The sequence below is a fragment of the Micromonospora sp. B006 genome (assembly GCF_003408515.1).
Lineage (GTDB): Bacteria > Actinomycetota > Actinomycetes > Mycobacteriales > Micromonosporaceae > Micromonospora > Micromonospora echinospora_A.
Genome location: NZ_CP030865.1, coordinates 3,689,968 through 3,747,638 on the forward strand (window position 1 = coordinate 3,689,968; position 57,671 = coordinate 3,747,638).

The window sequence follows — 57,671 nt, forward strand, 5'->3', positions numbered from 1 at the left end:
TCCGGGTCCAGCGTCGCCACCAGCACGTCCTCGCCGGTGTCGGCGCCCCGCGCCAGCGGCCGGCCCTCCGGGTCGTACACCGCCGCGCCGCCGTTGAACCGCCAGGGATCCGCGCCGCCGACCGCGTTGGCGAACACGACGTACATCGTGTTGTCCAGCGCCCGGGCGGCGTAGTAGAGGTCGCGGCGGTGCGCCGAGCCGGCCAGGTAGCCGCTCGGGCAGAGATACCCGTGCGCGCCGTCTCCGGCCGCGGCCCGCGCGTGCTCCGGGAAGCAGCCGTCGTAGCAGACGCCCAGGCCGAGCCGCCACGTCTCGACGAGCAGCGTCGCGCCGCGCCGGCCGGCGTCGAACAGCTCGCGCTCGCCGCCCCAGAGCTGCTGCTTGTCGTACGCGGCGGTGACCGTGCCGGCCGGGTCCACGACGAGCGAGGAGATGGTGCGCCGCCGGTCGGGGTGGCGGACGGCGGCGCCGATCACCACGGCGGCGCCCGCGTCGGCGGCAGCGGTACGCAGCGGGTCCAGCCGGGGGTCGGCGACCCGGCCGTCGGCGTCGGCGGCCACGTCGGTGGCCTCCGGGTCGGCGCCCAGCGTCGGCGGGTGGTACGCCGGCAGGAACAGCTCGGGCAGCACCACGACCCGGGCGCCCTCGGCCCGGGCGACGAGGCGGGCGGCGGCGCGGGCGTTGCCGGCGACGTCGCCGGGGACGGGCTGGGCCTGGACGGCGGCGACGGCGAGCGGGCGCGCGGGAAGGGCGGTCACGCGCCGATCCTAACCACCCGGCGGCGGGCAGATGATCATCCGGAATCGAATCTCAAGCCGTACGTACGGTTTGCATCGGCCGCTTCCACCTGCGACGATCCGTTCGTGCCCAGAGTAAGTCAGGACCAGCTCGACGCGCGCCGGCAGGAGATTCTCGCGGCGGCGCGGGCGTGTTTCGCCCGGCACGGCTACGAGGGCGCCACAGTGCGGCGGCTGGAGGAGGCCACCGGCCTGTCCCGTGGCGCGATCTTCCACCACTTCCGGGACAAGGACTCCCTGTTCCTGGCCGTCGCCGAGGACGACGCCGCCGCCATGGTGGAGACGGTCGCCCGCAACGGCCTGGTGCAGGTCATGCGCGACCTGCTGGCCCGGGCGGTCTCGCCGGACACCACCGGCTGGCTCGGCAGCCAGCTGGAGGTCTCGCGCCGGCTGCGTACCGACCCGGCCTTCGCCAAGCGCTGGGCGGAGCGTTCCGAAGCCATCGCCGCGGCGACCCGGGAACGTCTGGTGCGTCAGCGCGAGGCCGGCGTGCTCCGCGACGACGTCCCGATCGACGTGCTGGCCCAGTTCCTGGAGCTGGCCTACGACGGGCTGGTGCTGCACCTGGCGATGGGCCGCCCGGCCGGCGACCTGGCCCGGGTGCTCGACCTGGTCGAGGAGGCAGTGCGCCGGCACTGAGCCGCGCCGGTCTCGGTCCGGTAACTGCGCCGCTCCAGGAGATCGACTCTGGCGCGCCTGCTCCACAATGAGCCGCGACCCCTCCGCGCGACAGGAGCAGCCGATGAGCCTCCCCTCGGACGACACCTGGGGCATCCCCGGCCCCACCTTCCTGCGCTGGTACCTGCTGGTCGCCGTCGTCCTGGTGATCGGCGCGATCGTGTACCGGCGTCGCATGCTGGCCGGCGCGCCGGTGACCGACCACGGCGCGCTGGGGCCGCAGCAGGTCGCGTATCTCAACGGCGGCGACCAGCTCGCCGTCTGGGCCGCGCTCGGCGCGCTGCGCCACGCCGGCGCGGTCGGCGTACGACCGGACCGGCGGCTCACCACCGGCGGTCCGCTGCCGGCCGGGGCCACCCCGCTGGACCAGGCGGTCCACCACGCGGCGAGCCGCGGCCTGCGTACCCGGGACCTGGCCGCCGACGACTGGGTGCGGCGGGCGATCGACGAGCTGCGCGACGGTCTGGTCCGCCGGGGCCTGGCACTGGACCAGGAGCGACGCCGGACGCTGCGGCGCGGCGCGCTGCTGATCGGCTTCCTGCTGGTGATCGGCATCGCCCGCGCCGTCTTCGGGCTGCTCAACGGGCGGCCCACCGGCTGGCTCCTGCTCAGCCTGGTCGCGCTCGGCATCGCGTTCATACTGCTCAACCGCGTGCCCTGGCGTACCCGGGCGGCGACCGCCGCGCTCGACGACATGCGCCGCCGGCACGCCTGGCTGCGGCCGGCCGCCTCCCCCGCGTACGCCACGTACGGCGCGACGGATGTGGCGCTGGGCGTGGCGCTGTTCGGCACCGCCACACTCTGGACCATGGACCCGGGCTTCGCCGAGCAGGCCGAGATCCAGCGGCAGGCGATGGGCAACGCCGGCGGCGCCAGCTCCGGCACCTCGTGCGGCGGCGGAGCAACCGCCGGCGGCGGCTCCTGCGGGGGCGGCAGCTCCTGCGGTGGGGGCGGTGGCTGCGGCGGAGGCGGGTGCGGCGGATGACCGGTCCGGCCGGCGTCGGCATCGGCTGGCGCCCCGAGATCGCCGGTTTCGTGGCCGGGCTGCCCGGGCTGCGGTTCGTCGAGGTGGTCGCGGAGACGGTCACCCCGGCCGGTCCGCTGCCGGACGGCCTCGCCGAGCTGCGCGCACGCGGCGTCGACGTCGTACCCCACGGGGTGCGGCTGTCCCTCGGCGGCGCGGAACCGGTCGACCCGGCGCGGGTGACGCACCTTGCCGGGGTGGCCGCGGCGCTGGACGCGCCGCTGGTCAGCGAGCACATCGCGTTCGTGCGGGCCGGTGGTCTGGAGGCCGGGCACCTGCTGCCGCTGCCGCGCAGCCGCGAGGCGGTGGCCGCCGTGGTGGCGAATGTGCGGCGGACGCAGGCGGAGCTGCCGGTGCAGCTGGCCCTGGAGCCGATCGCCGCGCTCTTCGACTGGCCCGACGACGAGCTGGACGAGGCGGATTTCCTCACCGAGATCCTCGACGCCACCGGCGCGCTGCTGCTGCTCGACGTCGCGAACGTGCACGCCAACGCCCGCAACCGGGGCGACGACCCGACGGCGCTGCTGGACCGGCTGCCGCTGGAGCGCATCGCCTACGCGCACGTGGCGGGCGGCGCCGAACACGGCGGCTTCTACCACGACACGCACACCGATCCGGTGCCCGCCGCCGTGCTCGGCCTGGTCCGCGAGTTGTGTCAGCGACGCCGGCCGCCCGCGTTGCTGCTGGAACGCGACGGGCACTACCCGCCCGCCGCCGAGCTGCGCGCGGAACTGGACGCGCTCGCCGTCGCCTCCGGCCACCCGGTGGTCACGTGAGCGGCGGCCTGGCGGCCCGGCAGGCCGAGCTGGTCGCCGCGCTCGTCGCCGGTGGACCGCTGCCGCCCGGCTTCGCCCCCGCGCCGGTCGAGGCGGCCCGCCGGGCGCTGCTGCGCAAACGCTCCGGTGACGTGGGGCGGCACTGGCCGCTGCTCGCCGCCGGCCTCGGCGCGGACTGGCCTGCGACGTTCACCGCGTGGGCGGACGGACGGCCCACGAACGGCTCCCTGCGCGACGGCTGGGACCTGGCCCGCGCACTGCGCGACCAGGGCACGCTGCCGCCGCTGGGCGCGGAGGAACTGGCCGCGCGCGAGGCCGCCAGCCACTACGACGGTCACCGCCCGCCCCGGCCCCGCCGGATGCCGGCCGTCGCCCGGGCCGGCGGCGCCGTCGCGGCCCAGTTCGCCGGCCGGGTACGCCTGTTGCGGCCCGCCCCGCGCTGACACGCGCGCCGCGGTACGGCAGGATCGGGCGTATGGATCTCGGACTCGCCGACCGGGTGTACGTGCTGACCGGCGCCTCCGGCGGCCTCGGCTTCGCCACCGCCGAGCAACTCGTCGCCGACGGCGCCCGGGTGGTCATCGCCGCGCGCGCCCCGGAACGGGTGGCCGCCGCGATCGAGGCGCTCGGTGACCCGCAGCGGGCGATCGGGCTCACCGCCGACCTCGCCGACCCCGGCACCCCGGACCGCCTCGTCGCCGCCGCCCGCGAACACTTCGGCCGGCTCGACGGCGCGCTGATCTCGGTCGGCGGCCCGCCGCCCGGCACCGCGGCCTCGGTCACCGACGAGCAGTGGCGCGAGTCGTTCGAGACGGTCTTCCTCGGCAGCGTCCGGCTCGCCCGCACGGTCGCCGGGGCGCTCACCGACGGCGGCGCGATCGGGCTGGTGCTCTCCACCTCGGTACGCGGACCGCTGCCCGGGCTCGGCATCTCCAACGGCCTGCGGCCGGGCCTGGCTGGCGTGGCGAAGGACATGGCCGACGAGTTCGGCCCGCGCGGCGTACGCGTGGTCAGCCTGTTGCCGGGACGGATCATGACCGACCGCAACCGGGAGCTGCTGGCCGGCTCCGGCGACCCCGAGCGGGCCCGAGCCCAGGCCGAGGCCGCGATCCCGCTGGGGCGCATCGGCGACCCGGCGGAGTTCGGCCGGGTGGCGGCGTTCCTGCTCTCCCCCGCCGCCGGGTACGTCACCGGGGTGACCGTCCCGGTCGACGGCGGCGCGCTGCGCGGGCTGTGACAGTGGCTGCTGTGGCCGGGCTTCCTGCGACGGCGGGTGCGGTGAGTGGGCTTTCCGCAGCGGCTGCGGTGAGCGGGCTTCCCGAGGTCGTGGCTCCGGTCAGCGGGCTTTCCGCAGCGGCTGCGGTGCGCCGTGGGCGGTTGGCCGCGCCCGCGGCGGGCCTGGCGCCCGGGGCGGTGGGCAGGTGAGCGATCGACGGCGCCCGGGCGGCGGGCGGCCCGAGGCCGCGCCCGGCCCGGGCACACCCGCCCGGCGGCACCCGCGCCCCAGCCGCGAGCAGCTCGCGGCGGCGGCCGACCGGCTGCTGCCCGACGTGATCGCGCCCGGCCTGGACGTGCTCTTCGTCGGCATCAACCCGGGTCTGTGGTCGGCGGCCACGGGCTGGCACTTCGCCCGGCCGGGCAACCGGTTCTGGCCCGCCCTGCACCGGGGCGGCTTCACCCCGCGTCTGCTGCACCCCAGCGAGCAGGACACGCTGCCCGCGCTCGGCCTCGGCATCACCAACATGGTGGCCCGTGCCAGTGCCCGCGCCGACGAGCTGACCGCCACGGAACTCGTCGACGGCGCCGCCACGCTCACCGCGAAGGTCGAGCGGTACCGGCCACGCTGGGTGGCGGTTGTCGGCGTGACCGCGTACCGGATCGGGTTCACCCGGCCGAAGGCCGGATTCGGGCCGCAGCCCGAGACGCTCGGGCCGGCCCGGCTGTGGGTGCTGCCCAACCCGAGCGGCCTGAACGCCCACTTCACCCCGGAGACGCTCGGCGCCGCGTTCGCCGAGCTGCGCGCGGCGGTCGTCGCGGGTTAGGGCTGCGATCGTCGCGGTTTAGGGCTCCGGTCGTCGCGGGCTAGGGCACCGGTCGTCCGGGGCGCCTCGGCCCGGGCGCCGGTCCGCCCGGCCTCGCGGGGGCGCTAGTTGGCCGCCGCCGGGGGCAGGGCCTCGTGGGCGACGTAGGTGCCCATCGGCACCGTGGTGACCACCGGCTCGGGCTGCTCCACCTCGGCGTGGGGCGTCGGCGAGTCGGTGACCGCGAACTGGGTGCGGTACAGCTCGGCGTACAGGCCGCCGACGGCCACCAGCTCGTCGTGCCGGCCGCGCTCCACGATCCGGCCCTCGTCGAGCACGAGGATCTGATCGGCGTCGCGCACTGTGGAGAGCCGGTGCGCGATCACCAGCGCGGTACGCCCGGTCAGCGCCACCGACAGCGCCCGCTGCACCGCCGCCTCGCTCTCCGAGTCCAGGTGTGCGGTGGCCTCGTCCAGGATCACGATCGACGGGGCTTTGAGCAGCAGCCGGGCGATGGCGATGCGCTGCTTCTCGCCGCCGGAGAAGCGGTAGCCACGCTCGCCGACTGTCGTGTCGAGCCCGTCCGGCAGCGCCCGGACCAGGTCGGCCACCTGCGCGCCGGCCAGGGCGGCCCAGATCTCGTCGTCGGTGGCGTCGGGCTTGGCGTAGCGCAGGTTCTCTCGGATGGTCTCGTGGAACAGGTGCGAGTCCTGGGTGACCACGCCGATCTCGTCGCGCAGCGAGGCGAGCGTGGCGTCCCGCACGTCGACGCCACCGACAAGCACCTGGCCCTCGCTGACGTCGTAGATCCGGGAGATCAGCATGGACAGTGTCGACTTGCCGGCGCCGGAGGGGCCGACAAGGGCCACCATCTGCCCGGGCTCGACGGCGAACGAGACGCCCTTGAGCACCGGCTCGTTCACCGTACGGTCGAGGGTTGAGACCTCCTCCAGCGACGCGAGTGACACCTCGGCGGCGCTCGGGTAGCGGAAGCGCACGTCGCGGAACTCGACGCGGCCGCTGCGGCGCGGCACCGGCACCGCGTCGGGCTTCTCGGTGATGGACGGGCGCAGGTCGAGCACCTCGAAGACGCGGTCGAACGAGACGAGCGCGCTCATCACGTCGACCCGGACGTTGGAGAGCGCGGTGAGCGGACCGTAGAGGCGGGTCAGCAGCAGCGCGAGCTTGACGACGGTGCCGGCGCTGACAGCCCCGGTCACCGCCAGCCAGCCGCCGACCCCGTAGGTGAGCGCCTGGGCCAGCGACGCGACGAGCAGCATCGCCACGAAGAACGTCCGCGAGTACATCGCGGACTGGATGCCGATGTCGCGCACCCGCTCGGCCCGGCGGGCGAACCGGTCGGCCTCGACCTCCGGCGCGCCGAACAGCTTGACCAGCAGCGCTCCGGCCACGCCGAACCGCTCGGTCATCGTCGCGTTCATCTTGGCGTCGAGGTTGTACGACTCGCGGGTGATCTCGGCCAGCCGCCGGCCCACCCGGCGGGCCGGGATGATGAAGATCGGCAGCAGCACCAGCGCCAGCACGGTGATCTGCCAGGACAGCACGAGCATCGCGGCGGCGGTGAGCACGAGCTGGATGACGTTGCTGACCACGCCGGACAGCGTCGAGGTGAACGCCCGCTGCGCGCCGAGCACGTCGTTGTTGAGCCGGCTCACGAGCGCGCCGGTCTGCGTGCGGGTGAAGAACTGCAGCGGCATCCGCTGGACGTGGTCGTAGACCCGGGTGCGCAGGTCGAGGATGATGCCCTCGCCGATGCGGGCCGAATACCACCGCTGGACCAGGGAGAAGAGCGCGTCGGCCACGGCGAGCGCGGCGATGATCAGGGCGAGCCGGACCACTGTCGAGCGGGCGTCCGGGCCGGCCCCGGCGATCGCGTCGATGACGTCGCCGGCGAGCAGCGGGGTGGCCACGCCGATGACCGCGGCGACGATCACGGTGATCAGGAAGACGACGATGTCACGGCGGTAGGGCCGGGCGAACGCGACGATCCGCCGGGCGGTGCCGCGCTTGAGCTCGTGGGCGGAGACCTCGTCCCGGTTACGCAGCGACCGGAGCATGCTCCAGCCGCCCATGCCGCCGCCGGCCATCGGGTGGGACACGCGTCACCTCCGGGTCGTCAGGCAGCATGAATCGTCGGAGTCCATTCTCCAGACGCCTGTGACAACCTCGCGAGTAACCCAGTTCTTCCCGAACGGTCCTTACGAAATCGCGCTTCCGGGCCGGTTACTCGCCCCGGCCGGCCAGGTCCCGGATGCGCCGGGTCTGCGCCTCCCGCTCGGCGCGCTGCTGCTCGGCGTGCGAACGGTTGGCGGCGCCCGCCAGGAGCGCCTTGATCTCGACGATCGCGTCCCGGTTGTTGGCGAGCAGCCCGGCCGACAGGTCACGCACCGCGGCGTCCAGCTCGTCGTTCGGCACCACGAGCGTGGCCAGGCCGATCCGGTCCGCCTCGACGGCGTCCATCCGGCGGCCGGTGGCGCAGATCTCCAGGGCACGCGAATAGCCGACCAGCTCGACCAGGCGGCGCGTGCCGGCCAGATCGGGCACCAGGCCGAGCGTCACCTCGGCCATCGAGAGCTTGGCGTCGGCGGCGAGCACACGCATGTCGCAGGCGAGCGCGAGCTGGAAGCCGGCGCCGATGGCGTGGCCCTGCACCGCGGCGATCGAGACGACGTCCGGCCGGTGCAGCCAGGTGAAGCCGCCCTGGAACTCGGCGATCCGGTCGGCGCATTCCGCCTCCGGGAGCGCGGCCAACTCGGCGAAGGAACCCGGCCCGGTGGCACCGGCGACCGCCAGGTCCAGGCCCGCGGAGAAGGCTCGCCCCTCGCCGCGTACGACGACCACGCGGACGTCGCCGGGCAGGTCGCGGGAGAAGTCGCTCATCGCGCGCCACATCGCCGGGGTCTGCGCGTTGAGCACGTCGGGCCGGCACAACGTCACCGTCGCGACCGGCCCGTCGCAGTCGAAGCGCACTCCGGTCGTCTCGGCGGTCACCGGACGGCCCGGAACATTGCGCTGATGGACGACGCTGGGCGGCGGGTCACGCCTTCTTGCGGCGCCGGGCGCCGCCGCGCTGCCGCAGCTGCACGCCGGATTCGGTGAGCACACGGTGGATGAACCCGTAGGAACGGCCCGTCGAGGCCGCCAGAGCACGGATGCTCTCACCCCCGGTGTACCGCTTTACCAGGTCTTTGGCGAGCGTCTGACGCTCGGCCCCGACGATCCGGCGACCCTTCTCAGTGCTGGTGGCTGTGCCGGTGGCTGCCATGCTGATCCCTCACGTCCCAGACTGTGCGGTTCGGATACGGTCCCACCTATTAGACCGCCTCGGACGATCATGCGCCAGATATCAACTATTCGCCAACCGACACGCTACGCAATGTCAGCTTCCCGATAGAGTGATCCTTCCGACCGGCTGATCCGTACCGGCCCGCCGGACGAGCCCCTCCGCGGCAGTTCGGCGAGGTGGCGGCATCGCAGCGGGTTCCCAAGCCCCACGCCCCGCCCCGTGACCGCCTGTCCATGCCGCCGAAAGCACGAGAGGCACCCGCAACCGGCCCACCGATCGACAGGCGACGATTCACTTCGCGCCACTTCGGCGAAGTGGCGGCATCCTCCCGCATGATCGACACCACTTCCCCGAAGTGGCTGCATCACCGCGCTCCAGACACCTCCACTTCGGCGAACTGGTGTGGATCATGCGGATGGTTCGTGCGGGAAGGCCACGAAGGCAGGCCGGGCGGGCGGGGTCAGGCGGGCGAGCGGGCGAGCGGGCCAGACGGTTGAGCGGACGACCTAGCAGGCCGAGCGTGGGGACCGAAAGAGCGGGCCGAGGCGGAGCGGGCCGAGCCGGACCGGACCGAGCCAGGCCGGACCGAGACGGACCGGACCGAGACGGACCGGACCGAGCCGGACCGGACCCAGCCGGGCCGGCGGGCGGGGTCAGGTGGCCTGGGTTGGCGCTGGGACGTCCGGTGTGACGGGCCGTATCGTGCCCGGGGTGATTGACGTGATCACGGCCGCGGCGGGTGCTGCCGGTGTCTTCGCCGCCACGAACCTCGATGACATCGTCGTGCTCACCGTGCTCTTCGTGGCCGCCCGGCACAGCGGCCGGCCCCGGCCGTGGCAGATCGTCGCCGGGCAGTACGCGGGTATCGGCGCGCTCGTCGCGATCGCGGTGGTGGCCGCCGCCGGGCTGCTCGTCGTGCCGGACCCGTGGCCCGGCCTGCTCGGGCTGCTGCCGATCGGGCTCGGCGTCCGCGCGTTGCTGTCCCGCGCCGACGACGACGAGCCGCCGGCAGTGGTCGGCAGCCTGCTGGGCGTCGCCGGGGTGACCGTGGCGAACGGCGCGGACAACATCGCCGTCTACGTACCGGTGTTCCGCTCCCTCGGCCCGGCCACCGGCCTGGTCTGGTTGCTGGTGTTCGCGCTGCTGGTGGCCGTGTGGTGCGCGGTTGCCGCAGCGCTCGGCGGGCACCCCCGGGTGGTGGCCCTGGTCGGCCGCGCCGGCCACTGGCTGGTCCCGGTGATCTTCATCGTCATCGGCGCGACCATCCTGCTCACCTCCGGCGTCCTCCCCCACCTGGCCGCCCTCCTGACCTGACCGGCACTGCAGGCGCCCCGCCGCCCCGACACCAGGCCCGCCCGACCCGACGCCGACCGCCCGGCCCGGCCCGGCCCCGCCCGGCCTGAGCCCGCCCGACCCAAGCCCACCCAGCACGAACTCGCCCGCCCCGAGCCCAGGCCCACCCGGCCCAAAGCTCGCCCGGCCAGACCCAGGCCCGCTCAGCCCGGCGCGGCAAGCCCCCCTACCCGACCCCGTCGATCATGAAGTTGACGGCGATGTGGATCTCCAAAAGTGCCGCCAACTTCATGATCAACGAGGAAAGGCGGGGAAGGCCGAGCAGGAGCGCGTCAGGCCAGCTCCACCAGTTCCAGCAGGTCGTCGGACCAGGCGTCCTCGTCGCCGTCGGGCAGCAGGATGGCGCGGTCCGGCTTGAGCGCGCTCACCGCGCCCGGGTCGTGCGTGACCAGCACGATCGCGCCCGGGTAGCGGGCGATCGCGTCGAGCACCTGCTCGCGGCTGACCGGGTCGAGGTTGTTCGTCGGCTCGTCCAGCAGCAGCACGTTGGCGCCGGAGCAGACCAGCGTGGCCAGCGCCAGCCGGGTCTTCTCGCCGCCGGAGAGCACGCCGGCCGGCTTGTCCACGTCCTCGCCGGAGAACAGGAACGCGCCGAGGATCTTGCGCAGATCGGTGTCGGTCTGGTCGGACGCGGCGCTGCGCATGTGCTCCAGGATCGTCCGGTCCACGTCGAGCGTCTCGTGCTCCTGGGCGTAGTAGCCCAGCCGCAGCCCGTGCCCGGGGCGCACCTCGCCGGTGTCCGGCTCCAGCAGCCCGCCGAGCATCCGCAGCAGCGTGGTCTTGCCGGCGCCGTTGAGGCCGAGGATGGCCACCCGGGAACCGCGGTCCACCGCCACGTCGACGTCGGTGAAGATCTCCAGCGACCCGTACGACTTGGACAGGCCGGTGGCGGTCAGCGGCGTCTTGCCGCACGGGGCGGGGCTCGGGAACCGTACCTTGGCGACCTTGTCCGCGACGCGGACCTCGTCCAGGCCGGAGAGCAGCCGCTCGGCGCGCCGGGCCATGTTCTGCGCGGCGACGGTCTTGGTGGCCTTGGCCCGCATCTTGTCCGCCTGCGCCATCAGCGCGCCGGCCTTCTTCTCGGCGTTGGCCCGCTCCCGGCGGCGGCGCCGCTCGTCGGTCTCGCGCGCCTCCAGGTACGCCTTCCAGCCCAGGTTGTACGTGTCGACAACGGACCGGGTGGCGTCCAGGAACCAGACCTTGTTGACCACGGCCTCCAGCAGCGAGGCGTCGTGGGAGATCACGATCAGGCCGCCCTTGTGGTTGGCGAGGAAGCCGCGCAGCCAGGTGATCGAGTCGGCGTCGAGGTGGTTCGTGGGCTCGTCGAGCAGCAGGATGCCGCCCCCGTTCTCCCCGGCGTCGCGGAACAGGATCCGGGCCAGCTCGATGCGGCGGCGCTGACCGCCGGAGAGCGTGCCGATGGTCTGCGCCAGTGCGCGGTCGGGCAGGCCGAGGTTGGCGCAGATCCGGGCCGCCTCGGCCTCGGCCGCGTAGCCGCCGAGTGAGGCGAACTGGTCCTCCAGCGCGCCGTAGCGGCGGACAAGACGCTCGTCGTCGGCGCCCTCGGCGAGCTTGTTCTCCAGTTCCTTCATCTGCGCCATGAGCACGTCCAGCCCGCGGGCGGAGAGCACCCGGTCCCGGCCGGTGACGTCCAGGTCGCCGGTACGCGGGTCCTGCGGCAGGTAGCCGATGGCGCTGCGCCGGTCGATCTGGCCGCCGTACGGCTGGCCCTCCCCGGCGAGCACCTTCAGTGTGGTGGTCTTGCCGGCGCCGTTGCGCCCGACCAGGCCGATCCGGTCCCCCGGCTGCACCCGCAGGGTGGTGTCGGACAGCAGGATCCGGGAACCGGCGCGCAGTTCCAGGCCGGTGGCAGTGATCATTTCGGAGTACTCGCTCTCGGGTCCGGAAGGGCTGACTCAGGGCACGCGAAAGCGCCGGCGGGTGGTGATTTCCCGTCGGCGCGGGGCCGTTCAGCCTTCGCAGCGCAGCACGGGAGCAAGTGTACCGGGCCCGGCGGCCCCTCTCCGCCGGATTACCGGGCAAGATCATCGGGTACCGAAAACGCCGTCCGGACCCGGTCCGGTACCGCAACCATCACAAACGGACACATCGGTGATCGGGGTCAACATGGAGCTGAACGAGAACGCGCGCGTCGACACCAGCCAGGTGGACGACCGGCGAGGGTCCGGCGGAGGCGGCGGGATGGGCATTCCGATCCCGGTCGGCGGTGGCCGGGGCGGGATCGTGGGCATCATCATCGCCGTGCTCGTCGCCCTGGTGGGTGGCGGCTTCGGCCTCAACGCCGCCACCAACGGCGGCGGCTCCGAGCAGGGTGACAACACCTCGCTGGAGCAGAAGTGCTCGGCGCAGGACGCGCTGGAGCAGCTCGACTGCCGCAACACCCTCTACGTCAACTCGATCCAGGCGTACTGGCGTACCGCGATGCCGGAGGCGTTCGGCGAGCAGTACAAGCCGTCGAAGACCGTGTTCTTCAGCCAGAACGTCAGCACCGCCTGCGGCGCCGCCGACTCCGGCGTCGGCCCGTTCTACTGCCCGGCCGACGACCAGGTCTACATCGATCTCACGTTCTACCGGCTGCTGGCCGACCAGCTCGGCGCCAAGGGCGAGTTCGCCCAGCCGTACGTGCTGGCCCACGAGTACGGCCACCACGTGCAGGACCTGCTCGGCACCGAGGCGCAGATGCGCCGCCAGCAGGAGCGTGACCCGAAGAGCGCGAACGCGCTGTCGGTGAAGCTGGAGCTGCAGGCCGACTGCTACGCCGGCGCGTGGGCAAAGAACGCCACCGGCACCGCCGACGAGCGCGGGCAGAAGATCTTCAAGAGCATCACCGAGGAGGACATCTCGCAGGCCATCGACGCCGCGGAGAAGATCGGCGACGACGCGATCCAGGAGCGTTCCGGCCGCCCGGTGAACCCGGACGAGTTCACCCACGGCACCTCGGAGCAGCGCAAGCAGTGGTTCACCAAGGGCTTCACCACCGGTGACCCGAAGTCCTGCGACACCTTCGGCGCCGGGGCCTGATCCCCGCGCCGCGCATCGGCCCGCACCGCCGCAGACGGCGGTGCGGGCCGATGTCGTTTCCGGGGCCGGTCAGGCCGGCAGCGTCACCTGAGCCGGAGTGGACCGGTTGGCGGTCGTCCCGTCACCGAGCTGACCACCGCTGTTGTCGCCCCAGCACCACAGGCCGGCGTCGGTACGGATCGCGCAGCCGTGGTCGGTGACCGCGAGGCCGCCGGTCCAGCTGGTGGCCGTGCCGACCTGGGCGGGCGCGGACCGGTGGGTGGTGCTGCCGTCGCCCACCTGTCCCGCCGAGTTCTTGCCCCAGCACCACAGGGTGCCGTCGGTACGCGACGCGCACGTCGTGTCGCTGCTCGCGGCGATCCGGCTCCACGTGGTGGCGGTGCCGATCTGCACCGGCGCGGTCCGGTACGTGCCGCTCACGCCGAGCTGCCCGTATCCGTTCTCACCCCAGCACCACAGCGCGCCGGAGCGGATCCCGCAGGTGTGCGCGTACCCGGCCGCGACGCCGGTCCACCCGGTCGCGGTGCCGACCTGCGCGGGCGCGGTCTGGGGCGCCAGGTTGCCGAGCCCGAGCTGGCCGTCCGAGCTGGACCCCCAGCACCAGAGCGTGCCGCCGGTGCGGACACCGCAGGTGTGCCCGTAGCCGGTCGAGACGCTCACCCAGTCGGTGGCCGTGCCGACCTGCAACGGGGTGTTCGCGACGTACGGCGAGGCGCCGACGCCCAGCTGGGTGGTCCGGTTGAAGCCCCAGCACCAGAGCGTGCCGTCGGTGCGTATCGCGCAGGTGTGCTGGGGACCGGCGTCGACCTTGGCCCAGGTGATCGCGGTGCCGACCTGCACCGGGGTGCTGCGGCTGGTGGTGCTCCCGTCGCCGAGCTGACCCCGGAAGTTCGAGCCCCAGCACCACAGCGTCCCGTCCGTGCGGACCGCGCAGGTGTGCCCGGAGCCGGCGTCGACGTTCGTCCAGGTGGCGGTGCCGACCTGCGTCGGGGCGCTGCGGTTCGTGGTGGTCCCGTCGCCGAGCTGACCGCCGTAGTTCGAGCCCCAGCACCACAGTCCCCCGTCGGTGCTGATCGCGCACGTGTGCGCGCCGCCCGCGGTGACGCTGCTGACGGTGGGCGCGGCGAGCACGGCGCGCTGCACCGGGCTCGCGTTCGCCGTACCCGCGGTCAGCGTGGCGGTGAGCACGAGGCTTCCGGCGCTCATTGCCGCCGCCGCGACGAGGAGTCTCGTCGCGCGGCGCCACCGGGCCCGCAGGCGGCCGTCCTGATATCCGCTCATGAAGTTGTTCTCTCCCAACGATGTCGGCGCGTGATGGCGGAGGCGAAGCTGCCCTGCGGGTCGCCCGGAGACCCGGCTTCGTGACACCGACGATAGGCATCGAGTCGATTCGATGCACCATCGAGGAGCGGGATTGAGCCGTCTTGAGGTGATCTTTCCTGTTCAGCGGACCAGGATGTGGACCGCCCGGGCGGCGGCGACGGCGGCCACCAGGACGGCGTGCCGGGGCTCCGGCACGTCGAGCAGGCGCGGCGCGCGCAGCGCCGTCAGCGGGGCCAGCCGCCGGTCGGCCAGCACCGTGTCCACCGCGCGCCGGTCGCCGCCGCACACCAGCGTCGTCAGCGTGCCCGCCTCCGGCAGCAACAGGCGTACGGCCAGCTCGGCCGCGTCACCCAGCGCCGCCTTCGCCTGGTTGTCACGCCGCCGGGCGAACCGCTGCTGGGACCAGCCGCCCGCCGCGGTACGGCCCTGGACGTACCGGGTGTCCACCTTGGAGACCACCAGGTCGGCGCCGTCGGCGATGCCGAGGGCGACAGCGCCCTTGCGGGCCAGGAGCAGACCGATCCGGCGGGCCGCCGTGGCAGAGGCGACGAATCCGGGTACGTCGTCCGACGCGCTCGCGCCGGGCGGGGTGTGCAGCTCGGCGGTGGCGTCGTCCGGGGCGGTGAGCAGCAGCCCGTACTCCTGGACGGTCGTCGCCGGCGGACCGTGCCGGTCGGTGAAGCCCTCGACCCAGCGGGCGACGCGGCCGGGGTCGACCTCGACCCACCGGCCGCCGCCGGCGGCGGGTCGGCTGCTCATGGCCCGACGGTACGCCATCGCCGGACCCGGGAACGCAACGCGGGAGGACACCGTGACCGGTGCCCTCCCGCGTCTACCGCGTGGATCAGTGGACGGTGAGGTTGCCGCCCTTCAGGTTGACCTCGGCGGTGCCGCCGCCCGTCCAGTCGGACGAGAAGAGCAGCGAGCCGCCCTTCCAGAGCGTGACCCCGACGGTGTCGTTCCTACCGGGGGCGCCCCGGTCGGTCACCGTGACGGCCAGCGTCAGGCCGGAGGCCACCAGCTTGCCCTTGTTGTCGTAGAGGGCGGCCTGGTAGCGCACCTGGGCGGCCTTGCCCGCCGAGGTGACGCCGAGCGCGTCGACGGTGTCGGCCTTGATCGTGTACGCCTTCCCGCCGGAGCGGAACTCGACCTCGGCCTTGCCCGTGGCGGGCTTGTTCGCCTTGCCCGGCTTCGCGTTCAGCTCCACCTCGACGGTGGAGTTCACGTCGGCCGGGTAGGTGCCCGCCGAGCGGGTGGCGGTGAGGTGACCGCCGCCGGTGAGGAACCCGCCGTCGGAGACGGCGACTGTCACCTGGGCGGTGGTGCTGCCCGTGTAGTTGCCGCCCACAGTCGCGGTGACGGTGTGCGTGCCCTTCGGCAGGGTGGCCTCGCACGTCGCGGAGGCGCTCGTGGTGGCCGTGCCGAGCAGGGCCGGCACGGCGGTGCAGAGCGTCACGCCGTCCCTGGTGAAGGTGACGGTGGCGGTCCGGACGTCGCCCGCGGTGGTGTCCGTCGCTCCGGGCAGCACCGAGCTGTCCCGGATCACGGCACGCAGCAGGGCCTTGCCGGAGGCGCCGCTGGTCGCGGTGTTCACCAGCGTGTCACCGGCCCAGCTCACCGCCGCGTCCTCGGCGGCGACCGTGATCGTGAACGAGGTGCTGCCGGTCAGGCCCGAGCCGTCGGAGACGGTCACCGTTACCGGGTAGTCACCCGGGGCCGCCGTCGTGGTGCCGGCAACCGTCCAGGTACGCGAGCCCGGCCGGGTGTCGGTCGCCGAGGTGCTCGTGACGGCCAGGGACAGGCCGGCGGGCAGCCCGGTGGCGGCGGCGGTCAGGTCCGCGCCCGTGGTGTCGCCGTCGGTGGCGGTGACCGTGACGGCAGGCGAGAGCGCGTCGCTGTACTGCACGCGTACGCCGTCCGGGGCGGTGCTGGTGACGGCCGGGGCGGACCGGATGGTGAAGTCGGCGTCGTTGACGTCGAAGAAGACGTTGCCGACCGCCTCGATCTTGATCCGGGCCTTCTCGGTAGCCACGTTCGGCAGCGTCACCGTCGCCGAGCCGGTGTTGGCGGTCTGCTCCGCCAGCACGTACGGGAAGGTCAGCCCGCCGTCGGCGGACAGCGAGATCTTCACCTGCGCGGCGTTCACCGGCGCCGCGTCGGTGCCGGCCACGTCCCACGTCACGGTCTGGGCCGAGCCGCCGTCCAGGACGGCGGCGGCGCCCTGCGAGGTCACCAGGAACGGACCCGCGTCCGGCGCCAGCACCACTGCGACGTCGCCGCTGCCGATGCCGCCGCCACCCAGCCGCCCGTCCCGGGCGGTGAGCTTGAAGTGCAGGGTACGGTCGCCCGCGATGCCGACCCAGTCGCGGGTGGGCAGGAACTCGGAGTAGCAGTCGACCAGCTCGGCCGGCACGTTCGAGGCGCCACCGGTGGCCGGCGGCGCCGGGGCCGCCGGGCAGGCGCCGGTGGTGGCGTTGGTGTTGCCGGCCAGGATCTGCCGCATGTCCGGGAAGACCCGGGTCGAATCGGTGCTGACCGCGTTCAGACCCGGCGAGTAGTACTTCAGGGTGTCGGTCGGCGACACGATCGCAGCCTCGCTGAACACCCGGAACAGCGGGCCGTTGACCTTCGTGTTGTTGGTCAACGCGGTGCCGGTCGTGGCGCCCCTGTCGTTCTGCTCCCACAGGTACGTGATCGTGTCGCCGTCGGCGTCGGTGGCGCTGCCGGTCAGCGCGAACGGCGTACGCACCGGGATGGTGACGGTCTCCGGCACGGTGACCACCGGGGCGTGGTTGGTGGTCTCCTCGACCAGCCAGCCGCCGTTGTCGATGGCGCCGCCCTTGGCCGTCTCGCCGACGAAACCGGAGGCGCCGGAGGCGTTCGTCAGCTCCAGCGACGCGACGTTGGTGGTCGCCAGCGTGCCGCCGAACGTCACCTGGAAGCCGTTGTCGTTGAGCGTGCCGCTGCCACCGAACGCGGCCACTGTGACAGTCGCGCCGGCCGGCCAGCCGGCGATGCCCTCGATGGCCGCCTTGATGCCGGCGGTGGTGTAGTTGACGCCCCGCACGATCGGCGCCGAGTCGCTGCCCGCGTAGCTGACGGTGAACGAGTCACCGTCGGCGTCGAACCCGTACAGCGAGACGGTCTGCACCTCGTTGATCGCCGGGCGGTTCGAGGTGACGTAGTTGGTGATCTCGGTGTAGCTGCGGTGCGACCAGTACGGGTCGCTGTGCGGCTGGAGGTTGTCCTGCTGGCAGATGCCCGCGTACGCCATGATCGACGAACCGCTGCCCGGCTCGTACGAGTTGGCAGCGCTGCGGTTGCCGCCCGAGCAGTTGTACTGCGTGCCGTTGAAGGTGTGGTTGCCGGCGAACTGGTGACCCATCTCGTGCGAGACGTAGTCGACCGCGTAGAAGTCGCCGACCGGTGTCGGCAGGCCGGTGCAGCCCTGCGCCTTGCCGTTGCCGCCGATCACGCCGAGGCTGGCCACGCCGCCGCCGTTGACGCCCAGGCCGATGTGGCCCACGTCGTAGTTGCTCGCGCCGACCAGCTGGCCGAGCACGATCCGGTTACGGCTGAGCGTGCCGCTGCCGCAGGAGGTGAGCTGTGCCGGCGTGAAGCAGGCCGCCGCGCCGCACGGGCCGTTCGGCTCGGTGGCCAGGGCCGGCGTGTTCAGGTTCGTCTTGTCGGTGTCGGTGATCAGCACGAGCCGGATCGCCGTCTCGTCCTCGTAGATCTGCGTGACCCGGTTCATCAGCGTCACCTTCGCGGCGGTGACGTTCTCCGCGCCGAAGTAGGTGGCGTACGACGGGTCGGTCACCAGCGCCACCCGGTAGGTGCGCAGCTTCACCAGCGGCCCGGCCGGGACCTCCGCCTCGGCGATCTCCTCGGCCAGCGCGTGCGCCTCCTGCGTGACGTCCTCACGCTCGACGAACTCGCCCTCGGGGTGCTCCAGGTCGCGGGCGAAGTAGCTCGCGTACAGACTCTGGTCGCGCTGGTAGTACGGGTCGATGTACCAGTTGCCCTTGGCCGAGCGGACCGAGGCGTGGAACCCGAGCGGGGTGAGGTCCGCGCGGATGGTCGCGGTCGGGTCGTCCAGGCCCTTGCCGGCGTACGTGGTGATGTCCGGGTGCTTCGCGGCCAGGCCGGCCTCCATGACCGGCGAGTCGACCAGCTCGAAGCGCTGGAACGTGCCGTCCGGAGCGGGCAGCGACACCACCTGCTTCGGCACCCGGGCCACCGCCACGCGCTTCTCGGCCGGCGCCTTGTCCAGCAGGCCCTGCATGGTGCCGCGGTCCAGCTTGTACGCGGCCAGCCGCTTGGCCTTGACGGCGGCCTTGCGGCCCGCCTTCGTGGCCGCCGGCTTGCCGTCCACCTTCTGCCACGGTCCGTGGACGCCGGGCGCGGCGGAGGCGGGCGTGGGCGCCGCGAGAACGGGAAGCGTCGCCGCGGCCAGCGCGGCGACGAGGAGGGCAGCGGTCCGTCCGCGCCGGGCGGGTTGCCGGTCGCGCGGCGGACGCCACAGGGTGATCCTCAAGTCTTCTCCCTGCTGGGTCGAGTGTGGATCGACGGACGACCGGCGGGGATGACCGGACGTACGTGAACGGTCCACGGATTGTTCCGTGACCCTAGGACCACTAGCGACTGCGAACATCACCCGCAAAGAGGATGCGGTTCCACGTGGACGGTGCTTAAGGTCGTCCCCGCTCGCGGGATCCGCGCCTCACAAGGCCGAGACGAGTCAGACACCGAGCACTGTGGCGACCGCGAGGGCGGCGATGATGACGCTGGACAGCAGCGCGGTGACCCGCCGCCCACGGGGACCGGTGAGGGCCCGGCCGATCAGCGAGCCGCCGCCGGCGATCAGCAACTGCCAGCTGGCCGAGGCGAGGAACACCCCGGCGGTGAAGGCGGCCGCGCGAACCGGGGCGGATCCGAGCACGTCGCCCCGGCCGAGGACGAGCGCCACGAAGTAGACCACTGTGGCCGGGTTGAGCAGGGTCAACGCGAGAACCGCGTCGAACGCCCGCACCGGCGTGTCCAGCCCACCCCGCGCGCTCGGCTGTTGCGTGGTGGCCGGCGGGCGCAGCGCGCGCCAGGCGGTGAGGCCGGCCAGGGCCAGCAGCACGCCGGCGGCGACCAGCCGCAGCGGACCCGCGAACGGCGCGAGCCGGCTCGCCACCGCGGCCCCGCCCAACGCCGCCACTGCCGCGTAGAGACCGTCGGCGGTGGCCACGCCGAGCGCCGCCGCCGCACCGACCCGGAACGAGGTACGGGCGCTGAGCCCGAGAATGAGGATCGCGATCGCGCCGACCGGAATGGCGACGCCGTAGCCGGCGACCAGGCCGGCCAGGAACGCCCCGCTCACGACGACGGGTGGTGGGGCGAGGCGGCCGAGGGCAGGGCGCGCTGTCGACGCGCGGCGGTGGCCGCACGGACAGGAGCCTGCTTCGGGTACGCCTCGATCACCCGCTCATCCTGCACCCCGCTCCCCCACCCCGCGACCACTTTTCCAGCGCCTGGTCTGAGCTGGGCTGGGCGGGGCGGGGCTGGCGATCTTGGCACGAGATCTAGCTGTTTTCTGGCCCCGCCGCCAGTGACGGTGCTGTCATCCCACCTTGATCGACACCATTACGCCGATGTGGCGGCATCAGAGCCACTCCGACCACACCACTTCGGCGTAATGGTGTCGATCAAGCGAACATGTGACGCTTTTCCCAGCATGAGGGAGCCGCGTCTCGACATGAGGGAAACGGAGAGATCTTGGAAGGAAGTGGCCCTCAGAGGGGCCTTCTCCTTCCAATATCTCCCCCGGGGGGGCAGCAGACGCTGCGGGCGCGGCACCCCGTCAGGGGTGCCGCGCCCGTGGCGGGACAGGGAGAACTGTCAGACGTTGAAGCCGAGCGAGCGGAGCTGGTCGCGCCCCTCGTCGGTGATCTTGTCGGGGCCCCACGGCGGCAGCCAGACCCAGTTGATCCGGATGTCGTTCACGAGGCCGCCGCCGGGACCGGTGGTCAGCGCCTGCCGGGCCTGGTCCTCGATCACGTCGGTCAGCGGGCAGGCCGCCGAGGTCAGCGTCATGTCCAGGGTGGCGATGTTGTCGTCGTCGACGTGGACGCCGTACACCAGGCCCAGGTCGACCACGTTGATGCCCAGCTCGGGGTCGACGACGTCCTTCATCGCCTCTTCGATGTCGCCGACCGCGGCCTTGCCGCCGGCCGACGCCACCGCGCCCGCGGCCGCGCCGTCAGCAACAGTCCCGTTGACGGCCGCGCCACCGGCAACCGTGCCGTCGGTCGCCACCGCGCCGGTCTCCGAGGTCATGTTGGTCTCGTCGCTCATGCCTTCACCTCCGGGCTCACGCCCACCCCGGCGCGTGCCGCGGCGTCCTTGAACGCCATCCACGACAACAGCGCGCACTTGACCCGGGCCGGGTAGCGCGCGACACCCGCGAACGCCACCCCGTCACCGAGCACGTCCTCGTCCGGCGTGACCTGGCCCCGCCCGGACATCAACTGCACGAACGCCTCGTGCACCACGGCGGCGTCGCTCGCGGCCCGGCCGCGCAGCAGTTCGTGCAGGATGCTCGCCGACGCCTGGCTGATCGAGCAGCCCATCCCGTCGTACGAGATGTCGGTGAACACCGTGCCGTCGGTCGCCACCCGCACGGTGATCTCGTCGCCGCAGGTCGGGTTGACGTGGTGCGCCTCGCCGACCCGGGCCGCCGGGTCCGCCGACTCCCGCAGGCCGCGGCCGTGCGGGTGCTTGTAGTGATCCAGGATGATCTCCTGGTAGAGCTGGTCGAGTTGCATCACTCGAACACCTTCCGCACCTGTTCCAGACCCGCCACCAGGGCGTCGATCTCCGCGGTGGTGGTGTAGAGGTAGAACGACGCCCGCGTCGTGGCCGCCACCCCGAACCGCGTGCACACCGGGCGGGCGCAGTGGTGGCCCACCCGCACCTGCACGCCGAGCGAGTCGAGCACCTGCCCGACGTCGTGCGGGTGCACGTCACCGAGCGCGAACGAGATCGTCCCGCCCCGGCCCACCGGCACGGTCGGGCCGAAGATCCGCAGGCCCGGCACGGTGGCGAGGGCGTCCAGCGCGTACGCCGTCAGCTCCTTCTCGTGCCACTGGATGGCCGGCATGCCGATCGCGGTGAGGTAGTCCACCGCCGCGCCGAGCGCGACCGCCTCGGCGATCGGCGGGGTGCCCGCCTCGAACCGGGCCGGCGGCGCGGCGAACGTCGAGCCCGCCATGGTCACCGTCTCGATCATCGAGCCGCCGCCCATCACCGGGGGCATCGCGGCGAGCAGCTCGCCCCGGCCCCAGAGCACACCGATGCCGGTCGGGCCGCACATCTTGTGCCCGGTGAAGACGATGAAGTCGGCGTCGTAGTCGACCACGTCCATCGGCAGGTGCGGCACCGACTGGGAGCAGTCCAGCAGCAGCAGCGCGCCGACCTCACGGACCCGCGCGGTGATCCGCGAGGTCGCGTTGACGGTGCCGAGGATGTTCGACATGTGCACCAGCGAGACGATCTTCGTCCGCTCGGTGACCAGGTCGTCCAGGCCGGACTCGTCGAGCCGGCCCTGGTCGGTGACCGGGAACCAGCGCAGCGTCGCGCCGGTGCGCTCCGCGAGCAGCTGCCACGGGACGATGTTCGAGTGGTGCTCCATCTCGGAGATCACGATCTCGTCGCCGGGGCCCAGCCGGAACCGCGGGTCGCCGTCCGCGCGCAGCGAGGCGTTTGAGAAGGCGTACGCCACCAGGTTGATCGCCTCGGTGGAGTTCTTGGTGAACACCACTTCGTCGACGCTCGGCGCGTTGATGAACGCGGCGATCTTCGCCCGCGCGCCCTCGTACGCCTCGGTGGCCTCGGTGCCCAGCGTGTGCACCGAGCGCGACACGTTGGCGTTGTGCAGCGCGTAGTGCTCGGCGAGCACGTCGAGCACCTGCCGCGGCTTGTGCGAGGTGTTGGCGCTGTCCAGGTAGACCAGCGGGTGGCCGTTGACCTCCCGGTCGAGGATCGGGAAATCGGCCCGCACCTTCGCCACGTCGAAGCGCGGCACGTCGTCGTACTGCGGCATGCCCGCCGGGATGGCCATCGAGGTCATGTCGAGTCTCAGGCCCGCGCCGCGCCGGCTCCGGCGACGTACCGCTCGTAGCCCTCTTCCTCGAGCTTGTCGGCCAGCTCCCGGCCGCCCTGCTCGACGATCCGGCCGGCCACGAAGACGTGCACGAAGTCGGGCTTGATGTACCGCAGGATGCGGGTGTAGTGGGTGATCAGCAGCAGGCCGGTGTCACCGGTGTCACGCACCCGGTTCACGCCCTCGCTGACCACGCGCAGCGCGTCCACGTCCAGGCCGGAGTCGGTCTCGTCGAGGATCGCGATCTTCGGCTTGATCAGCTCCAGCTGCACGATCTCGTGCCGCTTCTTCTCGCCGCCGGAGAAGCCCTCGTTGACGTTGCGCTGGGCGAACGCCGGGTCCATCTGGAGCTTCTCCATGGCGCCGCGCAGCTCGCCGGCCCAGGTGCGCAGCTTCGGTGCCTCGCCGTCGATCGCGGTCTTGGCGGTACGCAGGAAGTTGGCCACCGACACGCCGGGGACCTCGACCGGGTACTGCATGGCCAGGAACAGGCCGGCGCGGGCCCGCTCGTCGACGGACATGGACAGCACGTCCTCGCCGTCGAGGGTCACCTCGCCGCCGGTGATCTCGTACTTCGGGTGACCGGCGATCGAGTACGCCAGCGTCGACTTGCCGGAGCCGTTCGGGCCCATGATCGCGTGGGTCTCGCCGGAGCGCACGGTCAGGTCGACCCCGTGCAGGATCGGCTTGAGCTCACCCTCGGGCAGCTTGACCGACACCTTCAGGTCGCGGATCTCCAGGGTGCTCATCAGCGGGTCACTCCATTGCTCGGCAGCGGACGGCCGTCGCCGTCCACGGAAAGGTAGATGTCGCCGTCACGGACTTCGACGGAATAGACGGGTACGGGTTCGGTCGCGGGCAGGCCGGTGGGCTCACCGGTACGCAGGTCGAAACGGGATCCGTGCAGCCAGCATTCCAGCGTGCAGCCCTCGACCTCGCCCTCGGACAGCGCCACGGCGGCGTGCGAGCACTCGTCGTGCACGGCGTAGAACACGTCGTCCTCGCCGTGCACGATCGCGACCTGCACGCCGTCCACGTCGGCGCTGATCGCGGTGCCCTTCGGCACGTCCTCGGTGGAGCAGATCTTGAGCATCAGGCGCCGGCCTTCGCCAGCCGGGCCTCGATCGCGTCGCCCAGGCGCTCGCGCAGCTCCTCGACCGGGATCTTGTTGATCAGCTCGGCGAAGAAGCCGCGCACCACCAGGCGCCGCGCCTCGGCCTCCGGGATGCCCCGGGCCATCAGGTAGAACAGCTGCTCGTCGTCGAACCGGCCGGTCGCGCTGGCGTGCCCGGCGCCGGCGATCTCGCCGGTCTCGATCTCCAGGTTGGGTACGGAGTCGGCCCGCGCGCCGTCGGTGAGCAGCAGGTTCCGGTTGATCTCGTACGTGTCGGTGCCGGTCGCCTCGGCGCGGATCAGCACGTCGCCGACCCAGACCGTGTGCGCGTCGTCGCCCTGCAGCGCGCCCCGGTAGCCGACGTTGCTGCGGCAGTCCGGCACGGTGTGGTCGACAAGCTGCCGGTGCTCCAGGTGCTGGCCGGAGTCGGCGAAGTAGACGCCGTACAGCTCGGCCTCGCCGCCGCGCTGGGTGTACTCCACCGACGTGTACTGCCGGACCAGGTCGCCGCCAAGGCTGACCTGCACGTGCACGATCCGGGCGTCGCGGCCCAGCCGCACCTTGAGGTGCTGCGCCTGCACCGCGTCGTCGGCCCAGTCGGCGACGGTGACCAGGGTCAGCTTCGCCCCGTCACCCACCGACACCTCGACGTTGTCGGCGAGCGTGGCCGAGCCGACGTGCTCGATCACCACTGTGGCCTCGGCGAACCGGTCCACCTCGACGAACGTGTGGCCGAACGCGAGCGCCTCGGCGTTCTCGCCGACCACCCGCAGTCGCACCGGCTGCTCCACCACCGCGTCGCGGGCGACCCGCACCAGCAGCGCGCCGTCGGCCCCGCCGTACGCGAGCGCGCTGACCCGGTCGAACGGGGTGAGCACGCTGCCCACCCGCGGGTCGTCCCGGCCGATCCGGTCGACGGTGACGCCCTCGGGCAGGTCGCCGTACTCGTGCCGGACCGTGCCGGTCGCGCCCTGCGCCGACGTGGCCAGGCCGCGCAGGCGCTTGAGCGGGGTGAAGCGCCACTCCTCCTCCAGGCCGGTCAGGGCCGGGAAGTCGGCGACGTCGTACGAGCGGAGCGCCTGCGACTTGGTCGTGGGCGGTGCGGAAGCCTGGGTAGTCATCTCTTCCTTGGTCTGTTCTGCGACGAGGTGTCAGGTGAGGCGGAGGGCGGACGGCGTCAGCCGACCGCGCCCTCCATCTGCAGCTCGATCAGGCGGTTGAGCTCCAGCGCGTACTCCATCGGAAGCTCCTTGGCGATCGGCTCGATGAAGCCGCGCACGATCATCGCCATCGCCTCGTCCTCGCTCAGACCCCGGCTCATCAGGTAGAAGAGCTGGTCCTCGCTGACCTTGGAGACGGTCGCCTCGTGCCCCATCGACACGTCGTCCTCACGGATGTCGACGTACGGGTAGGTGTCGGAGCGGGAGATCGTGTCGACCAGGAGCGCGTCGCACTTGACCGTGCTCTTGCTGCTGGTCGAGCCCTCCAGCACCTGCACCAGACCGCGGTACGAGGTGCGGCCGCCGCCCCGGGCGATCGACTTCGACACGATGGTCGAGGAGGTGTGCGGCGCGGCGTGCACCATCTTGGCGCCGGCGTCCTGGTGCTGGCCCTCACCGGCCATGGCCACCGAGAGCACCTCGCCCTTGGCGTGCTCGCCGGTCATGTAGACCGCCGGGTACTTCATGGTGACCTTGGAACCGATGTTGCCGTCAACCCACTCCATGGTCGCGCCCTCGTGGCACACGGCGCGCTTGGTGACCAGGTTGTAGACGTTGTTCGACCAGTTCTGGATGGTCGTGTAGCGGCACCGGGCGTTCTTCTTGACGATGATCTCCACGACCGCGCTGTGCAGCGAGTCGGAGGAGTAGATGGGCGCGGTGCAGCCCTCGACGTAGTGCACGTACGCGCCCTCGTCGACGATGATCAGCGTCCGCTCGAACTGGCCCATGTTCTCCGTGTTGATCCGGAAGTAGGCCTGCAGCGGGATGTCCACGTGCACGCCCTTCGGCACGTAGATGAACGAGCCACCGGACCAGACGGAGGTGTTCAGCGCGGCGAACTTGTTGTCGCCGACCGGGATGACCGTGCCGAAGTACTCCTTGAACAGGTCCTCGTGCTCCTTGAGCGCGGTGTCGGTGTCCAGGAAGACGACGCCCTGCTCCTCCAGGTCCTCACGGATCTGGTGGTAGACCACCTCGGACTCGTACTGCGCCGCGACACCGGCGACCAGGCGCTGCTTCTCCGCCTCCGGGATGCCGAGCTTGTCGTAGGTGTTCTTGATGTCCTCGGGCAGTTCCTCCCAGGAGGTGGCCTGCTTCTCGGTGGACCGGACGAAGTACTTGATGTTGTCGAAGTCGATCCCGGTGAGGTCGGCGCCCCAGTTCGGCATCGGCTTGCGGCCGAACAGCCGCAGGCCCTTGAGCCGCAGGTCGAGCATCCAGGCCGGCTCGTTCTTCTTGGCCGAGATGTCCCGCACCACCGCCTCGCTGAGGCCGCGCTGAGCGGACGCCCCGGCGACGTCGGGGTCGGCCCAGCCGTACTCGTAACGACCGAGGGCGGCGAGCTGCTCCTCCTGGGTCAGGGGCTGAACGATCTGCTCGGTCATTTATCTGTCCTCACAGTGGTGACGGTGGAACCGGACTGGGCGGGAATGTGCGTGGTGCACACGCCGTCGCCGTGCGCGATGGTGGCCAGGCGCTGTACGTGGGTGCCGACCAGACGGGAGATGACCTCGGTCTCGGCCTCGCACAGCTGAGGGAACTCGGCGGCCACGTGCGCCACCGGGCAGTGGTGCTGGCAGAGCTGGCCGCCGGAGGCGATCGTGGACGCGTTGGCAGCGTAACCCTCGGCGGTGAGCGCCCCGGCGAGCGCCTCGGCCCGCGCGAGCGGCGCGTCTCCCGCGTCCTCCATGGCCGCCCGGCAGCGGGTCTCCAGCGCGGAGACCTGCTCGGCCGCGAACGCCGCGACCGCCGCGGCGCCGCCGGTGCGGGCGATCCACCGCAGCGCGGCGGTGGCCATGTTGTCGTAGTGGTGGGTGCCGCAGCGGCCCCGGGCCGCCTCGGTGAGCGCGAAGACCTTGGCCGGCCGGCCCCGCCCCCGGCTGCCGCGCACGACCTGGTCGCGGGCGACCACGTCGCCGTCGGCGAGCATGGCGTCGAGGTGCCGGCGGATCGCGGCCGGGCTGAGGCCGAGCGCCGAGCCGAGCTGCGCGGCGGTGGTCGCGCCGCGCTCCAGCAGGAGCTGGGTGACCCGGTCGCGGGTCGACAGGTCGGCCGGAGCGGACTCCCGCTCGACGGGCCGGACGCCACGACGCGACCGCGAACCGTCGGTGACCGCACTGGTCACCGACGCCCGGGACAGCGCCGCCGCGTTTTTCACAACGGCAACGTTACGTAATTCGCCCGGGGCCCGCAAACCCGGGTCCGGTGATTCCGACCACCGGGGTGGCGGAGTCACCCGATCGGGATCAACTACGGTGCGTAGGATTCGCTCCGTGAAGCGTTCCGTCCGGTTCCCGGTCTCGTCCACGCTGCTGCGCCGCCTCGCGCTCGCCTCGATCATCGCGAACGTCGCGATCGTGGTCACCGGCGGGGCCGTCCGGCTCACCGCGTCCGGCCTCGGCTGCCCCACCTGGCCCCGGTGCACCGACGACTCCTACACCACGACCGCGGAGATGGGCGTGCACGGGGTGATCGAGTTCGGCAACCGGCTGCTCACCTTCGCGGTGGGGATCATCGCACTCGCCGTCGTGCTGGCCGTGCTGGCCCACCGTCCCCGCCGCCGCGGGACGCTGCCGCTGGCAGTGGGCGTGCTGCTCGGCATCCCGGCCCAGGCGGTCCTCGGCGGCATCACCGTGCTGACCAACCTCAACCCGTGGGTGGTCGGACTGCACTTCCTCGCCTCGATGGCCGTCATCGCCGCCGCGTACGCGCTCTGGCGGCGCCTCGGGGAGCCGGACGGGCCGGTCACCCCGACAGTGCCGGCGCCGCTGCGTACCCTCGCCTGGATCACCACGGCGGTGAGCGCGTCGGTGCTGGTGGTCGGCACCTGGGTGACCGGCAGCGGCCCGCACGCCGGCGACCACGGCGCGGCCCGCAACGGCCTGGACCCGACGCAGATCTCGCAGGTGCACGCCGACGGCGTCTTCCTGCTGATCGGCCTCTCGGTGGCGCTGTACTTCGCGTTCCGGGCAGTCGGCGCGGCGCGGGCGGCGCGGGCCGCCGCGGTGCTGATCGCGGTCGAGCTGGGCCAGGGCGTGATCGGCTTCGTGCAGTACTTCACCCACCTGCCCGCCGTGCTCGTCGGCGCGCACATGCTCGGCTCCTGCCTGGTGCTGCTGGCCACGCTCGGCGTCCTGTTCGCGACCCGGGAGCGGCTGCCGGCCGTCCCGCCGGCCCCGGCCGAGCCGGTCGCCGAGCCGGTGGGCGCCGGCGCCTGAGCGGGGCGTTATCGCACGACGGGAACGGGAAAGCGGTCCGGGTCACGGACCGTACGCCCGAGGGGAGTTCCCGGTGCCGCGCAAGAGCCTCGCCACCACCACGCCGCAACGGCTGACGCCGGTCGCCGGCGCGCCGCTGTGGTGCGACGCCCACGAGCACGGCCTCACCGGCGACGGGGTGACGAACGACCAGCCGGCCCTGGCGGCGCTGGTGGACCGGCTCGGCGCCGGGTACGACGCCGACGGCCGGGCCCGGGTGATCTACTGCCCGCCGGGCCTCTACTCGATCCGCGACGCCGGCACCGTCTGGCGCAGCGGCGTCTCGCTGCTCGGCGCCGGGCCGGCCGCGACCCGGTTCCTGCTCAGCAACGAGGGCAACCGCAGCGAACCGGTCCCGCTGGCGTACTGGACCACCGTGCAGCACGGCGCCGACCGGGACCGGCACATCGCCGACTGCACGTTCGCCGACTTCGAGATCGACGGCTCCGGGGTCGCCCAGACCGCCTACGACTACCTGGCCAAGGGGCTGGGCCTGCAGTACGTGGTGCGCGGCGTGTTCCGCAACCTCTACATCCACCACACCGGCGCGACCGGCCTGGGCTGCGACTTCCTCCAGGACGGCCTGATCGACGGGGTGGTCGCGGTGGGGTGCGGCCGGCTGGACAACGGCGACCAGATGGGCGGCGCCGGGATCGGCATCGGCATCGGCGGCTGGGGCGACGTGGAGCGTCTCACCATCGCCAACTGCACCACCATCGGCAACGGCACCAACGGCATCTTCCTGGAGCTGCAGAAGGACTACTGGACCCCGCCGCGCGGCATCCGGATCATCGGCTGCCACAGCCAGGCCAACCGGTTCGGCATCTCCGACTGGGGCGCGGACGGGCTGATCGTCTCCGCCTGCACCATGACCAACAACCTGGAGGCCGGCTTCGACGTGTCGGGCAACGGCACCGCCGGGGTGGCCGGGCGGGGCGGCCTGCTCACCGGCTGCGTGATCGACTCGAACGTCGGCGACGGGATCAGCATGGGCAACACCCCCGGCCCGTACACGGTGCAGGGCAACCGGATCAGCCGCAACGGCGGTTTCGGCTACCACGAGCACGACCTGGGCCACGGCTACCGGGGCGCGGCGGCCGACGTGGTGATCCAGGACAACGACATCCGGGAGAACGCGCTGGACGGCATCCGGATCGACCGGCCGATGCTCGACACGTCGATTGTCGGGAACCGGATCCGGGACAACGGCTTCCGGTCCGCCCCGGCCCACAGCGGTTCCGGCGAGGCGGTGCGCTACGGCCCGCGCGAGGTCACCGACGGCAACGCGGACTGGCCGGACGGCGGGCACCGGGGCAAGGTGGTCCGGGTCGGCTCGCGGGACGCCGTGGTGTCCGACAACAGCGCCACCCGGCTCTCCCTGGCCGAGGTACGCCCGGACGGCTCCACCGGCTGGAACGAGGCCACCCCGGAGCCGGGCGCCGAGTACGAGCTGCCGGACGGTCCGCCGGCCTGCGGCGGCATCACCATCGCCGCGCCGTTCGACTCGGCCACCGTGCGCGCCAACCGGATCTGGCACCGGGACGCCGACACCCAGGCGTACGGCATCTGGGTCACCGAGGCGGGCAGCTGCGTCTCCTGCGCGTTCGAGGACAACGACCTCGCCGGCACCGCGGCCGCGCTGCGGCTGGACACGCCGCCGATCGGCGGCCGCTGGGCACGCAACCACAGCGACCGCGACTGAGCGTCGTGCGCCGGCCGGTGCCGCCTCGGCTCAGTGGTGTCGCACGTGGGCGAGCACCGCGCCGGCGAGCCGGTCCGGCGCGCCGTCGGCGTACCCGACGAACAGGCTCGGCTCGGTCAGCTCCAGCTCGACCAGCACGGGAGCGCCGTCCGGACCCGGGATCAGGTCGACCCGGGCGTACAGCAGCCGCTCCGGGCCGCCTGGCACGGCCGCCAGCACCTTCTCGGCGACCGCGCGCTCCTCCGCCGTGGCGGTGCGCGGGTCGATCCGCTCCTCCTTGTAGAGCGCGGCCTCGCCCCGGTCCGGCCCGGTCAGCATCGGCCCCTTGCGGATCGCGTGGCTGAACACCACGCCGCCGGGGTCGGCCAGGAACAGCAGCGCGGTCTCCCCGGCCGTGTCCACCGCCTCCAGGTACGGCTGGACCATGGTGAGCCGCCCGGCGTCGGAGAGCCGCCGTACGTGGGCCACTGCGAGCTCGCGGTGCTCCGGGTCGGTCAGGTCGTAGCGGCCGGTGTCCTGGCTGCCGGCGCTGACCGCCGGCTTGATCACGTGCTCGCCCCCGGCGGGTGGCGTCCACGCCTGCCCCGGCTCGACCCACACCGTCTCGACGGTGGGCACCCCGGCGGCGGAGAGCTCGGACAGGTAGCGCTTGTCGGTGTTCCAGGCGACCACGTCGGCCGGGTTGGCCAGGGCCGGCACGGTACGCGCCCAGGCCACGAACTCGTCGCGCCGCCGCGCGTAGTCCCACGGGGAGCGGAGCACGACCAGGTCGTACCCGGCCCAATCGACGGCCGGGTCGTCCCAGACCGCGATCTCGGCGGTGACCCCGCGGGCGGCGAGCGGGCCGAGCGCGAGCCGGTCGTCCGGGTCGAGGTCGGGCAGCTCGGCGCAGGTGACGAAAGCGACCCGGGGTTTCCCCCGGGTCGACTGGTGGTGGTTGGTCATTCGGTTATGTCAACGGGCCATCGTGCGCCGGGCCATCGACCGCCACAGGTCGTTGCTCGGACGCATCTGGTCCATCAGTTCACGCTCCCAGGCGTTCTCGACGTCGACCCCGGCCGTGGCGCACGCCTGCCGCGCCACGTCGGTGCCGTCGGCGAACTGGTCTGCCCACACCCCGTCGGAACCCACGAGGACGATCCGTGCGCCGCGCTTGCCGACGTACTCGATGACCGCCTTCGCGCCGCCGTGTCCGGCGGCGAACGACTTGATGCCCGCGACCAGGCCGTTGGGGGCCTGCTCGGCGGTCTTGTCAGCCGTCAGCGTCGTATCGGAACCATCTGCCATGACGCGAAGCCTAAGCAGACTTCCACTCGGATGTGCGAGAACCATGAACTGAATGTGATGCCAATTACCCGCCGGTTTAAGAAGAACCACAGGTGATTTGCCCGTACTTGTCGCTTAAATCTGGGCAAAGCAGGCGGGCGAGATCGTCACAATCTGTCCAGGTTGGCCCCCTCCGCGGAAGCCCGAAAAAAATTTCTGATGAACCGCCGGACGGGCGGGTCAGAGCAGGGCGTCGAGCGCGACGGCGGCGAAGAGGATCGTCAGGTACGTGGTGGACCAGTGGAACAGGCGCATCGGCTTGACCGCCTCACCACGCGTGGCCCGCCGGCACAGCTTGTGCGCCTCGACGAGGAAGATCCCACCGACCACGAGCGCCGTCACGCCGTAGATCGGGCTCATCCCGAGCGGCCAGACCGCCAGCGAGGAGAGCACCGTGAGCCAGGAGAAGCCGATGATCTCGGCGTTGACCCGCCGGACCGAGGCCACCACCGGCAGCATCGGCACGCCGGCGCGCGCGTAGTCGTCCTTGTACTTGATCGCCAGCGCGTAGAAGTGCGGCATCTGCCAGAAGAAGACCACAGCGAACAGGCCCCAGGCGGCCGGCGCCAGCGAGCCGGTGACAGCGGCCCAGCCGATCAGCACCGGCGCGGCGCCGCAGATGCCGCCCCAGAACGTGTTCGCCGCCGTGGTCCGCTTCAGCCACAGCGTGTAGACCAGGTCGTAGTAGGCGATCGCGGCGAGCGTCAGCACGGTCGCCAGCCAGTTGGTGGTCGCCGCCATCAGCGCCACCGAGACGGCCGCCAGCACCAGGCCGAAGATCAGCGCGCTGCGCGGCGAAACCGTGTGCGCGGGCAGCGGGCGGCGCTTGGTGCGCCGCATGAGCTGGTCGATGTCCCGGTCGATGTAGCAGTTCAGGACACTCGCCGCGCCGGCCGCGAGCGAACCACCGACGAGCACGACGGCGACCAGCCACAGCGACGGCATGCCACCGTCCGCGAGCATCATCGCCGGCACGGTGGTCACCAGCAGCAGCTCGACGATCCGCGGCTTGGTCAGCGCCACGTACGCCGCCACGACGGCGCGTACGTCCCGCCGGCCGCTCGCCGGCGCCTCCGCCACCGTGCCCACCGGCGACTGCCCGGCAGGGTTGCTGACGGGGCGCTCGGTGATCATGCTCACGGATTGCCACCTTCCGGCATTCGGCGGGGGAGGTCGTTCGGCCCGGACCCTTCGAGGTCCACACACCGCCCCACACACTACGCGGCGTCGTTTTGGCTGCCCCGCGGACCCGGCAACGGTGCGAGCCGTCACACCCGCGGTTGAACGACCGAACGTTCGCGATCCGTACAGAACAGCATGCTGAGATCCCCGGGCGGACGTTTAGCACCGCTCGATAGGGTCATCAGTGAGGGTTCCGCCCATCTGCCGAGGAGCACAACCATCGTGGCTGCCAACCGACCCGAGCTTCCCGCTCTCAACTGGTCCGACCTCGACCGCAGGGCCGTCGACACGGTCCGCGTGCTGGCCATGGACGCCGTGGAGAAATCCGGCAACGGCCACCCGGGGACGGCGATGAGCCTCGCCCCGGCGGCGTACCTGCTCTTCAACCGGGTCATGCGGCACAATCCCGCCGACCCGAACTGGCCCGGACGCGACCGGTTCGTGCTCTCCGCCGGCCACTCCAGCCTGACGCTCTACATCCAGCTCTTCCTCTCCGGCTACCCGCTCGCGCTGGACGACCTCAAGGCGCTGCGCCAGTGGGGCTCGCTCACCCCGGGTCACCCGGAGCACGGCCACACCCCCGGCGTGGAGACCACCACCGGGCCGCTCGGCCAGCGCCTCGGCAACGCGGTCGGCATGGCCATGGCGGCCCGCCGCGAGCGCGGCCTGTTCGACCCCGAGCCGGACCGCGCCGACTCGCCGTTCCGGCACGACATCTGGTGCATCGCCTCCGACGGCGACATCGAGGAGGGCATCACCCACGAGGCCAGCGCGCTCGCCGGTCACCAGCAGCTCGGCAACCTCTGCGTGATCTACGACGACAACGAGATCTCGATCGAGGACGACACCCGCATCGCCAAGAGCGAGGACGTCGCGGCCCGCTACGAGGCGTACGGCTGGCACGTGCAGACCGTCGACTGGCGCAGCGGCGACGCCGACCAGGGCGACTACCACGAGGACGTGGAGGCGCTGTACCAGGCGCTGCTGGCCGCCAAGGCGGAGACCGGCCGGCCGTCGTTCATCGCGCTGCGCACGATCATCGGCTGGCCCGCGCCGAACAAGAAGAACACCGGCAAGATCCACGGCTCGGCGCTCGGCGCGGACGAGGTCAAGGCCACCAAGGAGATCCTCGGCTTCGACCCGCAGCGCACCTTCGAGATCGACGAGGAGGTGCTCAAGCACGCCCGTCAGGTGCTGGAGCGCGGCGCGCAGGAGCAGGCCGAGTGGACCACCGGGTTCGACGCCTGGGCGCAGGCCAACCCGGAGCGCAAGGCGCTGTGGGACCGGATGGCCACCCGTACCCTGCCGACCGGCTGGACCGACGCGCTGCCCACCTTCGGCGCGGACGCCAAGGGCGTCGCCACCCGGGCCGCCTCCGGCAAGATCCTGGAGGCCCTGGCGCCGGTGCTGCCCGAGCTGTGGGGCGGCTCGGCCGACCTGGCCGAGAGCAACAACACCACCATGAAGGGCGAGCGGTCGTTCGTCCCGGCCGCGCACGCCACCAAGGACTTCCCGGGCGACGAGTACGGCCGCACGCTGCACTTCGGCATCCGTGAGCACGCCATGGGCTCGATCCTCAACGGCATCGCCCTGCACGGCGGCACCCGCCCGTACGGCGGCACGTTCCTGGTGTTCAGCGACTACATGCGCCCGGCGGTGCGGCTGGCCGCGCTGATGAAGCTGCCGGTGACCTACGTCTGGACGCACGACTCGATCGGCCTCGGCGAGGACGGCCCGACGCACCAGCCGATCGAGCACCTGACCGCGCTGCGGGCCATCCCCGGCCTGGACGTGGTCCGCCCGGCCGACGCCAACGAGACGGTGTGGGCGTGGCGGCAGGCGCTGGAGCACACCGACCGGCCGACCGCGCTGGCGCTCAGCCGCCAGGCGCTGCCCACCCTCGACCGCACCGACCTGGCCGGCGCCGAGGGCGTCGCCAAGGGCGGGTACGTGCTGGCCGAGGCGTCCGGCGGCAAGCCGCAGGTGATCCTGATCGGCACCGGCTCGGAGGTGCAGCTCTGCCTCACCGCGCGGGAGCGGCTGGAGGCCGACGGCACCCCCACCCGGGTCGTCTCGATGCCCTGCCAGGAGTGGTTCTTCGCGCAGGACGAGGCGTACCGGGAGTCGGTGCTGCCTCGCGGGGTAAAGGCACGGGTGAGCGTGGAGGCGGGCATCGCGATGTCGTGGCGGGCGATCGTCGGCGACAGCGGCGAGTGCGTGAGCATCGAGCACTACGGCGCCAGCGCGCCGCACACCGTGCTCTTCGAGCAGTTCGGGTTCACCCCCGACCGGATCGTGGCCGCCGCGCACGCGGCGCTGACCCGGGTGGGCGACATCACCGGTTTCACGACCGGCAACTGAGGGGAGCGTGGACGGCATGACGGACAGGCTGAGCGAGCTGCAGGGCGCCGGGGTGGCGATCTGGCTCGACGATCTTTCCCGAGTACGGCTGAGCTCCGGCGGGCTGGACAAGCTGCGCCGGGAGAGCCACGTGGCCGGGGTGACCACCAACCCGACGATCTTCGCCAAGGCGCTGAGCGACGCCGACGAGTACGACTGGCAGCTTCGTGACCTCGCCGTGCGTGGTGTGGACGTCGAGGAGGCGGTCCGCATGCTCACCACGTACGACGTGCGGTGGGCCTGCGACGTGATGCGCCCCTCGTACGAGACCAGCGCCGGCGTGGACGGCCGGGTGTCGATCGAGGTGGACCCCCGCTCGGCGCACGACGCGGCGAAGACCGTGGCCGAGGCCAAGGCGCTGTGGTGGCTGGTCGACCGGCCGAACCTGTTCATCAAGATCCCGGCCACCGAGGAGGGCCTGCCGGCGATCACCGCGACGCTCGCCGAGGGGATCAGCGTCAACGTCACGCTGATCTTCGGCCTGGACCGGTACTCGCAGGTGATGGAGGCGTTCCTGGCCGGGCTGGAGCAGGCGCAGGCGAACGGGCACGACCTGTCGAAGATCGGCTCGGTCGCCTCGTTCTTCGTCTCCCGGGTCGACAGCGAGGTGGACAAGCGGCTGGAGAAGATCGGCTCAGACCAGGCCAAGGCGCTGCGCGGCAAGGCCGCTGTCGCCAACGCCCGGCTGGCGTACGAGCGCTACGGCGAGGTCTTCTCCTCGGCGCGCTGGCAGAAGCTGGCCGACGCCGGCGCCCACCCGCAGCGTCCGCTGTGGGCGTCCACCTCGACGAAGAACCCGGACTACCGGGACGTCATCTACGTCGAGGAGCTGATCGCGCCCGGCACCGTCAACACCATGCCGGAGCCGGTCATCCACGCGTACGCCGAGCACGGCGAGACCAAGCCGGACACCGTCACCGTGGCGTACGACGACGCCCGGAAGGTCTTCGCGGACCTCCAGTCGGTGGGCGTGGACCTCTCCGACGTCATCGCCACGCTGGAACGCGAGGGCGTGGAGAAGTTCGAGGCGAGCTGGGTGGAGCTGCTGGAGGGGGTCAAGAAGTCCCTCGCCGAGGCGGCCAAGGGCTCGGGCAGCCCGCACCGGGCCGCCGAGGGCAACGCGCAGGCGGCCCAGCAGGCCGGCGGCAACGCGTGACCGACGGCGTCCGACGCGTCCCGGGGCCCGGCCCCGGGACGCGTCGCGCCGTACCGTGGAACGGGTGAGAGGGTTGGCCCCGTGAGCGCGAGGAGTGAGCCGGGCCTGCGAGCCCCGCAGTCGCGAACTGAGGGGATGCCGTGAGCGCGAGGAGTGAGCCGGGTCTGCGAGCCCCGCAGTCGCGAACTGAGGTAGCCCCGTGAGTGACCTGCTGGCCGGGCGGGCGGACATGGCCGCCGGCCTGGCCGTGCGCGGCGCCGACGCCCTCGGCGCGTCGGCGCGGGCCACGCTCGTCTCCCACGACGTCCCGGCAAGGCTCGCCGCCGCCGACCCGGCCCTCTGGGGGCCCGCGGCCGAGACCGCGGCGCTCACCCGGCTGGGCTGGCTGCACGCCCACCGGCGCAGCCGGGACCTGCTCCCCCAGCTCGCCGAACTGGCCGACGAGCTGGGCGACCTGGACCACGTGGTGCTGGCCGGCGACCGCGGCGACACGCTCGCCGCGGAGGTGCTGGCCGAATGCCTCGGCCGGCCGGTGACGGTGCTCGACAGCGCCGATCCGGGACCGGCGCGGGCCGCGCTCGCCGACCGCCCGGCGCGTACCCTCCTGGTGCTCGCCGCCCGGCACGGCCTGGACCGGACCACCGACGCCCACCTGCGGGCCTACCGGCGGGCGTGGGCCGACGAGGGCCCTGATGCCGCCCGGCACGTCGTGGTGGTCACCGAACCCGGCACGGAACTCGCGGCGCGCGCCGACGAGCTGGGCGCCGTGGTCCTCCCGGCCGAGCCCGGCGTGGCCGGGCCGTGGGCCGCGCTCACCGCGTTCGGCCTGGTCCCGGCGGCGCTGGCCGGCGCGCCGGTCGCCGAGCTGCTGGACGAGGCGGAGGCGCTCACCGGCGCGCTCGACCGGGACCGGGACAATCCGGGCCTCGCGCTCGGCGCGGCCCTGGGCGCGGCGCCCGGCGCGGGCCGGGACACGATCGCGCTCGTCCCCGACGGCACCGGGCTCGACGGTTTGGGCCGCTGGGCGGGCGCGCTGCTCGCCGACGCGACCGGCGGGCGGATCCTGCCGCTGGTCGCGGAATCCCCGGACTCCCCCGGCGCCACCGGGCCGGGCGTGCTCACGGTCGGTCTCGGCGGCGCCCTCGGCGCCGGCGTCGGTCCGGGCGTGGCCGCCGACATGGCGGTCAACGGGCCGCTCGGCGCGCACCTGCTCACCTGGGCCTACGCCGCCGCGACCGCCGCGGTGACGCTGCGGACCGACCCGTTCGCGGCGCCCGCCGCCGCGGTGGCCGGCGACGAGCCGGACAGCGGGCCGCCGTCGTCGGTCGAGGACGCGATCGAGGTGTACGCCCCGAGCGGCGCGCCGGCCGACCTGACCGGCGCGCTGCGCTGGCTGCTCGACGGGCTGGGCGAACGGGAGCACCTCGCGGTCACCGCGTACCTCGACCCGCGGGCCGACGCGGCGGTGGCCGGGCTGCGCCCGCTGCTGGCACGGCACACCGGACGGCCGGTCACCTTCGCCTGGGGACCGCGCCGACCGGAGCACACCGACACCCGCGGCCGGCACCTCCAGATCACCGGTGCGGTCACCGATGATCTGGAAGTGCCCGGCCGTCCGTACACCTTCGCGCAGCTCCAGGCGGCCCAGGCCGCCGGTGACCGGCTGGCCCTGGCCGGCCGGGAACGACCGGTGCTGCGACTGCACCTGACCAAGCGGGCGGCTGGCGTCGCCCAGCTGCTGGATACGGCCGGACGGACACGCACGTGACGATCAATGACCTGGAATCAGCGGACCGAGACGCAGGAGGAGGTGGCCCGGTGAACCCGCTGCGCGACGTGCAGGACCGGCGGTTGCCCCGGATCCCCGAGCCGTGTGCCCTGGTGATCTTCGGGGTGACCGGCGATCTGGCCCGCAAGAAGCTGCTGCCGGCGGTCTACGACCTGGCCAACCGGGGGCTCCTGCCGCCCGGGTTCGTGGTGCTCGGCTTCGCCCGCCGGGACTGGGGCGACGGCGACTTCGAGTCGGTGGCGCACGATGCGGCCAAGAAGCACGCCCGTACCCCCTGGCGGGAAGAGGTGTGGGCCCGGCTGGCCGGCAACATCAAGTTCGTCGGCGGCTCGTTCGATGACGACGCCGCGTTCGACCAGCTCGCCGCCACCCTCGACGAGCTGCGCGACTCGCACGGCATCGCCGGCAACGCCGCCTTCTACTTCTCCATCCCCCCGGCGGCCTTCCCGGTGGTGCTCAAGCAGCTCGCCCGCACCGGCATGGCGGACAACGACAAGTCCGGCGGATGGCGCCGCGTGGTGGTGGAGAAGCCGTTCGGCAACGACCTGCCCTCGGCCAAGGCGCTCAACGACCTGGTCGACGACGTCTTCACCCGCCAGGACGTCTTCCGGATCGACCACTACCTGGGCAAGGAGACGGTTCAGAACATCCTGGCGCTGCGGTTCGCTAACAACCTCTTCGAGCCGCTGTGGAACTCCAAGTACGTCGACTCGGTGCAGATCACCATGGCCGAGGACGTCGGCATCGGCACCCGGGCCGCCTTCTACGACTCCGTCGGCACCGCCCGCGACGTGCTCCAGAACCACCTGCTCCAACTGCTCGCCCTGGTCGCGATGGAGGAGCCGACCAGCTTCGACGCCGACGAGATCCGCGCCGAGAAGCTCAAGGTCCTCAAGGCGATCACCGTGCCGCACGACGTCTCCCAGGACACCGTGCGCGGCCAGTACCTGCCCGGCTGGGTGGGCGGTGAGCGCGCCAAGGGCTACCTGGAGGAGGAAGGCGTTCCGGAGGGCTCCACCACCGAGACGTACGTGGCGGTGAAGCTGGGCATCCAGAACCGGCGCTGGGCCGGCGTGCCGTTCTACATCCGGGCCGGCAAGCGGCTGCCCCGGCGGGTCACCGAGGTGGCCATCATGTTCAAGAAGGCGCCGCACCTGCCGTTCAACGCCGCCGACATGGAGTCCCTCGGCCCCAACCAGCTCGTCATCCGGGTGCAGCCGGACGAGGGCGTGGTGCTGAAGTTCGGCTCCAAGGTGCCGGGCACCACGATGGAGGTCCGCGACATCGCGATGGACTTCCAGTACGGCGAGGCGTTCACCGAGTCCAGCCCCGAGGCGTACGAGCGGCTCGTGCTGGACGTGCTGATCGGCGACCGGACGCTGTTCCCGGACGCCGCCGAGGTCGAGCAGAGCTGGCAGGTGGTCGACCCACTGGAACACGCCTGGGAGGGCACCACGCCGGAGCCGTACCGGGCCGGCGAGTGGGGACCCCGGGCCGCCGACGAGATGCTGGCCCGCGAGGGCCGGGCTTGGAGAAGAGCATGATCGGGCTGTGGGACACCACCGGCAACGAGGTGGTCAAGGCGCTGGCCGCGGAACGGCGCAGCGCGGGCGGGGTGGCCAGCGGCATGGCGCTCACGCTGATCGTGGTGGTGGACGAGAAGCGGGTCCGGGAGGCCGAGGCGGCCGCCACCATCGCCGCGGCGGCGCACCCGTGCCGCCTGCTCGTGGTGGTCCGCTCCGACGTGGAACGCGACCGCAACCGGCTGGACGCGGAGATCGTCGTGGGCGGCCGGCTCGGGCCGTGCGAGGCGGTCGTGACCCGGATGTACGGGCGGCTCGCGCTGCACGCCGAATCCGTGGTGATGCCGCTGCTGGTGCCGGACGTGCCGGTGGTGACCTGGTGGCACGGCGAGCCGCCGGAGGAGATCGCCACCGACTTCCTCGGTGTGGTGGCCGACCGGCGGATCACCGACTCGGCGCAGGCGGCCGACCCGATCGCCGCGCTGCGGCAGCGGGCCCACGACTACGCCCCCGGCGACACCGACCTGGCGTGGACCCGGATCACCCCGTGGCGCACGCTGGTGGCGGGCGCTTTCGACACCACCCAGGCCCGGGTCACCGAGGCCAGCGTGGTGGCGCCCCCGTCGGACCCGACGGCGGCGCTGATGAGCGGGTGGCTCAAGGCCCGGCTCGGCATCGAACCGGCCTGGGAGCGGTCCGACGAGTTCCCGCGGATGCGTCAGGTGCAGCTGCGCTGCGCCAACGGCGACGAGCTGACGCTGACCCGGGACGACAGCATCGCGGTGTTCCGGCGTACCGGGCAGGAGGACCGCACGCTGCCGCTGGTCCGCCGGCCGCTCGGCGACGAGCTGGCCGAGGAGCTGCGCCGCCTCGACGCCGCCCAGGTGTACGCGGAGGCGCTCGGCGCCGCGGCCGGGATCACCGGACTCGACCAGCGTCCGGCCCAGCGGGTGCACGTGTGGAAGGATCCGGCGACCGCCCAGCGGGCCGAGGCCGGCGTGACCGCGCACGCGGGCGCGACAGCGAACGAGTGACCGCCCGGACCGGGCGGCCGGAAGCACAGGTGACCGCCGGTGGGCGGCCGGAACACGAGGGCGCGACGGATGACTGAGGCGAGTGTCGCCGTACACGCCGACCCCGACCTGCTGGCGCAGGCGGTGGCGGCCCGGTTGGTGGTGAAGCTGCTCGACGCGCAGGCCGAGCGCGGCCAGGCGTCGGTGGTGCTGACCGGCGGGCGGATCGCCGCTGCGGTGTACCGGGCGATCGGGCAGCTGCCCGCCCGGGACGCGGTCGACTGGTCCCGGGTCGACGTGTGGTGGGGTGACGAGCGGTTCCTGCCCGCCGGTGACCCGGAGCGCAACGAGACGCAGGCGCGGGCGGCGCTGCTGGACACGGTGCCGCTGGACCCGGCGCGGGTGCACCCGATGCCGGCCTCCGACGGCCCGGCCGGCGACGACCCGGAGGCGGCCGCCGCCGGGTACGCGCGGGAGCTGGCCACCGCCGCCCGGCCCGGGAACGCGGTACTGCCCCACTTCGACGTGCTGATGCTCGGCGTCGGTGAGGACGGGCACGTGGCGTCGGTGTTCCCGGAGCACCCGGTGCACCACGACAACCGCCCGGTCAGCGCGGTGCGGGGCAGCCCGAAGCCGCCGCCGGTGCGGACCACGCTGACCCTGCCGACGATCAACACGGCCGAGGAAGTCTGGCTGATCGCCGCCGGGGCGGACAAGGCCCGGGCGGTGGGCATGGCGCTGGCCGGGGCCGGGCCGGTGCAGTTGCCGGCCGCCGGGGTGCAGGGCGTCTCCCGTACCCTCTGGCTGCTCGACCGGGCCGCGGCGGCGAACGTGCCCCCGCGCCTGCGCAGCCTCCGCTGAGGTGTAAGGAAGGGCCCCTTCTTAACGCCTCCGGTAGAGAAGGGGCCCCTTCTTAACACGTGTCGGCTCAGGCCCGGCCGCGGCGGCGGCGCAGCGCGTCGAGGGCCTCGGCGAGCAGCGCCTCACCCTCCTCCGGCGTGCGCCGCTCCTGCACGTACGCCAGGTGGGTCTTGTAGGGCTCGGCGCGCTGGCGGCCCGGCGGGTCGCCCGGGTCGGGGCCGGCCGGCTCGCCGCAGCGGGGGCACTCCCAGGCGGCCGGCGTCTCGGCCTCGGCGGCGATCAGGAACTCGACCCGGTGCCCGTGGCGGCACCAGTAGACGACCGGGCGGCGCGGGGCGGGCTCGACGCGCTGGTCGAAGCGCTCCGGGGCGGACCCGACCCGGGTGCCGCGGATGACGTTGTTGCTGGGCACTGTTGCTCGCTCCCTGTCGTCGGAGGGGACCGCCGCCGGAGGGGGTGGGCGACGGGCGACGCGCGGAGAAACAAAACTGCGCGCGGTCCGTGACGGACCGCGCGCAGATTGTACGCTTCTCAGCGCCGACTCAGGTGCCGGTGGCCATCTGCAGGCGCAGCCAGAGCCCGAGCCCGACGATGCAGGCAAACCAGACGATTCCCACCAGAACGGTGTAGCGGTCGAGGTTCTTCTCGGCCACGGAGGAACCGGCCAGGCTGGAGCTGACGCCGCCGCCGAACATGCTCGACAACCCGCCGCCCTTGCCGCGGTGCAGGAGGATCAGCAGGACGAGCAGCACGCTGGTGATGACCAGCAACGTGATCATCGTATAGGCGAACCAGATCGGCATGGCGGGGGTCAGTCCTCTCGTTGCGATCACTGCCCGGACCTGTCGGGCACTGCGGCACCGGCCGGTGGACGGGCAGCGTCAAGAATAGCGAGCGATCAGCGGGCGGTGTGCTCCGGGAACCGGCAGATCTTCGCGAACTCCTCCGCGTCCAGGCTCGCGCCCCCCACGAGGGCCCCGTCCACGTCCGGCTGGGCCATGATCGCGGCGACGTTCGACGCCTTGACCGACCCGCCGTAGAGGATCCGGACCTGCTCGGCGGTGTTCGCGTCGTAGGTCTCGACGATGCGCTTACGCACCGCGCCGCAGACCTCCTGGGCGTCCTCCGGCGTGGCCGTCTTGCCGGTGCCGATCGCCCAGACCGGCTCGTACGCCACGACGACCTTGGTGACCTGCTCGGCGGTGAGCCCCTTCAGCGCGCCGTCGAGCTGGTCGCAGCAGTGCCGCACCTGACCCGACTGCTCCCGGACCTCCAGGCCCTCACCGATGCAGAGGATCGGGGTGAGCCCGTTCGCCAGCGCCGCCGACACCTTCGCGTTGACGAGCGCGTCGTCCTCGTGGTGGTACTGCCGCCGCTCGGAGTGGCCGACCACCACGTAGCCGCAGCCCAGCTTGGCCAGCATCGGCCCGGCGATGTCACCGGTGTACGCGCCCGACGGGTGCGGCGACAGGTCCTGCGCGCCGTAGCCGATCAGCAGCTTGTCGCCGTCCACCGCGGTCTGCACCGTACGCAGGTCGGTGAAGGGCGGCAGCACCACGCACTCGACGTCGGTGAGCTGCTTCTCGTTCAGGCTCGCGGCCAGCTTCTGCACCAGCAGGTTGGCCTCGAGGTGGTTCAGGTTCATCTTCCAGTTGCCGGCCATCAGCGGCCGGCGGGTCGTGCTCGCCATTCAGTTCTCCAGAGCCGCGATGCCGGGGAGGGTCTTGCCCTCCAGGTATTCCAGGGAGGCGCCGCCGCCGGTGGAGATGTGCCCGAACGAGGACTCGTCCAGGCCCAGCGCGCGCACCGCCGCGGCCGAGTCGCCGCCGCCGACCACGCTGAACGCGTCGGCCTTGGTGATCGCCTCGGCCACGCCCCGGGTGCCGTTGGCGAACGCCGCCATCTCGAACACGCCCATCGGGCCGTTCCAGAAGATGGTCTTCGCCTGCGACAGCACGGCGGCGAAACCGGCCACCGTCTCCGGGCCGATGTCCAGGCCCAGCCGGTGGCTGGGGATGCCGTCGGCGGGCACTGTGTCGTGCGCGGCGTCCGGCGCGAAGGCGTCGGCGGCCACCACGTCGACCGGGAGCATGATCTTGCCGGGCGCGCGCTCCATCAGGTTGCGGCAGGTCTCGACCATGTCCTTCTCCAGCAGCGACGTGCCCACCTCGTGGCCCTGGGCCTTGAGGAAGGTGAAGCACATCCCGCCGCCGATGAGCAGCCGGTCCACCGTCGGCAGCAGCGCCTCGATCACGGCCAGCTTGTCGGAGACCTTCGAGCCGCCCAGCACCACCACGTACGGGCGCTCCGGCTCGCCGGTGAGGCGGCTGAGCACCTCGACCTCGCGCAGCACCAGCCGGCCCGCGACGTGCGGCAGCCGGGCCGGCACGTCGTGCACGCTGGCGTGCTTGCGGTGCACCGCGCCGAACGCGTCGTCCACGTAGGCGTCACCGAGCGCCGCGAGCTGGTCGGCGAACGCGCCGCGCTCCGCGTCGTCCTTGCTGGTCTCGCCCTTGTTGAACCGCAGGTTCTCCAGCAGCGCAACCTGCCCGTCGGCCAGACCGGCCACTGTGGACCGCGCCGAGTCGCCGACGGTGTCCTCGGCGAATTCCACCGGGGCGCCGAGCAGCTCACCGAGCCGCCCGGCAACCGGGCGGAGGCTGAACTGCGGATCCGGGGCGCCCTTCGGGCGACCCAGGTGCGAGCAGACGACCACCTTCGCGCCGGCCTGCACCAGCGCGCTCAGCGTCGGCAGGACGGCCCGGATCCGGCCGTCGTCAGTGATCTCCCCGGTCTGCTTGTCGAGCGGGACGTTCAGGTCGGCGCGCACGAGCACGCGCCGACCCGACACCCCCTCGGCGAGCAGGTCGTCGAGGTTACGGATCGTCACAGCGACTGACCCACCAGCTTGACCAGGTCCACCAGGCGGTTCGAGTAGCCCCACTCGTTGTCGTACCAGCCGACGACCTTGACCTGGTTGCCGATCACCTTGGTCAGCGGCGCGTCGAAGATGCACGACGCCGGGTCGGTCACGATGTCGGCGGAGACGATCGGGTCCTCGTTGTAGGTGAGGATGCCCCGCAGCGGGCCCTCGGCGGCGGCCTTGAGCGCGGCGTTTACCTCGTCCACGGTGGTCTCCCGGCCGACCGTCACGGTCAGGTCGGTGGCGGAGCCGGTCGGGATCGGCACGCGCAGCGCGTAACCGTCCAGCTTGCCCTTCAGCTCCGGCAGCACCAGGCCGATCGCCTTCGCGGCGCCGGTCGAGGTCGGCACGATGTTGAGCGCGGCGGCGCGGGCCCGGCGCAGGTCCTTGTGCGGCGCGTCCTGCAGGTTCTGGTCCTGCGTGTACGCGTGGATGGTGGTCATCAGACCCTGCTGGATCCCGAACGTGTCCTGCAGGACCTTCGCCATCGGCGCGAGGCAGTTGGTGGTGCAGGAGGCGTTCGAGATGATGTTGTGCTTGGCCGGGTCGTACTGGTCCTGGTTGACGCCCATGACCACGGTGACGTCCTCGTTCTTCGCCGGCGCGGAGATGATGACCTTCTTGGCCCCGCCGTCGAGGTGCGCCTTCGCCTTGGTGCCGTCGGTGAAGAAACCGGTGGACTCGATGACGACGTCCGCGCCGACCTCGCCCCATGGCAGGTTCGCCGGGTCCTTCTCGGCGTACGCCTTGATGGTCTTGCCGCCCACGGTGATCTCGTCGGCGGTGGCCTTCACCTCGTGCGGGAGGCGGCCCAGGATGCTGTCGTACTTGACAAGGTGGGCGAGCGTCGCGTTGTCGGTCAGGTCGTTGACCGCCACGACCTCGATGTCAGCGCCGGACGCCAGCACTGCCCGGAAGAAGTTGCGGCCGATCCGGCCGAAGCCGTTGATGCCAACCCGGATGGTCACAGGTCCCATCTCCTCGCGTTCTGGTCCGCCGGCGCCAGACCGGGGCCGGCGGAGGTGTGTGCGCCGACCGTTGGAGCCGGCCGTCGACATGTCATCTCGGCCACCCCGCCGCGGTCCCGGAGACCTGACCGCCCGAGGCGGTGAGCACGGCGAGGGATGCCTGTGCGCGGCCCCCTTGCCGTACGCAGCGACCATATCCGAGCGTGCGACGTCGCGCTGCGGCGGGTGGTGACCCCGCTCGCGGTGCTCGCCGCCCGAGTCCTATCAGACCACGAGCATGTCGGGCGTGACTGCCGCTTCCGTATCCGGGATGCCCAGGTCGCGGGCGCGCTTGTCGGCCAGCGCGAGCAGCCGGCGGATCCGGCCGGCGATGGCGTCCTTGGTCAGTGGTGGCTCGGCGAGCGCGCCCAGCTCCTCCAGGGACGCCTGACGGTGCTCCAGCCGCAGCCGGCCGGCCGAGGTCAGGTGGTTGGGCGCGTCGTCGGCGAGGATCTCCAGCGCGCGGGTCACCCGGGCCGCGGCGGCCACCGCCGCGCGGGCCGAGCGGCGCAGGTTGGCGTCGTCGAAGTTGGCCAGCCGGTTGGCGGTGGCACGCACCTCCCGGCGTACCCGCCGCTCCTCCCAGGCCAGCACGCTGGAGTGCGCGCCGATGCGGGTGAGCAGCGCGGCGATCGGGTCGCCGTCCTTGACCACCACCCGGTCCACGCCGCGCACCTCGCGGTTCTTCGCGGTGATGCCGATGCGGCGGGCCGCGCCGACGAGCGCCAGCGCCGACTCCGGGCCGGGGCAGGTGATCTCCAGCGCGCTGGAGCGGCCCGGCTCGGTCAGCGAGCCGTGCGCCATGAACGCGCCCCGCCAGGCCGAGACCGCGCAGCAGACGTTCGCGGCCACCACGTGCGGCGGCAGGCCGCGCACCGGGCGGCCCCGCACGTCGAGCAGGCCGGTCTGCCGGGCGAGCGCCTCGCCGTCCTTGACCACCCGCACGATGAAGTGGCTGCCCTTGCGCAGGCCACCGGAGGCGAGCACGTGGATCTCGCTCGGGTAGCCGTAGACCTCGGCCACCTCCCGCCGCAGCCGGCGGGCCACCGCGCCGGTGTCCAGCTCCGCCTCGACCACGACGCGGCCCGACACGATGTGCAGACCGCCCGCGAAACGCAGCAGGGCGGCCATCTCCGCCCGCCGACAGCAGGGCTTGGGCACGTCGACCCGACTCAGCTCGTCCTTGACCGCAGCCGTCATCGCCATAGTGCGCCCCCTCACGGACCGGTTCCGGCGTGTCGCCGGTGATTACGTACGTGTCTAACGATCGGCGCGCAGGACAGGCACCAGCGCGGCGCCCAGGGCAGCTGGATCATGACGGGGCGTGCCGTCGAGGACGGCGACGGGAGCGAGGACCAGCCGGGCACCAAGCGATTCTGCCGCACGTTCGACCGCCGCGGGATCACCCACCGCCGTCGAGTCCGCCAGCACCCGGTCCACCTTCAGCTCGGGCAGATAGCGCCGCAGCGTGTCCAGATGGTCGGGCAGGGAGAGCCCGGAGGTCTCCTTCTCGGCCACCAGGTTGAGCGTCACCAGCCGCCGCGCCGAGCTGGAGACGATCGCGTCGGCCAGGCCCGGCACCAGCAGATGCGGCAGCACGCTCGTGTACCAGCTGCCCGGCCCGAAGATCAGCCAGTCCGCGGCGTGTACCGCTGTCACCGCCTCGGCGCACGCGGCCGGCGCGGGCGGGTTGAGCCGCAGCGACTCGACGGTGCCCGGGGTGACCGCCACCTGGTGCTGCCCGCGCACGGTGGACACCTCGTCCGGATGGGCCGGGTCGGCGCCACGGACCCGCGCCTCGATGCCCACCGGCTGGCGGGACATCGGCAGCACCCGCCCCACCGCGCCGAGCATCGCGCCCGCGTGGTCGAGCGCGGCCACCGGATCGCCGAGCAGCTCGGTCAGGCCGTGCAGCAGCAGGTTGCCGACCGCGTGACCGGCGAGCGAGTCACCGGCGCGGGCGGCCGGAACCGGTGCGGCGAGCGTCGGCGCCGGCGGCACGGCGGTGGTGAAGCGGTACTGGAACAGCGCCGCGCTGCGCCGGGTGGCCGGATGGTCGCCGGCCAGCGCGACGAGCGCCTGACGCAGGTCACCCGGGGGCAGGCCGCCGCGCTCCGCGCGCAGCCGCCCGCTGGACCCGCCGTCGTCGCCGACGGTGACCACCGCGGTGATGTCCAGGTCCAGTTCGGGTACGCAGTGCCGCAGCGCCCGCAGCGACGCCGAGAGCCCGTGCCCGCCGCCGAAGGCGACCACCCTGGTCGGGGTCACTCCCGCCCCAGGTCCCGGTGCTGGGCGTTGGCGGCTATGCCGGAGCGGCGCAGCCGGGCGGCCAGCTCCTCGGCGATCGCCACGCTGCGGTGCTTGCCGCCGGTGCAGCCGACCGCCACGGTCAGGTAGCGCTTGCCCTCCCGCTCGAAGCCGGCGGTGGTGGCGTTGACCAGGTCGGCGTACCCGGCCACGAACGCGTCCGCGCCCTCCTGGCCCAGCACGTACGCGCTCACCGCCTCCTCCCGGCCGGTGTGCTCGCGCAGCTCCGGCACCCAGTACGGGTTGGGCAGGAACCGGGCGTCCATCACGAAGTCGGCGTCCGGAGGCAGGCCGTACTTGAAGCCGAACGAGATCACGGTGATCCGCAGCCGGCGGGCGTCCTCGCCGCCGAACAGCTCCTCGACCCGGCGCCGCAGCTGGTTCACGTTCAGGTGGCTGGTGTCGATGATCACGTCGGCCTGGTCGCGGGCCTCCTCCAGCAGCGTCCGCTCGACGGCGATGCCGTCGGCCAGCCGCCCGTCGCCCTGCAACGGGTGCGAGCGGCGCACGCTCTCGAACCGGCGGATCAGCACCTCGTCGTCGGCGTCGACGAAGACCACCCGGGGCTGGAAGCCGCGCTCGCGCAGCTCCCGGATCGCCCCGGCCAGGTCGGTGGAAAACGCGCGCGAGCGCACGTCCAGCACCATCGCCGTACGCCGGGCCGCGCCACCGGCCTTGAACGCCAGCTCGGCCATGTCGAGCAGCAGCGCCTGGGGCAGGTTGTCGACCACGTAGTAGCCGACGTTCTCCAGCGCCCGGGCCACCGTGCTGCGCCCGCCGCCGGACAGCCCGGTCACCACCACCAGTGAGGTGTCCGACTCGGCCTGCGCCGGCCGTACCGGCGTCGTCTCCGCCTCGGTCGGCCCCAGGTCTCCCGCTGTACGCGCCTCGCTCACCCGCTACCCCCAGCCGTGGCGCCGCGGCCGGTCGGCCGCGAATGGTCAATCAGCGACTCTAACGGCTGCGACCCGGCCCGGGATTCCACGGGGTGACGACCGGAACATGTCGCCGGCCCCGGAGCGGCTCGCCGGGACGGCGCTGTCGGGGGACGCTCGTAGACTGCGCGGATGGTCTCCCCCACCGATCAGCGGACCGACGGCGCGCTCGACGTGTTGCGGCGGGTCTTCGGGTACGACGCCTTCCGCGGCTTCCAGCAGGAGGTCGTCGAGCACGTGGTGGGCGGCGGCGACGCGCTGGTGCTCATGCCCACCGGTGGCGGCAAGTCGCTGTGCTACCAGATCCCGGCGCTGGTGCGCGACGGCGTGGCGGTGGTCGTGTCCCCGCTGATCGCGCTCATGCAGGACCAGGTCGACGCGCTCACCGCCGTCGGCGTACGCGCCGGTTTCCTCAACTCGACGCAGGACCCGGCGCAGCGGCGCCGGGTCGAGGCGGCCTACCTCGCCGGCGAGCTGGACCTGCTCTACCTCGCCCCGGAAGGGCTCGCCGTGCGCTCCACGCTCGGCCTGCTGGAACGCGGCCGGATCGCCCTGTTCGCGATCGACGAGGCGCACTGCGTCTCGCAGTGGGGGCACGACTTCCGGCCCGACTACCTCAACCTGTCGATGCTGCACGAACGCTGGCCGGACGTGCCGCGGATCGCGTTGACCGCCACCGCGACCCGGGCGACCCGCACCGAGATCGCCACCCGCCTGCGGCTCACCGAGGCCCGGCACTTCGTGGCCAGCTTCGACCGGCCCAACATCCAGTACCGCATCGTGCCCAAGCGGGAGCCGCGCAAGCAGTTGCTGAGCCTGCTGCGCGACGAGCATCCGGGCGACGCCGGCATCGTCTACTGCCTGTCCCGGGCCTCGGTGGAGAAGACCGCCGAGTTCCTGGTCGCCAACGGCATCCCCGCGCTGCCCTACCACGCCGGGCTGGACGCCACGACCCGCGCCACCAACCAGCAGCGCTTCCTGCGCGAGGACGGGCTGGTCATGGTCGCCACGATCGCGTTCGGCATGGGCATCGACAAGCCCGACGTACGCTTCGTCGCCCACCTCGACCTGCCGAAGTCGGTGGAGGGCTACTACCAGGAGACCGGCCGCGCCGGGCGCGACGGGCTGCCGTCCACGGCCTGGCTGGCGTACGGGCTGCAGGACGTGGTGCAGCAGCGCAAAATGATCGAGACGTCGGAGGGCGACCTGGCGCACCGGCGCAACCTCGCCGCCCACCTGGACGCGATGCTGGCGCTCTGCGAGACGGTCCGCTGCCGCCGCGCCCAACTGCTCGAATACTTCGGCGAGACCGCAGTGGCCGCCTGCGGCAACTGCGACACCTGCCTCGACCCGCCGGAGTCCTGGGACGGCACCGTCGCCGCGCAGAAGCTGCTCTCCACCGTCTACCGGCTCGACCGCGAACGCAACCAGCGCTTCGGCGCCGGGCACAGCATCGACATCCTGCTCGGCAAGCACACCGACAAGATCGACCAGTACGGCCACGACTCGCTCAGCACCTTCGGCATCGGCTCCGAGCTGCGCGAGGCCGAGTGGCGTGGCGTGGTGCGCCAACTGCTCGCCGAGGGTCTGCTCGCCGTCGAGGGCGACTACGGCACGCTGGCGCTGACCGAGGCCAGCGCGGACGTGCTCGGCCGCCGCCGTACCGTCACGCTGCGCAAGGAGCCGGAGCGTCCGGCGGCCGGCCGGTCCGCCAAGCCCCGGGGCGCGGCCACGGTGGTCGCCGACCTCTCCCCCGCCGCCACGCCGGTCTTCGAGCGGCTCCGCGCGTGGCGCGCGGCCACCGCCAAGGAACAGGGCGTCCCCGCGTACGTCATCTTCCACGACGCGACCCTGCGGCAGATCGCCGCCGAGCCACCGACCTCGCTGGCCGAACTGTCCCGGGTCAACGGGGTGGGCGAGAACAAGCTCGCCAAGTACGGCGAGGCGATCCTGGCCGTACTCGCCGAGTCCTGACGCACACGAAAGGGCCCGACCCCTCGTGGTGGGGGTCGGGCCCTTTCGTGTGCTCTGGTCTCGCTTGGTCTTGCTTTGCAGCCGTGGATGCGGCGGTGGTGGTCAGCTGGTGCTGTAGCCGCGGGTGGCGATCCAGTCGGCGAGGTTGTCGATGCTCATCCGGTAGGTGGCGGTGTTCGGGTTGGCGCTGTCGGCGATGGTGACGGTGCGGCCGTCGTCGCGGTAGCCGATGACGCTGATGTAGTGGCCGCCTTCGAAGGAGTGGGCGTTGCCGTCGGTGTCGGTGGCGGTGCCGGCGATGTTGGCCACCACGGCACGGCCGGCGTCGACGGTCTTCACCACGTCAGCGCGCAGGGTGTCGGTCTGCTTGTCGTCGGCCTTGGGGGTGCTGATCTCGACCGACTTGTAGGCGTCCTTGGCGCCGGTCTCCTTGTTCAGCACCGGGGTGATGTCGTTGATGGAGTTGGTGCCGGCCTCGGTGGTGCCCATCTCCTTGGCCATGGCGTGCACGTCGATGTTCTTGCCCTGCACGCTCAGCGCGTTACGGGCGGCGGCGGGGCCGCAGAAGTAGAAGTTGGGCTGCGCCTCGTAGCGCACGTCCAGCTCCCGCTCGCCGTGGCCGCTCTTGCGGTCAGCCACCAGGCTCGTGGTGCCGGTGGTGGGGGCGGCGTGGGCGGCGATGGCGGGGCCGGCGATGCCACCGGCGGTGGCGGCGATACCGGCAGCGGTCAGGACGGTCTTGCGCAGCAGAGTGGTAGCCATGATGGTTGCCTCCCTGAAGTGGGGGATACGCAGCGGGGGTGCCGCGAAGGGGGAAAGTCTTGGGGGTGCCCGTGGAAGGGCTGACACGCGGGCGGCCCGGAAGGGGCCTGCTCGGCGCGGCTCGGGGGATGTAACGACCCGCGGCCGGGGATGATTCCCACCGACCGTGGCTGCCAGCCGGGGCGACCGGCGGCGTGGGCCTGGGGGATGTAACGATGTCCGGGCCGGGGCCATTCCCGGGGACGGCGGCGTGCCCGTCGCTCGGGGGGTGTAACGACGTCCGGGCCGGGCCGATTCCCTGACCTGGCGACCCGCTCGCGCGGGCTGGTGTTCGGCGCTCGTCCCGGTGCCCCGGGGGTCAGCCATGTACAACGCCCCGCGCCCGCCACCGATTCCACCCTCACGGTGGCACCGACCACACCCCCACCAGGCCCAGCGCGGCGAACCGGACACCGCTCACCACACCACCCGGCCCGGCTGCGATGGCCCGGCCGGGTGCGCACGGAACCTCGCGAAACGCACAGCCTCGAACCCAGCCGTCACAGCTCCATCCCGGCCCCGCATGCGCGATCTTGCACTTTGATACCTGGCAAACCTCGCAAACCTGGCATCCCCGGGGCGCCAACTGCAAGATCGCGTGGGCGCGGGGCGCGGGGCGTGAGGTGCCGGGCGTGGGGCGTTGGGGCGTGAGGCGTGAGGCGTGAGGCGTGAGGCGTGAGCGAGCATCCCTGTGACGGCACACCCGACCCAAAGGGCTACTGGCGGTCTTGCTGGATCGGGGTGAGACCTCGCGGTGAGCGAGATCTTGGTAGGAAATGGCCCCTATGGGGGCGCTTTCCTACCAAGATCTGTCCCGCCTCTCAGAACATGGGACAAAGTTCGCGCCAGCTGGGACGCCCGCCGTCAGTGGAACGTCATGGGTGTCAAACGGGGGCGGAGACACCCATGGGGTTCCACTCGGACGTCGGCGGTGACGTGCCGGGGACGAGTGCAGGAAAGTCAGGAAGGGGTTGTGGCGTCGGCCGGGGAGCCGTCGAGCGCGGCCAGGATCGCCTCGGCCGTACGCCTGCCGACGCCGGGCACCTCGGTGATCTCCTCCACCGTGGCGGTGGAGAGCCGCTTCAACGAGCCGAAGTGCCGCAGCAGCGCCTTGCGGCGTACCTCGCCGAGGCCGGGCACGTTGTCCAGCGCCGACTCGGTCATCCGCTTGGAGCGGCGCTGGCGGTGGAACGTGATGGCGAAGCGGTGCGCCTCGTCGCGTACGCGTTGCAGCAGGTAGAGCGCCTCGGACGTACGAGGCAGGATCACCGGGAACTCATCGTCGGGCAGCCAGACCTCTTCCAGCCGCTTGGCCAGCCCGCACAGCGCCACGTCGTCGATGCCCAGCTCGGCGAGCGCCTTCGCGGCGGCGGCGACCTGGGGCGGGCCGCCGTCGACCACCACGAGCTGCGGCGGGTACGCGAACTTGCGCGGCCGCCCGGTGGTCGGGTCGATGCCGGGTCGGTCGGGGTCGGAGGCGGTTTCCTCGCCCAGCTCACCGGTCTCGGCGCGCGCGTCGAGGTAGCGGGCGAAGCGCCGCCGCAGCACCTCGGACATGGCCGACAGGTCGTCGGTGGCGCCGCGCACGATGAAGCGACGGTATTCGCTCTTGCGGGGCAGCCCGTCCTCGAACACGACCATGCTGGCGACGACGTCGGTGCCCTGGATCTGCGAGACGTCGAAGCACTCGATGCGCAGCGGTGACGTGTTCATGGCGAGCGCGTCGGCGATCTCGTCGAGCGCCTGGCTGCGGGTGGTCAGGTCGCCGGCCCGCTTGAGCTTGTGCCGGGCCAGCGCGTCCCTGGCGTTGCGCTCGACGGTCTCCAGCAGCGACCGCTTGTCGCCGCGCTGGGGCACCCGCAGCGAGACCCGGCTGCCCCGGCGGGTGGAGAGCCAGTCGGCGAGCGCGTCGGCGTCGCCGGGCAACTCGGGGACGAGCAGCTCGCGCGGCACGTCGGCCTCGCCCTGCTCGCCGCCGTACACCTGGGTGCAGAAGTGGTGCACCAGGTCGCCGGTGCTCAGCTCCTCGGTCTTCTCCACCACCCAGCCGCGCTGGCCGCGCACCCGGCCGCCGCGTACGTGGAACACCTGCACGGCGGCTTCGAGCGGGTCGTCGGCGAACGCGACCACGTCGGCGTCGGTGCCGTCGCCGAGCACCACCGTCTGCTTCTCCATGGCCCGGCGCAGCGCCGCGACGTCGTCGCGCAGCCGGGCGGCCCGCTCGAACTCCAGTTGCTCGCTGGCGTCGAGCATCTCCTTCTCCAGCCGGCGGACCATGGTGTCGGTGCGGCCGGCCATGAAGTCGCAGAAGCCGTCGACGATCTCGCGGTGCCGTTCGGCGGTGACGCTGCCGACGCACGGCGCGGAGCACTTGCCGATGTAACCCAGCAGGCAGGGCCGGCCGACCTGCCCGGCCCGCTTGAACACCCCGGAGGAGCAGGTCCGCGCCGGGAAGACGCGCAGCAGCAGGTCGAGCGTCTCGCGGATCGCCCAGGCATGGGAGTACGGCCCGAAGTAGCGCACGCCCTTGCGCTTGGCGCCGCGCATCACCTGCAACCGGGGGTATTCCTCGTCGAGTGTGACCGCGAGATAGGGGTACGACTTGTCGTCGCGGTAGCGGACGTTGAACCTGGGGTCGTACTGCTTGATCCAGGTGTATTCCTGCTGGAGCGCCTCGACCTCGGTGGCGACGGTGATCCAGTCGACCGACTCGGCGGTGAAGACCATCTGCCGGGTGCGCTGGTGCAGGCCGACCGGGTCGGCGAAGTAGGAGTTGAGCCGGCTGCGCAGGTTGCGCGCCTTGCCGACGTAGATCACCCGGCCGGTGCCGTCGCGGAAGCGGTAGACCCCTGGCGACTCCGGGATGGTGCCGGGCGCGGGACGGTAGGTCGAGGGGTCAGCCACGTTCTCAAGCCTAGTCCGCACCCCCGACACCCGGCCGCCGCCGCGCCCCCGGGTGACCGGGGGCGCGCCGGGGGTCAGGCCAGGCGGATCTGGTCGCCGTCGACGGTGATCTCCTTGGCCGGGAGCGGCTTGGTGGCCGGGCCGCCCTTCACCGAGCCGTCGGTGATGGAGAACCGGCTGTTGTGGCAGGTGCAGTTGATCGTGCCGCCGTCGACGTTCGACACCGGGCAGCGCTGGTGCGTGCAGATCGGGTCGAACGCCTTGAACTGGCCGGCCTCGGGCTGGGTGATCACCACGCCCTGGCTGGCGAAGACCGCGCCGCCGCCGACCGGGATGTCCGAGGTACGGGCCACGGCGTTGCTGCCGGCCCGGTCACCGCCACCGGCGTCACCGGTGGCGGTGGCGCCGGGCGGGCCACCGCTGGTCGGGGCGAGTCCGGGCGACGCGTCGTCGTCGCTGCCGCAGCCCGCGAGCACCACGGCCGCGCCGACCGCGCCGGCGCCGGCCAGCAGGGCACGGCGGCTCTGGGTGACCGGTCGGGTCAACGCCTGGTCATCACTCATATCCGGCCTTTCTCTCGACTTACTGCGGAAACACGCACCAGCGTGGGACACGGTTCATACTGGCGCGTCAACGAACCGGGCACCGCGGTGGAGGACGTCGGTCAGCGCGCCCCGGCCGGCACCTTGCGGGCCCGCGGCTTGGCGCCGCCGTTGGCCTTGGCCGCCCGGGTGGTGGCCGCCTTGGCGCCCTTGGCCTGGCCGTCGAGCTTGAGGATCGGCCGCAGGAACTGCCCGGTGTGGCTCTCCGGCACCTCGGCGACCTCCTCCGGCGTGCCGGTGGCGATGACGGTGCCGCCCCGGTGCCCGCCCTCGGGACCCATGTCGATGAGCCAGTCGGCCGTCTTGATCACGTCGAGGTTGTGCTCGATGGTGATGACCGTGTTGCCCTTGTCGACCAGGCCCTCCAGCACCATCAGCAGCTTGCGGATGTCCTCGAAGTGCAGGCCGGTGGTCGGCTCGTCGAGCACGTAGACGGTGCGGCCGGTGGAGCGCTTCTGCAGTTCCGAGGCGAGCTTGACGCGCTGCGCCTCACCGCCGGACAGCGTCGGCGCGGGCTGGCCGAGGCGCACGTAGCCGAGGCCGACGTCGACGAGCGTCCTGAGGTGCCGGTGGATGGCCGGGATGGCGGAGAAGAACTCGGCCGCCTCCTCGATCGGCATGTCCAGCACCTCGGCGACCGTCTTGCCCTTGTAGTGCACTTCGAGCGTCTCGCGGTTGTAGCGCGCGCCCTTGCACACCTCGCAGGGGACGTAGACGTCCGGCAGGAAGTTCATCTCGATCTTGATGGTGCCGTCGCCGGAGCACGCCTCGCAGCGCCCGCCCTTGACGTTGAACGAGAAGCGGCCCGGGCCGTACCCCCGGACCTTGGCCTCGGTGGTCTCGGCGAAGAGCTTGCGGATGTGGTCCCAGACCCCGGTGTAGGTGGCCGGGTTGGAGCGCGGGGTACGCCCGATCGGCGACTGGTCCACGCCGACGACCTTGTCCACGTTCTCCAGGCCGGTGACCCGGGTGTGCCGGCCGGGCACCAGCCGGGCGCCGTTGATCTGGTTGGCCAGCACGGCGTAGAGGATGTCGTTGACGAGCGTCGACTTGCCCGAGCCGCTGACCCCGGTGACCGCGATGAGCTGGCCGAGCGGGAAGCTCACGGTGAGGTTGCGCAGGTTGTGCTCGCGCGCGCCGTGCACCACCAGCTCCCGCCCCGGCGTCTGCGCGCGGCGGTCGGCGGGCGTCGGGATGGACTTGCGCCCGGCCAAATACGCCCCGGTGACGGACTCGGTGTTGTCCAGCAGAGCCGGCACCGAGCCGCTGTGCACGATCTCGCCGCCGTGCTCGCCCGCGCCGGGGCCGATGTCGACGATCCAGTCGGCCACCCGGATGGTGTCCTCGTCGTGCTCGACCACGATCAGCGTGTTGCCCAGGCCGCGCAGCCGCAGCAGCGTCTCGATGAGCCGGTGGTTGTCGCGCTGGTGCAGGCCGATGGACGGCTCGTCGAGCACGTAGAGCACGCCGACCAGGCCGGAGCCGATCTGGGTGGCCAGCCGGATGCGCTGGGCCTCACCGCCGGAGAGCGTGCCGGCCGGGCGGTCCAGCGAGAGGTAGTCCAGGCCGACGTCGAGCAGGAACTTCAGCCGGGCGTTGATCTCCTTGAGCACCCGCTCGGCGATCATCTTCTGCCGGTCGGTCAGCTCGATGCCGGCGAGCAGGTCGGCCGCCTCGCCGACGGAGAGGTTGCAGACCTCCGCGATGCTCTTGCCGGCCAGGGTGACCGCGAGCACCTCGGGCTTGAGCCGCGCGCCGCCGCAGGCCGCGCAGGGCACGTCCCGCATGTAGCCCTCGTACTTGTCCCGGGACCACTCCGACTCGGTGTCGGTGTGCCGGCGCTCGATCCACTGCACCACGCCCTCGAAGCCGGTGTAGTAGGAGCGCTCGCGGCCGTACTTGTTGCGGTAGCGCACGTGCACCTGGTCGTCGGAGCCGTGCAGGATCGTCTTCTGCGCCCGCGACGGCAGCGCCCGCCACGGCGTGTCGATGTCGAAGTGCTCGGCCTCGCCCAGCGCCTCCAGCAGCCGCAGGAAGTATTCGAGGTTGTGCCCGGTGGCCCACGGCTGGATCGCGCCCTCGCGCAGCGTGCGCTCCGGGTCGGGGATGACCAGCTCGGGGTCGACCTCCTTCTTCGTGCCCAGGCCGGTGCACTCCGGGCAGGCGCCGTAGGGGGCATTGAAGGAGAAGACCCGGGGCTCCAGGTCCTCGATCGCGAGGGGGTGGTCGTTCGGGCAGGCCAGGTGCTCGGAGTAGCGGCGCTCGCGGGCCGGGTCGTCCTCCGGCAGGTCGACGAAGTCGAGCAGCACCAGGCCGCCGGAGAGCCCGAGCGCGGCCTCGACCGAGTCGGTCAGCCGCTGCTTGGCGCTCGGCTTGACGCTGAGCCGGTCGATCACCACCTCGATGGTGTGCTTCTCCTGCTTCTTGAGCTTCGGCGGCTCGGTCAGCGGGTGCACCACGCCGTCGACCCGGGCCCGGGCGTAGCCCTTGGCCTGCAGCTCGGCGAACAGGTCGACGTACTCGCCCTTGCGGCCGCGCACCACCGGCGCGAGCACCATGAACCGGGTGCCCTCGGCCATGGCCAGGACGCGGTCGACGATCTGCTGCGGGCTCTGCTTGGAGATGCGCTCGCCGCAGATCGGGCAGTGCGGCTCGCCGATGCGGGCGAACAGCAGGCGGAGGTAGTCGTAGACCTCGGTGATGGTGCCGACGGTGGAGCGCGGGTTGCGCGAGGTGGACTTCTGGTCGATGGAGACGGCGGGGCTGAGGCCCTCGATGAAGTCGACGTCGGGCTTGTCCATCTGGCCGAGGAACTGCCGGGCGTACGACGACAGCGACTCGACGTAGCGGCGCTGCCCCTCGGCGAAGATGGTGTCGAACGCCAGGCTCGACTTGCCCGAACCGGAGAGCCCGGTGAAGACGATCAGGGCGTCCCGGGGCAGGTCGAGACTGACGTCACGCAGGTTGTGCTCGCGCGCGCCACGGATGATCAGTCGGTCGGCCACGGTGCGTGTGCTCCCGGAAGAAGAATATGAGGCGGATCTGTGCACCAGACGCCGGGTCTGGGTGGTTTTCACAGGTTGTCGGGGCGCAGAAAAGACGCCTCGGCAACTCTAGCCCCGACGTATGACAACTTCCGTCGCGCGAACATTCCCCCAGCTCAGGCCGGTCGGGCGGGAACCACTCATTCCCACCCGACCGG

At 72.4% G+C, this 57,671-nt stretch carries 49 protein-coding genes (1 of these 49 running past the window's edge); 17 read left to right on the plus strand and 32 right to left on the minus strand.

The annotated features are described in order from the left end of the window. On the minus strand, window positions 1-758 hold the 5' portion of the coding sequence (locus tag MicB006_RS16345) for a carbon-nitrogen hydrolase family protein (protein WP_116507221.1). 88 nt of this gene lie to the left of the window's left edge; the window shows 758 of its 846 coding nt (coding positions 1-758); its start codon is at window positions 756-758; its stop codon lies beyond the left edge, outside the window. Window positions 759-863: 105 nt separating this feature from the next. Here MicB006_RS16345 and MicB006_RS16350 point away from each other — a divergent pair, with 105 nt between their 5' ends. The 6 genes from MicB006_RS16350 (at window position 864) to mug (ending at window position 5,317) form a co-directional block, all read left to right on the plus strand. After that, window positions 864-1,436, plus strand: a complete 573-nt coding sequence (locus tag MicB006_RS16350; protein ID WP_030503274.1) for a TetR/AcrR family transcriptional regulator — start codon at window positions 864-866, stop codon at window positions 1,434-1,436. 103 nt (window positions 1,437-1,539) lie between these two features. Continuing rightward, window positions 1,540-2,460, plus strand: coding sequence for a TIGR04222 domain-containing membrane protein (locus MicB006_RS16355; protein WP_116507223.1), 921 nt, complete (start codon window positions 1,540-1,542; stop codon window positions 2,458-2,460). Beyond that, window positions 2,457-3,275 (plus strand): DUF692 domain-containing protein, encoded by an 819-nt coding sequence (locus MicB006_RS16360; protein WP_116511474.1) that lies wholly within the window; start codon window positions 2,457-2,459, stop codon window positions 3,273-3,275. The genes MicB006_RS16355 and MicB006_RS16360 overlap by 4 nt, the downstream gene beginning before the upstream one ends. Further along, the gene (locus MicB006_RS16365; RefSeq protein ID WP_116507224.1) at window positions 3,272-3,718 is read left to right on the plus strand and encodes a hypothetical protein; all 447 of its coding nucleotides are present in this window, start codon (window positions 3,272-3,274) and stop codon (window positions 3,716-3,718) included. The genes MicB006_RS16360 and MicB006_RS16365 overlap by 4 nt, the downstream gene beginning before the upstream one ends. A gap of 32 nt (window positions 3,719-3,750) precedes the next feature. Beyond that, window positions 3,751-4,512 (plus strand): SDR family oxidoreductase, encoded by a 762-nt coding sequence (locus MicB006_RS16370; protein WP_073831392.1) that lies wholly within the window; start codon window positions 3,751-3,753, stop codon window positions 4,510-4,512. Between the two features lie 184 nt (window positions 4,513-4,696). After that, a complete protein-coding gene (gene mug / locus MicB006_RS16375; protein ID WP_116507226.1) occupies window positions 4,697-5,317 on the plus strand; it encodes a G/U mismatch-specific DNA glycosylase in 621 nt (206 codons plus the stop codon). Window positions 5,318-5,421: 104 nt separating this feature from the next. Here mug and MicB006_RS16380 read toward each other — a convergent pair whose 3' ends face one another. The 3 genes from MicB006_RS16380 to MicB006_RS16390 all read right to left on the minus strand — a co-directional run bounded on the left by MicB006_RS16380 (window position 5,422) and on the right by MicB006_RS16390 (window position 8,582). After that, on the minus strand, window positions 5,422-7,404 hold the full coding sequence (locus MicB006_RS16380; protein WP_116507228.1) for an ABC transporter ATP-binding protein: 1,983 nt from the start codon (window positions 7,402-7,404) through the stop codon (window positions 5,422-5,424). 136 nt (window positions 7,405-7,540) lie between these two features. Continuing rightward, window positions 7,541-8,308, minus strand: coding sequence for an enoyl-CoA hydratase/isomerase family protein (locus MicB006_RS16385; protein ID WP_116507230.1), 768 nt, complete (start codon window positions 8,306-8,308; stop codon window positions 7,541-7,543). Between the two features lie 46 nt (window positions 8,309-8,354). Next, entirely contained in the window at window positions 8,355-8,582 is a 228-nt protein-coding gene (locus MicB006_RS16390; protein ID WP_007072022.1) for a helix-turn-helix domain-containing protein, read from the minus strand. A 732-nt stretch (window positions 8,583-9,314) separates the two neighbouring features. Between MicB006_RS16390 and MicB006_RS16395 the strand changes: the two genes are divergently transcribed. Beyond that, complete coding sequence (locus MicB006_RS16395) at window positions 9,315-9,917, plus strand: cadmium resistance transporter (protein ID WP_225980390.1); 603 nt, start codon at window positions 9,315-9,317, stop codon at window positions 9,915-9,917. A gap of 311 nt (window positions 9,918-10,228) precedes the next feature. On the opposite strand, the gene MicB006_RS16400 is transcribed toward MicB006_RS16395, so the two are convergent. Further along, window positions 10,229-11,836, minus strand: coding sequence for an ABC-F family ATP-binding cassette domain-containing protein (locus MicB006_RS16400; RefSeq protein ID WP_073831396.1), 1,608 nt, complete (start codon window positions 11,834-11,836; stop codon window positions 10,229-10,231). A 247-nt stretch (window positions 11,837-12,083) separates the two neighbouring features. Here MicB006_RS16400 and MicB006_RS16405 point away from each other — a divergent pair, with 247 nt between their 5' ends. After that, window positions 12,084-12,998 (plus strand): neutral zinc metallopeptidase, encoded by a 915-nt coding sequence (locus MicB006_RS16405; RefSeq protein ID WP_073831443.1) that lies wholly within the window; start codon window positions 12,084-12,086, stop codon window positions 12,996-12,998. A 69-nt stretch (window positions 12,999-13,067) separates the two neighbouring features. On the opposite strand, the gene MicB006_RS16410 is transcribed toward MicB006_RS16405, so the two are convergent. The 12 genes from MicB006_RS16410 to MicB006_RS16465 all read right to left on the minus strand — a co-directional run bounded on the left by MicB006_RS16410 (window position 13,068) and on the right by MicB006_RS16465 (window position 26,965). Further along, entirely contained in the window at window positions 13,068-14,279 is a 1,212-nt protein-coding gene (locus MicB006_RS16410) for a hypothetical protein (RefSeq protein ID WP_116507232.1), read from the minus strand. Between the two features lie 162 nt (window positions 14,280-14,441). Next, window positions 14,442-15,080: an acVLRF1 family peptidyl-tRNA hydrolase gene (locus tag MicB006_RS16415; protein ID WP_192900083.1), complete on the minus strand. Its 639-nt coding sequence runs from the start codon at window positions 15,078-15,080 to the stop codon at window positions 14,442-14,444. An 85-nt stretch (window positions 15,081-15,165) separates the two neighbouring features. Beyond that, a complete protein-coding gene (locus tag MicB006_RS16420) occupies window positions 15,166-18,858 on the minus strand; it encodes a M12 family metallo-peptidase (RefSeq protein ID WP_225980391.1) in 3,693 nt (1,230 codons plus the stop codon). A gap of 204 nt (window positions 18,859-19,062) precedes the next feature. Next, the gene (locus MicB006_RS16425; protein WP_116507236.1) at window positions 19,063-19,689 is read right to left on the minus strand and encodes a LysE family transporter; all 627 of its coding nucleotides are present in this window, start codon (window positions 19,687-19,689) and stop codon (window positions 19,063-19,065) included. Window positions 19,690-20,207: 518 nt separating this feature from the next. After that, entirely contained in the window at window positions 20,208-20,663 is a 456-nt protein-coding gene (locus MicB006_RS16430; RefSeq protein WP_370013338.1) for a metal-sulfur cluster assembly factor, read from the minus strand. Next, window positions 20,660-21,133 carry a Fe-S cluster assembly sulfur transfer protein SufU gene (sufU, locus tag MicB006_RS16435; RefSeq protein ID WP_073831445.1) on the minus strand — a complete coding sequence of 158 codons (474 nt, stop codon included), beginning with the start codon at window positions 21,131-21,133 and terminating at the stop codon, window positions 20,660-20,662. The genes MicB006_RS16430 and sufU overlap by 4 nt, the downstream gene beginning before the upstream one ends. Next, window positions 21,133-22,437, minus strand: a complete 1,305-nt coding sequence (locus tag MicB006_RS16440; protein ID WP_073831400.1) for a cysteine desulfurase — start codon at window positions 22,435-22,437, stop codon at window positions 21,133-21,135. The genes sufU and MicB006_RS16440 overlap by 1 nt, the downstream gene beginning before the upstream one ends. Window positions 22,438-22,445: 8 nt before the next feature. After that, the gene (gene sufC, locus MicB006_RS16445) at window positions 22,446-23,219 is read right to left on the minus strand and encodes a Fe-S cluster assembly ATPase SufC (protein ID WP_073831401.1); all 774 of its coding nucleotides are present in this window, start codon (window positions 23,217-23,219) and stop codon (window positions 22,446-22,448) included. After that, window positions 23,219-23,563, minus strand: coding sequence for a non-heme iron oxygenase ferredoxin subunit (locus MicB006_RS16450; RefSeq protein ID WP_064445305.1), 345 nt, complete (start codon window positions 23,561-23,563; stop codon window positions 23,219-23,221). Before MicB006_RS16450 ends, sufC begins: the two co-directional genes overlap by 1 nt. Continuing rightward, a complete protein-coding gene (gene sufD, locus MicB006_RS16455; RefSeq protein WP_116507238.1) occupies window positions 23,563-24,705 on the minus strand; it encodes a Fe-S cluster assembly protein SufD in 1,143 nt (380 codons plus the stop codon). Before sufD ends, MicB006_RS16450 begins: the two co-directional genes overlap by 1 nt. Window positions 24,706-24,761: 56 nt before the next feature. Beyond that, entirely contained in the window at window positions 24,762-26,192 is a 1,431-nt protein-coding gene (sufB, locus tag MicB006_RS16460) for a Fe-S cluster assembly protein SufB (protein WP_073831403.1), read from the minus strand. After that, window positions 26,189-26,965: a metalloregulator ArsR/SmtB family transcription factor gene (locus tag MicB006_RS16465; protein ID WP_073831404.1), complete on the minus strand. Its 777-nt coding sequence runs from the start codon at window positions 26,963-26,965 to the stop codon at window positions 26,189-26,191. Before MicB006_RS16465 ends, sufB begins: the two co-directional genes overlap by 4 nt. A gap of 97 nt (window positions 26,966-27,062) precedes the next feature. Between MicB006_RS16465 and MicB006_RS16470 the strand changes: the two genes are divergently transcribed. Then, window positions 27,063-28,025 (plus strand): heme A synthase, encoded by a 963-nt coding sequence (locus MicB006_RS16470; protein WP_192900084.1) that lies wholly within the window; start codon window positions 27,063-27,065, stop codon window positions 28,023-28,025. A gap of 73 nt (window positions 28,026-28,098) precedes the next feature. After that, the gene (locus MicB006_RS16475; protein WP_116507242.1) at window positions 28,099-29,766 is read left to right on the plus strand and encodes a right-handed parallel beta-helix repeat-containing protein; all 1,668 of its coding nucleotides are present in this window, start codon (window positions 28,099-28,101) and stop codon (window positions 29,764-29,766) included. A 30-nt stretch (window positions 29,767-29,796) separates the two neighbouring features. Here the strand turns inward: MicB006_RS16475 and MicB006_RS16480 are convergent, their stop codons facing one another. The 3 genes from MicB006_RS16480 to MicB006_RS16490 all read right to left on the minus strand — a co-directional run bounded on the left by MicB006_RS16480 (window position 29,797) and on the right by MicB006_RS16490 (window position 32,232). Then, entirely contained in the window at window positions 29,797-30,711 is a 915-nt protein-coding gene (locus MicB006_RS16480; RefSeq protein WP_116507257.1) for a RimK family alpha-L-glutamate ligase, read from the minus strand. A 9-nt stretch (window positions 30,712-30,720) separates the two neighbouring features. Further along, the gene (locus MicB006_RS16485) at window positions 30,721-31,053 is read right to left on the minus strand and encodes a hypothetical protein (protein WP_116507259.1); all 333 of its coding nucleotides are present in this window, start codon (window positions 31,051-31,053) and stop codon (window positions 30,721-30,723) included. Between the two features lie 219 nt (window positions 31,054-31,272). Beyond that, window positions 31,273-32,232, minus strand: a complete 960-nt coding sequence (locus tag MicB006_RS16490; protein ID WP_116507261.1) for a heme o synthase — start codon at window positions 32,230-32,232, stop codon at window positions 31,273-31,275. A 264-nt stretch (window positions 32,233-32,496) separates the two neighbouring features. Here MicB006_RS16490 and tkt point away from each other — a divergent pair, with 264 nt between their 5' ends. The 6 genes from tkt to pgl all read left to right on the plus strand — a co-directional run bounded on the left by tkt (window position 32,497) and on the right by pgl (window position 41,016). Beyond that, window positions 32,497-34,635, plus strand: coding sequence for a transketolase (gene tkt / locus MicB006_RS16495; protein ID WP_116507263.1), 2,139 nt, complete (start codon window positions 32,497-32,499; stop codon window positions 34,633-34,635). Window positions 34,636-34,651: 16 nt separating this feature from the next. Next, the gene (gene tal / locus MicB006_RS16500; RefSeq protein WP_116511482.1) at window positions 34,652-35,830 is read left to right on the plus strand and encodes a transaldolase; all 1,179 of its coding nucleotides are present in this window, start codon (window positions 34,652-34,654) and stop codon (window positions 35,828-35,830) included. A gap of 199 nt (window positions 35,831-36,029) precedes the next feature. Beyond that, complete coding sequence (locus tag MicB006_RS16505; RefSeq protein WP_116507265.1) at window positions 36,030-37,598, plus strand: glucose-6-phosphate isomerase; 1,569 nt, start codon at window positions 36,030-36,032, stop codon at window positions 37,596-37,598. Window positions 37,599-37,648: 50 nt separating this feature from the next. After that, window positions 37,649-39,163 carry a glucose-6-phosphate dehydrogenase gene (zwf, locus tag MicB006_RS16510; RefSeq protein ID WP_116507267.1) on the plus strand — a complete coding sequence of 505 codons (1,515 nt, stop codon included), beginning with the start codon at window positions 37,649-37,651 and terminating at the stop codon, window positions 39,161-39,163. Further along, complete coding sequence (locus MicB006_RS16515) at window positions 39,160-40,176, plus strand: glucose-6-phosphate dehydrogenase assembly protein OpcA (protein ID WP_116507269.1); 1,017 nt, start codon at window positions 39,160-39,162, stop codon at window positions 40,174-40,176. The genes zwf and MicB006_RS16515 overlap by 4 nt, the downstream gene beginning before the upstream one ends. Before the next feature lie 69 nt (window positions 40,177-40,245). Continuing rightward, complete coding sequence (gene pgl, locus MicB006_RS16520) at window positions 40,246-41,016, plus strand: 6-phosphogluconolactonase (protein ID WP_073831414.1); 771 nt, start codon at window positions 40,246-40,248, stop codon at window positions 41,014-41,016. A 67-nt stretch (window positions 41,017-41,083) separates the two neighbouring features. Here the strand turns inward: pgl and MicB006_RS16525 are convergent, their stop codons facing one another. From MicB006_RS16525 to rapZ, 8 genes are all read right to left on the minus strand, one after another. Beyond that, entirely contained in the window at window positions 41,084-41,428 is a 345-nt protein-coding gene (locus MicB006_RS16525; protein WP_073831415.1) for an RNA polymerase-binding protein RbpA, read from the minus strand. A 130-nt stretch (window positions 41,429-41,558) separates the two neighbouring features. Beyond that, on the minus strand, window positions 41,559-41,819 hold the full coding sequence (gene secG / locus MicB006_RS16530; protein ID WP_073831416.1) for a preprotein translocase subunit SecG: 261 nt from the start codon (window positions 41,817-41,819) through the stop codon (window positions 41,559-41,561). 95 nt (window positions 41,820-41,914) lie between these two features. Continuing rightward, window positions 41,915-42,706, minus strand: coding sequence for a triose-phosphate isomerase (tpiA, locus tag MicB006_RS16535; RefSeq protein ID WP_116507271.1), 792 nt, complete (start codon window positions 42,704-42,706; stop codon window positions 41,915-41,917). Next, entirely contained in the window at window positions 42,707-43,906 is a 1,200-nt protein-coding gene (gene pgk / locus MicB006_RS16540) for a phosphoglycerate kinase (RefSeq protein WP_116507272.1), read from the minus strand. Next, entirely contained in the window at window positions 43,903-44,907 is a 1,005-nt protein-coding gene (gene gap, locus MicB006_RS16545) for a type I glyceraldehyde-3-phosphate dehydrogenase (RefSeq protein ID WP_073831419.1), read from the minus strand. Before gap ends, pgk begins: the two co-directional genes overlap by 4 nt. Before the next feature lie 264 nt (window positions 44,908-45,171). After that, window positions 45,172-46,152, minus strand: coding sequence for a DNA-binding protein WhiA (gene whiA / locus MicB006_RS16550; RefSeq protein WP_116507274.1), 981 nt, complete (start codon window positions 46,150-46,152; stop codon window positions 45,172-45,174). A 54-nt stretch (window positions 46,153-46,206) separates the two neighbouring features. After that, a complete protein-coding gene (gene yvcK / locus MicB006_RS16555) occupies window positions 46,207-47,214 on the minus strand; it encodes a uridine diphosphate-N-acetylglucosamine-binding protein YvcK (protein ID WP_116507276.1) in 1,008 nt (335 codons plus the stop codon). After that, window positions 47,211-48,122 carry an RNase adapter RapZ gene (rapZ, locus tag MicB006_RS16560; RefSeq protein WP_073831447.1) on the minus strand — a complete coding sequence of 304 codons (912 nt, stop codon included), beginning with the start codon at window positions 48,120-48,122 and terminating at the stop codon, window positions 47,211-47,213. Before rapZ ends, yvcK begins: the two co-directional genes overlap by 4 nt. Before the next feature lie 198 nt (window positions 48,123-48,320). Here rapZ and recQ point away from each other — a divergent pair, with 198 nt between their 5' ends. Beyond that, window positions 48,321-50,162 (plus strand): DNA helicase RecQ, encoded by a 1,842-nt coding sequence (gene recQ, locus MicB006_RS16565; protein ID WP_116507278.1) that lies wholly within the window; start codon window positions 48,321-48,323, stop codon window positions 50,160-50,162. Window positions 50,163-50,264: 102 nt separating this feature from the next. Here the strand turns inward: recQ and MicB006_RS16570 are convergent, their stop codons facing one another. The 4 genes from MicB006_RS16570 to uvrA all read right to left on the minus strand — a co-directional run bounded on the left by MicB006_RS16570 (window position 50,265) and on the right by uvrA (window position 57,474). Next, on the minus strand, window positions 50,265-50,924 hold the full coding sequence (locus MicB006_RS16570; RefSeq protein ID WP_116507280.1) for a C39 family peptidase: 660 nt from the start codon (window positions 50,922-50,924) through the stop codon (window positions 50,265-50,267). Window positions 50,925-51,923: 999 nt separating this feature from the next. Beyond that, on the minus strand, window positions 51,924-53,867 hold the full coding sequence (uvrC, locus tag MicB006_RS16575) for an excinuclease ABC subunit UvrC (protein ID WP_116507282.1): 1,944 nt from the start codon (window positions 53,865-53,867) through the stop codon (window positions 51,924-51,926). 74 nt (window positions 53,868-53,941) lie between these two features. Then, entirely contained in the window at window positions 53,942-54,430 is a 489-nt protein-coding gene (locus MicB006_RS16580; RefSeq protein WP_073831424.1) for a Rieske (2Fe-2S) protein, read from the minus strand. A 101-nt stretch (window positions 54,431-54,531) separates the two neighbouring features. After that, a complete protein-coding gene (gene uvrA / locus MicB006_RS16585; protein ID WP_116507284.1) occupies window positions 54,532-57,474 on the minus strand; it encodes an excinuclease ABC subunit UvrA in 2,943 nt (980 codons plus the stop codon). Window positions 57,475-57,671 lie beyond the last annotated feature (197 nt).

Coding starts and splice junctions, on each gene's coding strand:
- sufU (WP_073831445.1), bottom strand. CDS start 21,133: ATGCAACTCGACCAGCTCTACCAGGAGATCATCCTGGATCACTACAAG.
- MicB006_RS16450 (WP_064445305.1), bottom strand. CDS start 23,563: ATGCTCAAGATCTGCTCCACCGAGGACGTGCCGAAGGGCACCGCGATC.
- MicB006_RS16360 (WP_116511474.1), top strand. CDS start 2,457: ATGACCGGTCCGGCCGGCGTCGGCATCGGCTGGCGCCCCGAGATCGCC.
- MicB006_RS16370 (WP_073831392.1), top strand. CDS start 3,751: ATGGATCTCGGACTCGCCGACCGGGTGTACGTGCTGACCGGCGCCTCC.
- MicB006_RS16570 (WP_116507280.1), bottom strand. CDS start 50,924: ATGGCTACCACTCTGCTGCGCAAGACCGTCCTGACCGCTGCCGGTATC.
- MicB006_RS16415 (WP_192900083.1), bottom strand. CDS start 15,080: ATGAGCAGCCGACCCGCCGCCGGCGGCGGCCGGTGGGTCGAGGTCGAC.
- MicB006_RS16480 (WP_116507257.1), bottom strand. CDS start 30,711: ATGACCAACCACCACCAGTCGACCCGGGGGAAACCCCGGGTCGCTTTC.
- MicB006_RS16430 (WP_370013338.1), bottom strand. CDS start 20,663: ATGAGCGACGAGACCAACATGACCTCGGAGACCGGCGCGGTGGCGACC.
- tpiA (WP_116507271.1), bottom strand. CDS start 42,706: ATGGCGAGCACGACCCGCCGGCCGCTGATGGCCGGCAACTGGAAGATG.
- pgl (WP_073831414.1), top strand. CDS start 40,246: ATGACTGAGGCGAGTGTCGCCGTACACGCCGACCCCGACCTGCTGGCG.
- MicB006_RS16410 (WP_116507232.1), bottom strand. CDS start 14,279: ATGAGCGGATATCAGGACGGCCGCCTGCGGGCCCGGTGGCGCCGCGCG.
- MicB006_RS16380 (WP_116507228.1), bottom strand. CDS start 7,404: ATGGCCGGCGGCGGCATGGGCGGCTGGAGCATGCTCCGGTCGCTGCGT.
- MicB006_RS16405 (WP_073831443.1), top strand. CDS start 12,084: ATGGAGCTGAACGAGAACGCGCGCGTCGACACCAGCCAGGTGGACGAC.
- MicB006_RS16440 (WP_073831400.1), bottom strand. CDS start 22,437: ATGACCTCGATGGCCATCCCGGCGGGCATGCCGCAGTACGACGACGTG.
- secG (WP_073831416.1), bottom strand. CDS start 41,819: ATGCCGATCTGGTTCGCCTATACGATGATCACGTTGCTGGTCATCACC.
- recQ (WP_116507278.1), top strand. CDS start 48,321: ATGGTCTCCCCCACCGATCAGCGGACCGACGGCGCGCTCGACGTGTTG.
- MicB006_RS16400 (WP_073831396.1), bottom strand. CDS start 11,836: ATGATCACTGCCACCGGCCTGGAACTGCGCGCCGGTTCCCGGATCCTG.
- sufD (WP_116507238.1), bottom strand. CDS start 24,705: ATGACTACCCAGGCTTCCGCACCGCCCACGACCAAGTCGCAGGCGCTC.
- tal (WP_116511482.1), top strand. CDS start 34,652: ATGACGGACAGGCTGAGCGAGCTGCAGGGCGCCGGGGTGGCGATCTGG.
- MicB006_RS16580 (WP_073831424.1), bottom strand. CDS start 54,430: ATGAGTGATGACCAGGCGTTGACCCGACCGGTCACCCAGAGCCGCCGT.
- sufC (WP_073831401.1), bottom strand. CDS start 23,219: ATGAGCACCCTGGAGATCCGCGACCTGAAGGTGTCGGTCAAGCTGCCC.
- MicB006_RS16355 (WP_116507223.1), top strand. CDS start 1,540: ATGAGCCTCCCCTCGGACGACACCTGGGGCATCCCCGGCCCCACCTTC.
- whiA (WP_116507274.1), bottom strand. CDS start 46,152: ATGGCGATGACGGCTGCGGTCAAGGACGAGCTGAGTCGGGTCGACGTG.
- MicB006_RS16485 (WP_116507259.1), bottom strand. CDS start 31,053: ATGGCAGATGGTTCCGATACGACGCTGACGGCTGACAAGACCGCCGAG.
- MicB006_RS16515 (WP_116507269.1), top strand. CDS start 39,160: ATGATCGGGCTGTGGGACACCACCGGCAACGAGGTGGTCAAGGCGCTG.
- MicB006_RS16390 (WP_007072022.1), bottom strand. CDS start 8,582: ATGGCAGCCACCGGCACAGCCACCAGCACTGAGAAGGGTCGCCGGATC.
- sufB (WP_073831403.1), bottom strand. CDS start 26,192: ATGACCGAGCAGATCGTTCAGCCCCTGACCCAGGAGGAGCAGCTCGCC.